Annotated in this window: 54 protein-coding genes and 1 pseudogene (2 of these 55 only partly in view); 21 read left to right on the plus strand and 34 right to left on the minus strand. The window is 63.5% G+C overall.

What is annotated here, in order from left to right:
• A protein-coding gene (locus PH586_RS18030; protein WP_271349138.1) for an EAL domain-containing protein crosses the window boundary here: on the plus strand, window positions 1–1,177 show its end. The gene continues 4,586 nt to the left of window position 1, outside the view; the window shows 1,177 of its 5,763 coding nt (coding positions 4,587–5,763); the start codon falls outside the window, past its left edge; the stop codon is at window positions 1,175–1,177.
• 238 nt (window positions 1,178–1,415) lie between these two features.
• On the opposite strand, the gene PH586_RS18035 is transcribed toward PH586_RS18030, so the two are convergent.
• Complete coding sequence (locus tag PH586_RS18035) at window positions 1,416–1,655, minus strand: hypothetical protein (RefSeq protein WP_271349139.1); 240 nt, start codon at window positions 1,653–1,655, stop codon at window positions 1,416–1,418.
• 258 nt (window positions 1,656–1,913) lie between these two features.
• Here PH586_RS18035 and PH586_RS18040 point away from each other — a divergent pair, with 258 nt between their 5' ends.
• On the plus strand, window positions 1,914–3,104 hold the full coding sequence (locus tag PH586_RS18040) for an MFS transporter (RefSeq protein ID WP_271349140.1): 1,191 nt from the start codon (window positions 1,914–1,916) through the stop codon (window positions 3,102–3,104).
• Window positions 3,105–3,510: 406 nt separating this feature from the next.
• Window positions 3,511–4,245, plus strand: a complete 735-nt coding sequence (locus PH586_RS18045) for a S1 family peptidase (RefSeq protein ID WP_271349141.1) — start codon at window positions 3,511–3,513, stop codon at window positions 4,243–4,245.
• A 49-nt stretch (window positions 4,246–4,294) separates the two neighbouring features.
• Here the strand turns inward: PH586_RS18045 and PH586_RS18050 are convergent, their stop codons facing one another.
• The 4 genes from PH586_RS18050 to PH586_RS18065 form a co-directional block, all read right to left on the minus strand.
• Window positions 4,295–5,257, minus strand: a complete 963-nt coding sequence (locus PH586_RS18050) for an FAD:protein FMN transferase (RefSeq protein WP_271349365.1) — start codon at window positions 5,255–5,257, stop codon at window positions 4,295–4,297.
• Complete coding sequence (locus tag PH586_RS18055) at window positions 5,247–7,472, minus strand: PepSY domain-containing protein (RefSeq protein ID WP_271349142.1); 2,226 nt, start codon at window positions 7,470–7,472, stop codon at window positions 5,247–5,249. The genes PH586_RS18050 and PH586_RS18055 overlap by 11 nt, the downstream gene beginning before the upstream one ends.
• A 26-nt stretch (window positions 7,473–7,498) precedes the next feature.
• Entirely contained in the window at window positions 7,499–7,969 is a 471-nt protein-coding gene (locus tag PH586_RS18060) for a DUF2271 domain-containing protein (protein ID WP_271349143.1), read from the minus strand.
• Window positions 7,970–8,075: 106 nt separating this feature from the next.
• Window positions 8,076–8,399 (minus strand): PepSY domain-containing protein, encoded by a 324-nt coding sequence (locus tag PH586_RS18065; protein ID WP_271349144.1) that lies wholly within the window; start codon window positions 8,397–8,399, stop codon window positions 8,076–8,078.
• A 135-nt stretch (window positions 8,400–8,534) separates the two neighbouring features.
• On the opposite strand from PH586_RS18065, the gene PH586_RS18070 reads away from it, so the two are divergent.
• Together PH586_RS18070 and PH586_RS18075 are read left to right on the plus strand one after the other, a co-directional pair.
• Window positions 8,535–9,194, plus strand: coding sequence for a response regulator (locus PH586_RS18070; RefSeq protein WP_271349146.1), 660 nt, complete (start codon window positions 8,535–8,537; stop codon window positions 9,192–9,194).
• A complete protein-coding gene (locus PH586_RS18075) occupies window positions 9,191–10,519 on the plus strand; it encodes a sensor histidine kinase (protein WP_271349147.1) in 1,329 nt (442 codons plus the stop codon). Before PH586_RS18070 ends, PH586_RS18075 begins: the two co-directional genes overlap by 4 nt.
• Window positions 10,520–10,560: 41 nt before the next feature.
• Here PH586_RS18075 and pgm read toward each other — a convergent pair whose 3' ends face one another.
• A complete protein-coding gene (gene pgm / locus PH586_RS18080) occupies window positions 10,561–12,213 on the minus strand; it encodes a phosphoglucomutase (alpha-D-glucose-1,6-bisphosphate-dependent) (protein ID WP_271349148.1) in 1,653 nt (550 codons plus the stop codon).
• 496 nt (window positions 12,214–12,709) lie between these two features.
• On the opposite strand from pgm, the gene PH586_RS18085 reads away from it, so the two are divergent.
• Window positions 12,710–13,276: a BON domain-containing protein gene (locus PH586_RS18085; protein ID WP_271349150.1), complete on the plus strand. Its 567-nt coding sequence runs from the start codon at window positions 12,710–12,712 to the stop codon at window positions 13,274–13,276.
• Window positions 13,277–13,364: 88 nt separating this feature from the next.
• Entirely contained in the window at window positions 13,365–15,452 is a 2,088-nt protein-coding gene (locus PH586_RS18090; RefSeq protein ID WP_271349152.1) for a putative bifunctional diguanylate cyclase/phosphodiesterase, read from the plus strand.
• A 102-nt stretch (window positions 15,453–15,554) separates the two neighbouring features.
• Here the strand turns inward: PH586_RS18090 and PH586_RS18095 are convergent, their stop codons facing one another.
• From PH586_RS18095 to PH586_RS18105, 3 genes are all read right to left on the minus strand, one after another.
• The gene (locus PH586_RS18095; protein WP_271349154.1) at window positions 15,555–16,187 is read right to left on the minus strand and encodes a Crp/Fnr family transcriptional regulator; all 633 of its coding nucleotides are present in this window, start codon (window positions 16,185–16,187) and stop codon (window positions 15,555–15,557) included.
• Window positions 16,188–16,424: 237 nt separating this feature from the next.
• Window positions 16,425–17,159: a Crp/Fnr family transcriptional regulator gene (locus PH586_RS18100; protein ID WP_271349155.1), complete on the minus strand. Its 735-nt coding sequence runs from the start codon at window positions 17,157–17,159 to the stop codon at window positions 16,425–16,427.
• A 205-nt stretch (window positions 17,160–17,364) separates the two neighbouring features.
• A complete protein-coding gene (locus tag PH586_RS18105; RefSeq protein WP_238042747.1) occupies window positions 17,365–17,523 on the minus strand; it encodes a DUF3309 family protein in 159 nt (52 codons plus the stop codon).
• 320 nt (window positions 17,524–17,843) lie between these two features.
• On the opposite strand from PH586_RS18105, the gene cls reads away from it, so the two are divergent.
• Both cls and PH586_RS18115 read left to right on the plus strand, forming a co-directional pair.
• On the plus strand, window positions 17,844–19,232 hold the full coding sequence (gene cls, locus PH586_RS18110; protein WP_271349157.1) for a cardiolipin synthase: 1,389 nt from the start codon (window positions 17,844–17,846) through the stop codon (window positions 19,230–19,232).
• A gap of 29 nt (window positions 19,233–19,261) precedes the next feature.
• Window positions 19,262–20,137: a hypothetical protein gene (locus PH586_RS18115; protein WP_271349159.1), complete on the plus strand. Its 876-nt coding sequence runs from the start codon at window positions 19,262–19,264 to the stop codon at window positions 20,135–20,137.
• A gap of 118 nt (window positions 20,138–20,255) precedes the next feature.
• On the opposite strand, the gene PH586_RS18120 is transcribed toward PH586_RS18115, so the two are convergent.
• The 4 genes from PH586_RS18120 to zwf are packed head-to-tail and all read right to left on the minus strand — an operon-like array spanning window position 20,256 to window position 23,301.
• Window positions 20,256–20,393, minus strand: coding sequence for a hypothetical protein (locus tag PH586_RS18120; RefSeq protein WP_271349161.1), 138 nt, complete (start codon window positions 20,391–20,393; stop codon window positions 20,256–20,258).
• Between the two features lie 47 nt (window positions 20,394–20,440).
• Window positions 20,441–21,112, minus strand: a complete 672-nt coding sequence (locus tag PH586_RS18125; RefSeq protein WP_271349162.1) for a bifunctional 4-hydroxy-2-oxoglutarate aldolase/2-dehydro-3-deoxy-phosphogluconate aldolase — start codon at window positions 21,110–21,112, stop codon at window positions 20,441–20,443.
• A gap of 19 nt (window positions 21,113–21,131) precedes the next feature.
• A complete protein-coding gene (gene pgl, locus PH586_RS18130; protein ID WP_271349163.1) occupies window positions 21,132–21,845 on the minus strand; it encodes a 6-phosphogluconolactonase in 714 nt (237 codons plus the stop codon).
• Window positions 21,832–23,301, minus strand: a complete 1,470-nt coding sequence (gene zwf / locus PH586_RS18135) for a glucose-6-phosphate dehydrogenase (protein WP_271349164.1) — start codon at window positions 23,299–23,301, stop codon at window positions 21,832–21,834. Before zwf ends, pgl begins: the two co-directional genes overlap by 14 nt.
• Window positions 23,302–23,481: 180 nt before the next feature.
• On the opposite strand from zwf, the gene PH586_RS18140 reads away from it, so the two are divergent.
• Entirely contained in the window at window positions 23,482–24,342 is an 861-nt protein-coding gene (locus PH586_RS18140; protein WP_271349366.1) for a MurR/RpiR family transcriptional regulator, read from the plus strand.
• 18 nt (window positions 24,343–24,360) lie between these two features.
• On the opposite strand, the gene PH586_RS18145 is transcribed toward PH586_RS18140, so the two are convergent.
• The 10 genes from PH586_RS18145 to edd form a co-directional block, all read right to left on the minus strand.
• Window positions 24,361–25,266: a D-hexose-6-phosphate mutarotase gene (locus PH586_RS18145; protein WP_271349165.1), complete on the minus strand. Its 906-nt coding sequence runs from the start codon at window positions 25,264–25,266 to the stop codon at window positions 24,361–24,363.
• Between the two features lie 21 nt (window positions 25,267–25,287).
• Complete coding sequence (locus tag PH586_RS18150) at window positions 25,288–26,466, minus strand: maltoporin (RefSeq protein ID WP_271349367.1); 1,179 nt, start codon at window positions 26,464–26,466, stop codon at window positions 25,288–25,290.
• Window positions 26,467–26,737: 271 nt separating this feature from the next.
• Window positions 26,738–27,889, minus strand: coding sequence for an ABC transporter ATP-binding protein (locus tag PH586_RS18155; protein WP_271349166.1), 1,152 nt, complete (start codon window positions 27,887–27,889; stop codon window positions 26,738–26,740).
• Window positions 27,890–27,899: 10 nt separating this feature from the next.
• Window positions 27,900–28,736, minus strand: a complete 837-nt coding sequence (locus PH586_RS18160) for a carbohydrate ABC transporter permease (protein ID WP_271349168.1) — start codon at window positions 28,734–28,736, stop codon at window positions 27,900–27,902.
• Window positions 28,729–29,637: a carbohydrate ABC transporter permease gene (locus PH586_RS18165; protein WP_271349169.1), complete on the minus strand. Its 909-nt coding sequence runs from the start codon at window positions 29,635–29,637 to the stop codon at window positions 28,729–28,731. Before PH586_RS18165 ends, PH586_RS18160 begins: the two co-directional genes overlap by 8 nt.
• Before the next feature lie 217 nt (window positions 29,638–29,854).
• Entirely contained in the window at window positions 29,855–31,108 is a 1,254-nt protein-coding gene (locus PH586_RS18170; protein ID WP_271349170.1) for an ABC transporter substrate-binding protein, read from the minus strand.
• 161 nt (window positions 31,109–31,269) lie between these two features.
• Complete coding sequence (locus PH586_RS18175) at window positions 31,270–32,715, minus strand: ATP-binding protein (RefSeq protein ID WP_271349171.1); 1,446 nt, start codon at window positions 32,713–32,715, stop codon at window positions 31,270–31,272.
• Entirely contained in the window at window positions 32,708–33,436 is a 729-nt protein-coding gene (locus PH586_RS18180; RefSeq protein ID WP_271349172.1) for a response regulator, read from the minus strand. The genes PH586_RS18175 and PH586_RS18180 overlap by 8 nt, the downstream gene beginning before the upstream one ends.
• Before the next feature lie 65 nt (window positions 33,437–33,501).
• The gene (locus PH586_RS18185; protein ID WP_271349173.1) at window positions 33,502–34,458 is read right to left on the minus strand and encodes a glucokinase; all 957 of its coding nucleotides are present in this window, start codon (window positions 34,456–34,458) and stop codon (window positions 33,502–33,504) included.
• Window positions 34,455–36,281, minus strand: a complete 1,827-nt coding sequence (gene edd / locus PH586_RS18190) for a phosphogluconate dehydratase (RefSeq protein ID WP_271349175.1) — start codon at window positions 36,279–36,281, stop codon at window positions 34,455–34,457. Before edd ends, PH586_RS18185 begins: the two co-directional genes overlap by 4 nt.
• 135 nt (window positions 36,282–36,416) lie before the next feature.
• On the opposite strand from edd, the gene gap reads away from it, so the two are divergent.
• From gap to PH586_RS18220, 6 genes are all read left to right on the plus strand, one after another.
• Window positions 36,417–37,418: a type I glyceraldehyde-3-phosphate dehydrogenase gene (gap, locus tag PH586_RS18195; RefSeq protein WP_271349176.1), complete on the plus strand. Its 1,002-nt coding sequence runs from the start codon at window positions 36,417–36,419 to the stop codon at window positions 37,416–37,418.
• A 194-nt stretch (window positions 37,419–37,612) separates the two neighbouring features.
• Window positions 37,613–38,077: a methylglyoxal synthase gene (locus PH586_RS18200; RefSeq protein WP_271349177.1), complete on the plus strand. Its 465-nt coding sequence runs from the start codon at window positions 37,613–37,615 to the stop codon at window positions 38,075–38,077.
• Between the two features lie 293 nt (window positions 38,078–38,370).
• A complete protein-coding gene (locus tag PH586_RS18205; RefSeq protein WP_271349178.1) occupies window positions 38,371–38,685 on the plus strand; it encodes a BufA1 family periplasmic bufferin-type metallophore in 315 nt (104 codons plus the stop codon).
• A 20-nt stretch (window positions 38,686–38,705) separates the two neighbouring features.
• On the plus strand, window positions 38,706–39,611 hold the full coding sequence (gene bufB / locus PH586_RS18210; protein WP_408636987.1) for an MNIO family bufferin maturase: 906 nt from the start codon (window positions 38,706–38,708) through the stop codon (window positions 39,609–39,611).
• Window positions 39,608–40,387 carry an HvfC/BufC N-terminal domain-containing protein gene (locus tag PH586_RS18215; protein WP_271349180.1) on the plus strand — a complete coding sequence of 260 codons (780 nt, stop codon included), beginning with the start codon at window positions 39,608–39,610 and terminating at the stop codon, window positions 40,385–40,387. Before bufB ends, PH586_RS18215 begins: the two co-directional genes overlap by 4 nt.
• Window positions 40,384–40,902 (plus strand): DoxX family protein, encoded by a 519-nt coding sequence (locus tag PH586_RS18220; protein ID WP_271349182.1) that lies wholly within the window; start codon window positions 40,384–40,386, stop codon window positions 40,900–40,902. The genes PH586_RS18215 and PH586_RS18220 overlap by 4 nt, the downstream gene beginning before the upstream one ends.
• Before the next feature lie 7 nt (window positions 40,903–40,909).
• On the opposite strand, the gene PH586_RS18225 is transcribed toward PH586_RS18220, so the two are convergent.
• Window positions 40,910–41,341, minus strand: coding sequence for a MerR family DNA-binding protein (locus tag PH586_RS18225; protein ID WP_271349183.1), 432 nt, complete (start codon window positions 41,339–41,341; stop codon window positions 40,910–40,912).
• A 62-nt stretch (window positions 41,342–41,403) separates the two neighbouring features.
• On the opposite strand from PH586_RS18225, the gene PH586_RS18230 reads away from it, so the two are divergent.
• On the plus strand, window positions 41,404–42,036 hold the full coding sequence (locus PH586_RS18230) for a cation transporter (protein WP_271349184.1): 633 nt from the start codon (window positions 41,404–41,406) through the stop codon (window positions 42,034–42,036).
• 33 nt (window positions 42,037–42,069) lie between these two features.
• Here PH586_RS18230 and arfB read toward each other — a convergent pair whose 3' ends face one another.
• On the minus strand, window positions 42,070–42,483 hold the full coding sequence (gene arfB / locus PH586_RS18235; protein ID WP_271349185.1) for an alternative ribosome rescue aminoacyl-tRNA hydrolase ArfB: 414 nt from the start codon (window positions 42,481–42,483) through the stop codon (window positions 42,070–42,072).
• A gap of 257 nt (window positions 42,484–42,740) precedes the next feature.
• Here arfB and PH586_RS18240 point away from each other — a divergent pair, with 257 nt between their 5' ends.
• The 3 genes from PH586_RS18240 to PH586_RS18250 all read left to right on the plus strand — a co-directional run bounded on the left by PH586_RS18240 (window position 42,741) and on the right by PH586_RS18250 (window position 46,370).
• The gene (locus tag PH586_RS18240) at window positions 42,741–43,259 is read left to right on the plus strand and encodes a hypothetical protein (RefSeq protein WP_271349187.1); all 519 of its coding nucleotides are present in this window, start codon (window positions 42,741–42,743) and stop codon (window positions 43,257–43,259) included.
• Between the two features lie 6 nt (window positions 43,260–43,265).
• A complete protein-coding gene (locus tag PH586_RS18245; RefSeq protein ID WP_271349188.1) occupies window positions 43,266–45,176 on the plus strand; it encodes a putative bifunctional diguanylate cyclase/phosphodiesterase in 1,911 nt (636 codons plus the stop codon).
• A gap of 105 nt (window positions 45,177–45,281) precedes the next feature.
• Complete coding sequence (locus PH586_RS18250) at window positions 45,282–46,370, plus strand: metal-dependent hydrolase (RefSeq protein ID WP_271349189.1); 1,089 nt, start codon at window positions 45,282–45,284, stop codon at window positions 46,368–46,370.
• A gap of 257 nt (window positions 46,371–46,627) precedes the next feature.
• Here PH586_RS18250 and PH586_RS23735 read toward each other — a convergent pair whose 3' ends face one another.
• The 6 genes and pseudogenes from PH586_RS23735 to hppD all read right to left on the minus strand — a co-directional run bounded on the left by PH586_RS23735 (window position 46,628) and on the right by hppD (window position 53,141).
• Complete coding sequence (locus tag PH586_RS23735) at window positions 46,628–47,509, minus strand: methyl-accepting chemotaxis protein (protein ID WP_408636996.1); 882 nt, start codon at window positions 47,507–47,509, stop codon at window positions 46,628–46,630.
• A pseudogene (locus PH586_RS23740) lies at window positions 47,486–48,664 on the minus strand (HAMP domain-containing protein); the annotation flags it as partial. The pseudogene PH586_RS23740 and the gene PH586_RS23735, both read right to left, overlap by 24 nt.
• A 314-nt stretch (window positions 48,665–48,978) precedes the next feature.
• On the minus strand, window positions 48,979–49,629 hold the full coding sequence (maiA, locus tag PH586_RS18260; RefSeq protein ID WP_271349191.1) for a maleylacetoacetate isomerase: 651 nt from the start codon (window positions 49,627–49,629) through the stop codon (window positions 48,979–48,981).
• Between the two features lie 128 nt (window positions 49,630–49,757).
• Window positions 49,758–50,741 (minus strand): fumarylacetoacetate hydrolase family protein, encoded by a 984-nt coding sequence (locus tag PH586_RS18265; protein ID WP_271349192.1) that lies wholly within the window; start codon window positions 50,739–50,741, stop codon window positions 49,758–49,760.
• Window positions 50,742–50,828: 87 nt separating this feature from the next.
• On the minus strand, window positions 50,829–51,968 hold the full coding sequence (locus PH586_RS18270) for a homogentisate 1,2-dioxygenase (protein WP_271349194.1): 1,140 nt from the start codon (window positions 51,966–51,968) through the stop codon (window positions 50,829–50,831).
• Window positions 51,969–52,058: 90 nt separating this feature from the next.
• Entirely contained in the window at window positions 52,059–53,141 is a 1,083-nt protein-coding gene (hppD, locus tag PH586_RS18275) for a 4-hydroxyphenylpyruvate dioxygenase (protein WP_271349196.1), read from the minus strand.
• Window positions 53,142–53,634: 493 nt separating this feature from the next.
• Between hppD and PH586_RS18280 the strand changes: the two genes are divergently transcribed.
• A complete protein-coding gene (locus PH586_RS18280; RefSeq protein ID WP_271349198.1) occupies window positions 53,635–54,219 on the plus strand; it encodes a hypothetical protein in 585 nt (194 codons plus the stop codon).
• An 84-nt stretch (window positions 54,220–54,303) separates the two neighbouring features.
• Here PH586_RS18280 and PH586_RS18285 read toward each other — a convergent pair whose 3' ends face one another.
• The 3 genes in view from PH586_RS18285 to trhO are tightly spaced (at most 3 nt apart) and all read right to left on the minus strand, a layout consistent with a single transcriptional unit that may run on beyond the window.
• Window positions 54,304–56,082, minus strand: coding sequence for an ABC transporter ATP-binding protein (locus PH586_RS18285; protein ID WP_271349199.1), 1,779 nt, complete (start codon window positions 56,080–56,082; stop codon window positions 54,304–54,306).
• On the minus strand, window positions 56,075–56,707 hold the full coding sequence (locus PH586_RS18290; protein WP_271349201.1) for a DsbA family protein: 633 nt from the start codon (window positions 56,705–56,707) through the stop codon (window positions 56,075–56,077). The genes PH586_RS18285 and PH586_RS18290 overlap by 8 nt, the downstream gene beginning before the upstream one ends.
• 3 nt (window positions 56,708–56,710) lie before the next feature.
• Window positions 56,711–56,737 carry the final stretch of an oxygen-dependent tRNA uridine(34) hydroxylase TrhO gene (gene trhO, locus PH586_RS18295; RefSeq protein ID WP_271349203.1) on the minus strand. 912 nt of this gene lie beyond the right edge of the window, so only the last 27 of its 939 coding nucleotides appear in the window; the start codon falls outside the window, past its right edge — the gene reads right to left on this strand; its stop codon occupies window positions 56,711–56,713.

Raw genomic sequence — 56,737 nt, forward strand, 5'->3', positions numbered from 1 at the left:
GCAGATCGACAGCCGCAATGGCCGGGTGATTGGTTACGAGGCGCTGTTGCGCTGGCAGCATGCCGAGCAGGGGTTCATTTCGCCGGCGCAATTCGTGCCCATCGCCGAGGATACCGGACAGATCATTCCGCTCAGCGAGTGGGTGCTCAAAACCGCCTGTCGCGATGCCCGCGTGCTGCTCGATCAAGGCTTCGATGGTGCCGTCATGGCCGTGAATATTTCACCGGTGCAGTTCCAACGCGTCAACTTCGTCGAGTTCGTGCGCAGCTGTCTTGCCCAGGCCCTGTTGCCGGCAGAACGGCTGGAGCTGGAAATCACCGAAACCGTGTTGTTGGCTAATGCCGAGCGAGCCATCTTCACCCTGCACGCCCTGAGAGACCTGGGCGTACGCATTGCCATCGATGACTTCGGCACCGGCTTCTCCAGCCTCAACTACCTCAAGCGCCTGCCCATCGGCAAGGTCAAGATCGACCGCTCCTTCATCCAGGATGTGATCAGCGACCGGCATGATGCGGCGATCACCCAAGGCATCATTTCCATGGCCCACCACCTGAAGCTCAAGGTGATCGCCGAGGGCGTGGAAACCGAAGAACAGGTCGCCTTCCTGAAGAAAAGCCACTGCGATGAATTCCAGGGCTACTACTTCGCCAAGCCCTTACCGATGGCGACGCTGAAACTTTACCTTCAGCAGCAGCGCGCCAAGGATCGCCTGCCTGCACCAGGCAGTGTTGCCGTTAGCGGCGCGCAGACCCTGCTACTGCTCGATGACGAAGAGAATATTCTGCGTGCCCTGACCCGGGTACTCAGGCGCGACGGCTATCAAATCCTTACGGCGAGCCGGGCACAAGATGCCTTCGCCCTCCTGGCAAAGCACGAGGTACAAGTCATCATCTCCGACCAGCGCATGCCAGAAATGAACGGCACCGCGTTCTTCAGCCAGGTCAAGGATCTCTATCCGGATACCATCCGCATCGTACTCTCCGGCTATACCGACCTGACATCGGTGACCGAGGCAATCAATCAGGGCGCCATCTACAAGTTCCTGACCAAACCCTGGGACGACGCGCAATTGCGGGCCACTGTTGCCCAGGCGTTCCAACACCATGTACTGGCTCAGCCAAAAGACGACTACTCAGCCCCAGCGCCGGCAGATAATCCAAGCCCGCGCATAGACTGACAGTGCGGCAGGGTGGTTGCACCGAAGCCGCTGCTGACCACGCAGGTCAGCATGGCTTCCTGACCCGCTAGCGGCGGCCAACCAGCATTCGCCGAGAAGATGGGAGCACCCTCGGCGAGTAGCCAGGAAGTCATTCGGGGCAGTCTGCAGGCGTAGGGCTTGCCCGGTCTTCATCCAGTACGCTGCTGGGCAAGGTGCCGAGCGCTGACTCCGGTATAAGAATCGCCTGCTGCTGAAGTCAGATATCCACGCCCGGCGCCCAGGGATTGCTGCCGACGCGGCGATCCTTGTTACTCCGTCGCTCTTCCTGGAAGCGGATATCGGCGCGGCGCTCCTGCATTTTGCGGCGTTCGCCGCCACCGCGCGTATCGATCTGGTACTTTGCTCGGCCCTTGCTCACCTCCTCGCCGACTTGCTCAGCAAGAGGTTCGAGCGCCAGGTCGTCAAGGGAAATGTCGGAATTGTCATGACTGGCCATTGGCGTACTCCATGTCATCCTGCCTTACTGGCATTGAACTCACCTGACAGCCTCATGGTGCTCGCGCGTTAAAGGGAAACATCGAGCGTCGTCGTGAGTTTTTTCACAAGCGCTCAGCGCTGCCTTGCTGACCAGGTCTGTGAATAGGCTAGTACGGCTTGGCCTGGCACGACAGGCACGTCGTCGCCTTGTGCAAAACTGAACAGGGTTGCAAACGGCAGCCATCGTAGCGCATCGGACTCCCGGGGAGGCAACAGCATGCCCAAATCCGCAGTCAAACCTGCCCCAGGCATCCCGCGCACGATCTGGGCACTGGGTCTGGTCAGCCTGTTCATGGATATGTCATCGGAACTGGTGCACAGCCTGTTGCCGCTGTTTCTAGTGGGTACCCTGGGCGCCAGCATGCTTACGGTCGGGTTGATCGAAGGGCTGGCCGAGGCCGCCGCGCTGCTGGTCAAGGTGTTTTCCGGCGCATTCAGCGACTTCATCGGCCGGCGCAAAGGTTTGCTGCTGTTCGGCTACGGCCTCGCCGCGCTGAGCAAACCGCTGTTCCCCCTGGCCGGATCGGCGGAAACGGTTTTCGTCGCGCGCCTGCTGGACAGAATCGGCAAGGGCATTCGTGGCGCCCCGCGCGATGCGCTAATCGCCGACGTGGCCCCAGCCGCTATCCGCGGTGCCTGCTTCGGGCTGCGCCAGTCGATGGATACCGCAGGTGCCTTTCTCGGACCGATCCTGGCGATCCTGCTGATGCTCTGGCTCAGCGGCGATATCACCCTGGTGTTGTGGTTTGCGCCGATCCCCGCCCTGCTGGCGGTGGCAGTGCTCTGGGGCGGGGTCAGCGAACCGGCACGGCCAGCGAGCGCCCGACCGTTACGTTCGCCTGTGCGACTGAAATCCTTAGCGCAGTTCTCCACGGCATTCTGGTGGGTGGTCGGCATAGGCGCGGTCTTCACCCTCGCCCGTTTCAGCGAAGCCTTTCTGCTGCTGCGCGCTGCGCAACTGGGCCTGCCCCTGGCCTGGGTGCCCCTGGTCATGGTGGTGATGGCCGCGTTCTACATGCTCTCGGCCTATCCGGCGGGCCAGTGGTCGGATCGCATCGAGCGCAGCACCTTGCTGGGCGCCAGCTTGCTGCTACTGATCCTCGCCGACCTACTGCTGGCCTACGCCGAATCGGTCATCACGGTCATGTTCGGCGTCGCCCTTTGGGGCCTGCACATGGGCTTCAGCCAGGGCACTCTGGCGGCGCTGGTGGCGGACACTACGCCAGCCGAGCTCAAAGGCAGCGCCTTTGGTCTGTTCAATCTGGTCAGCGGTATCGCCGTGCTGCTGGCCAGCGCGACCGCCGGCTGGCTATGGCAGTCCTATGGCGCTGCGGTGGCCTTTTATACCGGTGCCGGTCTGGCGGCTGCCGCGCTGCTCCTGCTCGGGCTCAAAAGGATGGGGCGATAAGGTGCAACCCGGCCTGCTCAAACCAGGTCATAGCCGTGGCCAGTACTGTTTATCGGCAATCCGTGCCAGCCCTGGCCACACCGGCCAATTCGCGGTCAGACAGCCGTCATGCCTATGCTGTATCTTCGGGCGAATGCTGCGACAGCAGCCTTGCTGATGAGAGAGCCACGCTAGCAGGCCCCCGCGCCCTCTCGCCACCGCGGAGAAGCCCAGGAGCGGTACGCCAGGAGCTATTCGGCGTCGAGCAGCGAGAATCGCGGCATGAGCGCCATCGACGCAGCCGGACAGGGCGAAAGCGTGCCCCGGAAGCAGAGCCACAGCTTGCTGATCTCACCCGCAGCAACGAGAGCCTCAAGGGCTCTGCGCTGCAGCTCCGGGTCAACACGAATAATCCAAGGACACCATGATGATTGAACCCATTTTGCTCACTGCGGCCCGTCTCTGTACCTTCAATCAGCAAAAGCAGTTGACCAATGCCAGCAGCTTTTTCTTCGCCCGCGACGAGCGCCTGTTCCTGGTCACCAGCCGGCACGTGATGATCGATGCGCAGAACCAGCACTTCCCCGATCGTATCGAGATTGAACTGCATACCGACCCGAACAATATCGCCCAGTCCATCGGCATCTCGATCCCGCTCTACCGCGACGGTGAACGCCTGTGGCGCCAGGGCCTGGACTCCACTGGCGAGATCGATGTGGCGGTGATCGAACTGGATCGCGCCGCCTTACCTGCTACCGCGTTCTACCGCGCCTTTACCCCAGAGCACCTGTACGGACCGACCGCCGAGGTCGAGGTTGGCACCTCCCTGCTGGTGGTCGGTTTCCCCCTGGGTTTCCACGACACCCTGCACCACATGCCGGTGGTGCGTCAGGCAGTGATCGCCTCCTCATTCGGCTTGCGCTTTCAGAGCAAAGGCTATTTCCTCAGCGATGCCCGGACTCACCGCGGCATCAGCGGTGCGCCGGTGGTGACGCGGGTCGCCAATACCCCGGAGAATGGCCTCGGCGACTTGCCATGGATGCTCCTGGGCGTGCACTCGGCCCGTCTCGATGTAGGCACCCGCGACCTGCAACTGGACGAAGCGCTCGGGCTCAACTGCACCTGGTACGCCGACATACTGCTGACCCTCACCGAGAACTGAGCGCAGTTCAGCGCGGGCTCTCGGTCCGGCCTGTAGCAACCAACGAGAGTCACGCCTCAAGCTGTCCGGCGACTATGGATAGCTGGCGAAAGCCCTGGCCATCGCGCACGACAAACAGCGCATCCATGCCGCGTGCCTGCGCCAGCTCAGGCCCGGCCACTTCCCCCAGAACCAGCAAGGCAGTCGCCCAGGCATCGGCGAGCATGCAACTGGAGGCCAGCACCGTTACTGCCGCGAGCTGGTTGCAGGCAGGCGCACCCAGCGCGGGATCCATGCTGTGCGAATAGTCCTGATGCTCAATCTCGACCCAGTGCCGGTAATCCCCCGAGGTGGCGATGGCCACATCGCTGAGCTCCATCACGCCCATGACCTCGCGCACACCGCGAACCGGCTTCTCGACGGCAATCGTCCAGGCTTGCCCATCCGCTTTCAGCCCGCATGCGCGCATTTCGCCGTCGATACCCACCAGATACCGGCTGACTCCCCAACCCTCGAGGCAATGGGCCAGTTGGTCGACGCCAAAGCCTTTGGCGATACCCGACAGGTCCAGCGTGATGGGCGCGCGCTTACGCACCCGGTGATGTACTTGATCGACCTCCAACACCTCCGTCGCCTGCTGCCGCCGCCGCTGTGCCGGCAAATCGGTCGGCACTTGCCCGCCGGGGCCAAAGCCCCAGGCATTGACCAGGTCGCCCACGCCGATATCAAACGCGCCGTTGGACTGACGACCGATGCGCAACCCCGTCGCCAGCACGCTGAGCAGTTCTGGCGGGATATCCAGCCATTGCTGCTCAGGCAGTGCATTGAGCCGACTCAGAGCCGAGTCGGCTTTCCAGCTCGACATCTGCCGATCCACCTGGTCCACGGCGGCGAACAGGCTGGCCGCGATGGCCGACTCATCCAGCCCCGGCGCGGCAAAGAATAGAGCGCTATATCGAGTGCCCATGGTCGCGCCGTTGAGGCTGTAGCGCTGCAGCGTGACCGCGCTGTTGGGCGGGGTTTCAGTAGACATCTTCACGGTAGCGTCCCTGCGCTTTGAGCGTCAGCACATTGAGGTTGAGCGGCAGCAACACGTGATCCAGCGCCTGCATCACGCTCTTCGCCATCTCGCGGCTACCACAGACCAGGATCTGCGCGCCTTTTTCAATCAGCCGGCGCATGTGCAAGGCATCGGCCAGGATGCGGTCCTGCACATAACTGCAGTCGTTGACCCGCGAAAAGGCCGCATTCAGCTGGCTCAGTCGTCGATCCGCGAGGTAGCGGTTGAGTTCTGGCTCATAGAGAAAATCGGACGCCGGATTGCGCCCGCCCCAGTACAGGTGCATCGGATGCCTGGCGCGGTTGTTGCGGATAAACCCGGCCAGGGGGCCGATGCCCGTGCCAGCACCGATCAGGATCACCGGGGCTTTACCCGACCCCGGCCGGAAATCCGGGTTGGGCTGGATAAAGGCGTCCATCCTGGCCCCGAGCGGCAGGTCATGCAGAAAGCCGGAACACAGCCCCCCGGGGTGCTTGCGCACACAGATCTCCAGTACCCCATCAGCCGACCCACTGGCCAGCGAATAGAAGCGTGGCACCGGACTGCCCGGCGGCACGATGCCAAGCAGGTCGCCCGCCTCGAAATGGCCCAAGGTACTGGCGCCGAGCAGGCGCTTGAGCCAAGCGACATTACCCGGCGGTGCAGCTGCCTTGAAACGCAACACACTGGTAGGCGCTTGCACCTGCGCACCATACTCGACCCGCTCCACCAGCTGCCAGGACTGGCTGCGCGGGCGCACGGGCTTGTGCACCAGGGCCAGTTCCTGGCCGAGCAACTGGCCAACGGCGTTGCCCCAGCGGGCAAACGCCTGAGTGGATTGGCGATCGATGGTCTCTAGCGCCAGCAACCGTGGCCAGCCCCGCTCCAGCAACGCCGTTTCGGTCACCTTGGCAAACTGACAGAATTGCGGGAACTGCCGATCGCCAAAGCCCAGCACGGCAAAACCGGCCCCAGGCGGCAACGTAGTCTTGGTCAGCCGCGCCAGAAACTGCCGGGCCGACGCCGGCGCATCACCATCGCCATAGGTTGCCGTGAGGATCAACAGACGCTGCGCATGGCGATATTCGCTCGCTAGCTGGTTCATTGCCGCCGTGTGCACGCGCAGGCCAGACTGGTGCAGGGCGTCATGCAGGGTTTTCGCAAAGCCCCAGGTACTGTGGTTTTCACTGCCGACCAGAATCACCGTATCGGCCCATTGCGCGGCGCTGTTATGAGCCAGCCGAGGCATGGCCTGGTGGCGCAGCCACCACAGGCGCGCGCCGGTGATGCTCATCAGCGGCACGCTAAGCGCGCTTACGCCCAGCAGCAGGCCGAGCCACCAGAGCCCCTCCCCGGTGTGCAGCTGGTAGATCAACTCATACACCCGCCGCGCACTGTCATGCGCCTGGTAGGACAGCAGCGCACCACTGGCTTGATCGACATAGCCATCGCCCTGGGCGGTACGCAGCGAATAGACATCGCCGGGGTCGCTGGGATTGGGGTACACCAGTTCGCGCAGATCGTTCAAATCGGTGGCCCGCAGCGCCGCCAGGCTGGCCACCGGAGCGGCCGGACCGGGGTCCACTGTTTGCGGAAAGTCGGGTTCACGCTGCATGCCATCGGCAATCAGCTCGAAGTTCGCCGCCGACATATAGATCCCGCTCAGCGCGGACAGCAGCAGGCCCAACACCACCAGGCGACCCACTTCGGCGTGCCAGCGCTGGCTGAAGCCGCCGCGTAAGGGACGCAGCAGCTGGCGCCAGCCGCCCAGGCGTTTGGCCAGCAAGGCCAGCCCTGAAATCGACAACAGCAACATGACCAACGCGGCAATACCCGCGACCGCACGCCCCGTGCTACCCAACAGCAACGAGCGATGCAGGTCTTTCACCCAGGTCGAAAACTCCGACGGCGCATAGGTGCCAATGCCTTGCCCGGTGAGCGGGTCGATGCGCTCGGCACCGGCCTGGCCGTTTTCGCTGTAATACACGATGAGCGCGCCGGAGGGGCTGCGCTGCAGCTGCTCGGCTCCCGGATAGTAGTGCGCCACCCGCCCGGCCAACTCGGCGACGCTGACCTGGCCGGCGGCAGGCACTTTGGCATCGAGCCTTTCCAGCGCCGGGTTGACCGACAGGACGCCACCACTGAGCGCCAGCAACATGACCAGCAGAGCGGCAAGCAGACCGGGCAGTGAATGAAGCTGGCGTAGCATGGTGCATCTCCTCTGGGCGGATGTGATTACAGGTCGTAGCTGAAGGCGTCGATATAGCCGCTGCCGCTCGCGGACTTACCGGCGCCTTGGCTGGTCAGCGCCACCTTTACCTCGGCGCGGTGCTCGCGCTTGTCCTCGACCGCACTGTCCACGCGTATTTCATAGCCGGCGTCGATCAGCGCATCGGCCAGCTCGACCGTCACTTTCAGGGTCTGCCCACTGCCAACACTGGCCCCGGTGACACCGTCGAACTCGCTGGAATTCAAGCCGCTGCCTCGCGCCCAATCGCGCAGATGCTTGTAGTACTTGGCCTTCTTGCCGGCGACCCAGAGCGTACTCTGGTACTGGCCATTGGCATCGGTGAGGTAGAACGCCAGGTAGGCGTCGTTACCGCGGTAGCTCTTCAGTTCGGTGTTCAAGGTCACTGCGCGCGCCTGGACAAAGCCTGGCAGCACGATGGCGCTGGCAAGACAAACGGCGGCGGCAATCTTTCTCATGGCATGGCGTCTCATCGCGTATCTCCGGTTCACTGGTTATGTCGTGCACCCTAGCGCCGAGAGCTGACAGCAAGCTGAACGCGCTGGCGCCAGTTGTTCTGGCTGGTCACTGGGTCAATTGGCTGCCTTGCAGGTATTCGGACGCATCGCCGTCGGGCCTGAAGTCAATCTCCAGGGTGCGAATCGACAACGACGCGGGGGCGAACTTGGCCTCGAACTTGTTACCCCAGCGATCAAGCCCCCTGACCTCATAACAGCCGTCGTCCACCTTGATCCGTTGCACCGTCCAGCCGTATTGCGCGACCTGCTGGCGCAGCACTTCGCGCGGTTGCCAGTCGGCTACCGGATCCACGCAATCGTCGCTGGCCAGGACGTTGCCAGTCACCAGCGTAGCGAGCAGCGCGGCAGTGATATAAAGCGCAGATCTCACGGTGTTTCCTCCTGCCTGAGCATATGTGGCATACCCTAGCGCGACTTCCTGACAACAACCTGAAGGGCGCCCTTAAGGCTACTGTCAGCTCCAGCCGTTAATGTGCAGGCCGGCAACTGAACACTAGAGGTGTGTATGCGGGTATTGCTGATCGAGGACACTGCGGGGCTAGGTGAAGCGGTGCGCGAGCAAATTGCCGATGACGGCCATGCCGTGGATTGGGTACTACGCCTCGCGCACGCCGAAGCGAGCGTACGCACGACTGCCTATGACCTGATCTTGCTCGACCTGATACTGCCAGATGGGCGTGGCCTGGACTTTCTGCGCCAACGGCGCAGCGCGGGAGATGTCACCCCGGTCATCATCCTCACGGCGCGGGACCAGATCTCCGACCGGATTGCCGGCTTGAACGCCGGAGCCGACGACTATCTGGTCAAGCCCTTCGACCTGTTTGAACTGTCCGCACGGGTCGCCGCAGTGGCGCGCCGCTACAGTGGTAATCCCAACCCGCAGATGCAGCTGGGTGAACTGCAGATCGACCTGTCTGCCCACAGCATTGCGCGCGCCGGCATTGGCGTGGATCTGACCGCACGCGAGTGGGCGTTATTCGAAGCCTTTATCCAACGCCCCGGTGCGCTGCAGTCGAAAGCTCAGCTCGAAGAACGCCTGTACGCGTTCGGTGCCGAAATCGAGAGCAATACCATCGAGGTATACATCAGCCGCCTGCGCAAGAAACTGGGTCGCGAACTGATCGAAACCGTGCGTGGCATGGGTTATAGGCTGGGCTCGAAATGAAACCTGCAGCCAGCCTGCAAAGACGCCTGGGTCTGGGCCTGACCCTGGGCATTACGCTGCTCTGGCTGCTGGCCACGGCAGGCGCCGGGCTGGTTGTCCAGCACGAGCTGGATGAGGCCTTTGACAGCGCCCTGGAGGAAACCGCGCAGCGGATTCTGCCCCTGGCCGTACTCGAGATCGTCAACCGAGAAGAACCCCGCGCGCTGCAGCATATTGCCTCGCTGCAAGCGCACAAGGAGTACCTGACGTATCTGGTGCGCGATAACCACGGCAATACCCTGCTGCAATCCCATGATGCCGACCTGGCAGTATTCAATGCGCAGCCACTCGAGGGCTTCACGACGACCTCTAGCCACCGCCTGTATGCCGCCAGCGCGCTGCGCAAAACCGTATTCATCGAAGTCGCCGAACCCCTGGCGCATCGCCATGAGGCGGCTTGGGGCGCGTTGCAAGCATTCCTCCTGCCGCTGCTGCTGTTGATTCCGCTCAGCCTGTTCGGCACCTGGCTGTTGGTACGCCTGAGCTTGCGCAGTGTGCTGGCCTATCGGCGCGCGATCGAGACCCGTGGGGCCGGCGATCTATCCCCGATCAAAGCGGCGCGGTTGCCCGCCGAGATCAATCCGCTGGCGGATGCCGTCAACCACCTGATGGAGCGCCTGCGCCGAGCGCTGGAGGCCGAGCGCAGCTTTACCGCCAACAGTGCCCATGAATTACGCACGCCGCTGGCGGCGACCCTGGCTCAGGTCCAGCGCCTGCGCCGCGAGATCCCCGAAGGCCCGCTGCAAGAGCGGGCGACGCAGATCGAGGCGTCACTGCGCGAACTGGCACGTCTTTCGGAAAAACTCATGCAACTGGCCAAGGCCGAAGGCGGCGGCCTGCTGTCGGAGACGCCACAAGATCTGCTACCGCTGCTGGCGCATGTGGTCGAAGACCTGCGCCGCACGGCCGGCGGACGTCTGCACCTGCAGTTGCCGAGCACCGAGGCAGTGCTGACGACAATCGATCCGGATGCCTTCGCCATTTTGCTGCGCAACCTGATCGAGAACGCCATGAAACATGGCGCCAGCGATCAGCCTATCGAGGTGAGTCTGTCCAGCACGGCACTGCTACAGGTGGTGAATGCAGGCCCGCTAGTTCCCCCGGCACTGCTGGCGCAACTGAGCGAACGCTTCGTGCGAGGCCCTGGCCAGGCCGAAGGATCGGGGCTTGGCCTGGCGATTGCCGCGGCTATCGCCCAGGGCGTGGGCGCTCGCCTGCTGCTAGCTTCGCCGGCACCAGGCAAAACCGACGGCTTTGCCGTCAGCGTGCAATTCGCACCTGCTTGAGCGCCAGCGCGCCTACCTTCTGGCGGGCGTGCCGAAAGCGGTCACTCCTTGCTCAGTGCCACATCGACGATCTGCTGCGCCTCGCCAAGAATCCGCTGCAGGTGCGCCTGGTCGCGGTAGCTCTCGGCGTAGATCTTGTAGATGTCCTCGGTGCCCGATGGCCGCGCGGCGAACCAGCCGCCGGCGCTGATCACCTTGATCCCGCCAAGGGCCGCACCATTGCCCGGCGCCTTGTCGAGCACCTGGGTGATCGTATCGCCGGCCAACTGGGTGCTGCGCACCTGCTCCGGGGTGAGCTGGCTGAGGGCTTTCTTCTGCACCGGGGTGGCCGGCGCATCGACGCGATCGGCCACTATCTCACCGAACTCCTCGGTCAGGCCGCGATAGAGTTCGCCCGGGTCGCGAGCGCAACTGGCGGTCATTTCCGCGGCCAGCAGCGCCAGCGCCATGCCGTCCTTGTCGGTGGTCCAGACGCTGCCGTCCCGGCGCAAGAAAGTAGCACCGGCGCTTTCCTCACCGGCAAAGCCCAGCGAGCCGTCGAACAGGCCGCCGGCGAACCACTTGAAGCCGACCGGCACTTCCAGCAGCGGCCGACCCAGGCGGGCACTGACCCGATCGATCATGGCGCTGCTGACCAGGGTCTTGCCCACCGCCGCCGTGGCGCTCCACTGCGAGCGATGCTGGAACAGGTAATCGATGGCCACGCTGAGAAAGTGGTTGGCCGGCAGCAAGCCGACGCTGGGCGCGACTATGCCGTGGCGGTCGTAGTCGGTGTCGCAGGCAAAGGCGATGTCGTAGCCATCCTTGAGGCCGATCAGCCGTTGCATGGCGTGACTCGACGAAGGGTCCATGCGGATCTGACCGTCCCAATCCAGGCTCATGAAGGCGAACTGCGGGTCTATCACCTGGCTGACCACATGCAGATCGAGCGCGTACTGCTCGGCGATGCGCGACCAGTAATGCACGCCCGCGCCGCCCAGCGGATCGACGCCCATACGCAGGCCAGCCGCGCGGATCACCTCAAAATCGATCACGCTGCCCAGGTCACCGACATAGGCCGCCAGGTAATCGTGCTGATGGGTAGTCGGCGCCTGAAGCGCCTGGGCCAGCGGCATGCGCTTGACCGCCTTGAGACCGCCTTCGAGCAAGGCATTGGCGCGGTTCTGCACCCAGTTGGTGATGTCGCTGTCAGCCGGGCCGCCATTGCACGGGTTGTATTTGAAGCCGCCGCTGTCCGGCGGATTGTGTGACGGGGTGATCACGATGCCGTCGGCCAGGCCCGTGGCGCGCCCCCGGTTGTGTACCAGAATGGCGTGGGATATCGCCGGGGTCGGGGTGAATTCGCCACCGGCGGAAATCATGGTCTGCACGCCATTGGCGGCCAGAACTTCCAGCGCGGTGTCGAGCGCCGGTTGCGACAGGGCATGGCTGTCCGCACCGATATACAGCGGACCAGCGATGCCCTGCGCTTCACGGTAATCGCAGATCGCCTGGCTGATGGCGAGCACGTGCCACTGGTTGAAGCTCGATGCCAACGAACTGCCGCGATGGCCCGAAGTGCCGAAAGCCACGCGCTGGGCGGCCACGCCGGGATCGGGCTGCAGATCGAAGTAGGCGGCCAGCAGTTGCTCGATATCGACCAACATCTCTGCAGGGGCCGGCTTGCCGGCCAAAGGATGGATTCGTGAACTCAAAATTGTCTCCCTGAATAACAGCAACAGACCCTAGCCTAACAGGCACCGACACAATCACCGACCGCCCGGCCTCCACTCCAACCATTTTACCCAGCCAGCGCCACGGGCGGATCTCTGGCAGGTCTTCGCCCTGGTTTTCGACATAGCGCAGGTTACGGATCACACCGGCACCCAACTGTCGCGCTGAACTGCGTCACTTGCGTCGTAGTGCTGCGTAAGCAATGACCCTGACATCCGGCGGCTAAGTGCGCTAACGCACAGACGTCTCGTCTGGCCGTGGACATTGTGACAATCACACGACTATGTATTTTTTGCGCGCAGCGCCAATCATGCCGGATGCCCGAACAGCAATAGATCAAGCCCCCCAATGACTGCCCTGCCGAACCGCCCACGCAGAATGGTGGTCCCCAGGACGGCATCCCAGCAAACAACATTCATGGCAACAGTGCGGTGACAGCACAACCCACTGCAATACTGATCCCAGTGGAGAAACAGCATGCCCTTGCACCCGTGCAAAAACGCACTCACCTCTGGCGTCGTCTTTGCCATAGTCGCAACAATGAGCAACACGGTCGGCGCGCAGCCACTATCTCAGGATGTTGCCGATGCCCGGCAGGAAACCCAAGTCTGGAAAGCCTATGCGCTGAATCCGCATTTAAGCGCTGACCACCTTGAGGTGTCAGTGCTCAATGGCAAGGCCACCCTGAGCGGCGAGGTAGAGACCGCCGCCAACAAGACGCTGGCCAAAGCCATAGCGCTGAGCGTCAAGGGAATCCTCGCCGTGGATAACCGGATAGTGGTGCAAACGAAGCTGATTGAGGTCGACAGCCAGGTCCGGGCTGGCGCCGAACAATCTGGCAGCGACAGCTGGATCAGCGATCCAGGGCCGTCGGCCTTATTGCACACCAACGCTACAAGTACTCCCCTTACTCCGCTTGAGCGCGGCGCAGTGAGCAAGCCGGGTGACAAGCCAGCCAACCGGGCAAAATTTCCAACGGAGCAAGAACGGCCACAGCCCTCGCCCGAACTTAAACGTCTTAATCCAGATGCATTCAGGTTTTAGTTCAGCGGGTGATCGCTGATAGCGCTGTTGCATGCTGCAGGCATAGGCCCCCCATGCCATGGATATGGTTCAAAGGAGTGAATACGACATGGCCAATCGAATCCTGATCATCAGCGCTGACGCCGCTGATGCAGCGGTGTTGCAGGAGGTACTGGGCAAGGCCAAAGACGGCCTATTCATCATCGAATGGCTGACCTGTCTTGGCGATGCCCTGGAAAGGCTCAACACCGGCGATATCGACGCGATCCTGACCGCCCTCTCGCTGCCTGATTGCCAAGGTCTGGAGACCTTCGACCAGTTGTTCGCGCTGGTACCCCACACGCCCATCATGGCCCTCTGCGAAGCGGATGAAGAGCTCGCGGAGCAAGCGGTCCAAAGGGGCGCACAAGGCTACCTGGCAAAAGGTCATCTTGGCAGTTACCTGGTCGCGCAATCGCTGCGCAATATCATCCAGCGCAGTGCCGTCAGGGAAAGCGTCTTGATAGAAAAAGCGCGTGCCGAGACCACCCTCAACTCGATCAGCAATGCCGTCATAGCTACCGACCTGTCGGGCAATGTCGACTACCTGAATGTGGCGGCCGAGCAGATGACCGGCTGGTCCCGGCAGGAAGCCGGCGGCCGTCCTATCACCGAGGTGATGCATATCGTCAACAGTACGACGCGTGCGCCCGTGCACAACCCGATCCAGTGGGTACTCGAGCAGGGCAAGCCGCAGGTCCTGTCCGCGGGTACGATCCTGATCAAACGCGATGGCAGCGAAGCGATGATCGAGGACTCCGCCGCGCCGATCCACGACGCCAACGGACAGCTCAGCGGCGCCGTGATCGTGTTCCATGACATCACCGCCGCGCAGGCGATGAGCGTGAAAATGGCCCACTTGGCGCATCACGACTGCTTGACCAATCTACCCAACCGCCTGCTCCTCAACGACCGCATCGCACAAGCGATAACCCTGGCCGAACGCCACGGCACTAGTCTCGCCGTACTGTTCCTCGACCTGGACAACTTCAAGCACATCAACGATTCACTGGGCCATGCCATCGGCGACCAACTGCTGCAATCGGTTGCTCAACGCCTGTGTGCTTGTGTACGTAATTCCGACACGGTGAGCCGCCCGGGGGGCGACGAATTCGTCGTGCTGGTCGCCGAAGAACATCAGGCGCAAGACGCTGCATTAACGGCAAACAAGATCCTCAGTTCCCTGGCAAGGCCACACCGCATCGCGGCCCATGAACTGCACGTGACGAGCAGTATCGGCATCAGCATTTATCCAAACGACGGCCTGAGCGCAGAGAGCCTGATCAAGCAGGCCGACACCGCGATGTACCGGGCCAAGGAACATGGTGGCAACAACTTCCAGTTCTTCAGGAATGAAATGAACATCCACGCGCACGAGCGGCGACTGGTCGAGCGCCATTTGCGCGCGGCATTGGCGCGGCAGGAGTTCGTCCTGCACTATCAACCCAAGATCAATCTGCTTAGCGGCACCCTCATGGGTGCAGAGGCACTGCTGCGCTGGAACCACCCGCAATGGGGGCTGGTGCTGCCCAGCCGTTTTGTGTCGATTGCGGAAGAATGCGGCCTGATTGTGCCAATTGGTCGCTGGGTGCTGGGTGAAGCCTGTGCCCAGGCCAAACGCTGGCAAGAAGCCAGCTCGCGGGCCACGCCGGTTGCAGTCAACCTCAGCGCAACAGAGTTTCGCCATGAGGATTTCGTTGCAGGTGTTCGCGCCATCCTGAGCGACAGCGGATTGGCACCCGGCAACCTACAACTGGAAGTGAGCGAACGCGTATTGATGCGCAATGCCAAGGCCAGCATCGCGATACTGCATCAACTCAAGGAGATGGGCATCCAGATCGCGGTGGACGACTTCGGTACCGGTAACTCTGGCTTGAACTACCTGAGTCAGCTCCCGATCGACGCCGTGAAAATCGACCAGTCGTTCATCCAGGCCATTGGTTCCGCTAACGGCAATGAGGCGATTGTCCGCACCGTGATCGCCATGGGCGCCAGCCTCAATCATCGGGTGATCGCCAAAGGCATCGAGCAGCAATCGCAACTGGCATTTCTGCAACAACAGCAGTGCGAGGAAGGACAGGGTTACTATCTCGGTCGGCCGCTGGTTGCAGCGCAGTTCTCCAGGTTTCTGCGGACGGGCCTTGGCACAACGCTCTAGCAGGCCGTGTTTAACCCAGTATCGGCAACGCAGGTAGTTTTCAACAGCCTGCTAGGCCATGCTGCAGAAGTCTGTTGCGCGAAGCGAACCGAGCCCTGTGGCCTACTTCAGCAACTGCGCGTAGTCATCGATGGCCGCCTCGTAACACTCGCATGAGGCGGCTTCCAGCCCTTTGCGATCGAGGATGCTGATCTCGCCGCGGGTGTAGTGGATCAGGCCACGCAGTTGCAAGGCACCGGCGGCGACGGTGACGCCACTTCTGCGCACCCCGAGCATGTCGGCCAGGTATTCGTGGGTCAGGTAGAAGTGATCGGCGTGCGCGCGGTCGTGGGTCATCAGTAACCAGCGCGCCAGACGCGGTTCGATTTCATGGAAATGGGTACAGGCGGCGGTTTGCGACAGCTGCGCCATCAGTACATACAGGTAGCGGTTGAGTGTGCGCAGCAGCTCCGGGCACTCCTGCAACTCGCGGCGAAAATGTGCCGCGTTGATCCGCAATACAGTGCCGGTGCCCTGCACCACCGCGCGCATCGGCACAGTGTTCACGCCAAGAATCAGGGTCGCGCCAAGCATGCCTTCACTGCCAATCAGGCCCATTTCCAGCGGCTGATGGTCACGCAGCGTGGTCACCAGCGAGATAAACCCGGTCAGCGGAAAGTACAGGTGGCGTAAGGTTTGATCAGGCTCGCAGAGGATGGTGCCGAACACTAGATCGACTTGTTCGCAGCACTCCAAGAATCGTTGCGACTCCTTGTGCGGCAAACGTGCTAGCAGCTGGTTAACCACGGGACCCCGTATTGCTGCTGACATTCCAACGCCCTGCAGCACGAGAAAGTCGGGACGCGACACAGGAAAGGTGCCGATCAGTCCCGATTCAGCAGTCTGATTGAGCGACGATGACTTGTCTGTTCGCTATGGTACAGATGATGCTAATACCTTGATTGACATCGAATATGTTTACTGCCCGACACATTAACCCAGCGCAATCACTTGAACCGCAAAGGGCAGCAGGCGATCCGTTTCCTTCTTTACCACTGCATAGCACTCGCAGCTCATCTGCTCGAGCTTGGGCCGGTTGGTCACCCTGATGCGCCCGCGGCTGTATTCGATCACCCCCGACTTATGCAGCTTGCCAGCCGCCTCGGTGACGCCCTCACGGCGCACGCCCAACATATTGGCGATCAGCTCCTGGGTCATGACCAGCTCATTGGTTGGCAAGCGATCGAGCGACAGTAGCAACCAGCGGCACAGTTGCTGGTCAATCGAATGGTGGCGGTTACACACTGCCGTCTGCGACATTTGGGTGATCAGCGCCTGGGTATAACGCAGCATCAGGTGCAGCATCTCGCTGTGGCGATTGACCTCATCCTTGAACTGCCGCGAGGGCAGTCGATACGCATATCCGGCGCTCTGCACGATGGCACGGCTGGTGGTGCTCTCGCCGCCCATGAACACGGCGACGCCAATCAACCCTTCATTCCCCAATACGGAAATTTCCGCCGAGGCACCGTTCTCCATCACATAGAGCAGCGAAACAATCGAGTCGGTTGGGAAATACACATGGCTCAAGGTATCGCCGGACTCATACAGAACCTTGCCCAAGGGCAGTGGCACCAGCTCCATCTTGGGCTGTAACCGATTTTGGACGTCCAGAGGCAATGCAGCCAAAAGAAGATTTTTTTGGGGGGTTATGGGCAACTCAGACATCTCACACTCTATGAATTGGGGGGCATAGCCCCCCCTTGGAAACAGCTTATCGGTAGTCGTAGGCAGGATTGTCTTTACGCTGTGGAACATGATGGCCATAGTGGCACCATGCCATCTGTGCGTTATCGCACATAGCGTTTCGAGAATTGCAGGTCGATCTGAAGCGCCACGCGTCAATCAATGCGCTGCACAGCAGGCGGCAGCGTCACAGCCGGCCCATCAACAGCAGTACCAGCACGATGATCAACACCAGGCCCAAGCCGCCAGTAGGGGCATAGCCCCAGCTCCGGCTATGCGGCCATGCGGGGATCGCCCCCACCAGCATCAGAATCAGCACGATCAACAGAATCGTTCCCAAGCTCATGGCGATCTCCCTGAATGGTTCGAGTTCGCGGACGCAGAAACCTCAATATGAGGTTTCATCCTCATCGCAGCGAGCCATGCCGATTCACGTTGAGCGTCTCACATCGAACACCCTCGACCCGGCACCTTCACAGTTTGAACAGCTAGCGCGCTCAGTTCGGTGCGTTATCGAACATAGCAATCACCCAGCGACGGGCACCAAACGCTGTCGTGCCGGCTGAATATGGCATCGCGTCCCTCCTTTACGTGTACATTCAGGCGACTCCATCGCTTCGACAGCCACCCGGCTGCAGCGCGCGCGACCTCCGGGGAAGATGACCAATGCAAGCAGCGTATAGCTGGAAGCTGTGTATCACGGCAATCCTCAGCCTGGCGCTGGGTGCCTGCAGTTCCTTGCCGACCCTCACGCCCGATATGGCGCGCCGCGATGCGCCGCCGGTACAACTCGACGGGCCACAGGGGCCACTGTCGTCCGCGCGGAGCAAGGCCATTCTCGATCGACTGCAGGCGCGCGGTGTCGAGACCAATATCTTCAAGCTGCACCTGGCGGTCGAAGAAGCCATCGTCGGCAGCCCCCTGACCAGCGACAACAAGGTCGAACTGCTGCAGGACGGCCCCGAAACCTATCAGGCAATGATCAACGCAATCGACGCCGCACTCGATCACATCAACATGGAAAGCTTCATTATCGAAGACGACGAGGTCGGCCAGCGCTTCGCCGACGCGCTGATCGCCAAGCAGCGGGCCGGTGTGCAGGTCAATCTGATCCGCGACAGCGTCGGCACCCTGCGCACACCAAGCTCGTTCTTCTCGCGCCTCAGCGCGGCCGGAATCCAGGTGCTGGAGTTCAACCCGGTCAACCCGCTGACCGCCAAGGCCGGCTGGTCGGTGAACCAGCGCGACCATCGCAAACTGCTGATCATCGACGGGCGTATTGCCTTTCTCGGCGGCGTCAACATCAGCAGCGTCTATTCTGGCGGTTCCTTCAGCCCGCAATCGATTAAACGCCCCAACGATGCACTGCCTTGGCGCGACACCCACCTGCAACTCGAAGGCCCGGTGGTGGGCGAGCTGCAAAAGCTGTTCATCGAAACCTGGGAAAAGCAGCAAGGCGAACCCCTCGCGCCACGCGACTACTTCCCGGTCAGCCAGCACCTGGGAAACGATGTGGTACGCGCAGTCGGCAGCTCGCCGGACGACCCCTACAGCCTGATCTACGTCACCCTGATCTCGGCGCTGCGCAGTGCCCAAAGCGAGATCTGGCTGACCAACGCCTACTTCGTGCCCGACCCGCAGTTGCTCGCGGCGCTCAAGCAGGCGGCGGCGCGCGGCGTCGACGTGCAGTTGATCCTGCCCAGCAGCACCGACTCCTGGCTGGTCTTGCATGCAGGCCGCGCCTACTACAGCGAGCTGCTGAAGGCCGGGGTCAAGCTGCACCAACGCCGCGATGCCCTGCTGCATGTGAAGACCGCCGTGATCGACGGAGTCTGGTCGACCGTCGGCTCGACCAACCTTGACTGGCGCAGTTTCCTGCACAACCAGGAGGTCAATGCGGTGGTGCTCGGCACGGATTTCGGCGGCAAGATGCGCGCCGCCTTTCTCGCCGACCTGGATAAGTCGGAACAGATCACTCTGGAAAAATGGCGTCGTCGCCCCCTCGACGCAAGAGTCAAGGAATTGCTCGGACGCCTGTGGGAGTACTGGTTGTGAGGCCTTTCCGGCCTGCCGTCGCGGGCTGTTTGCAGTGGCGACACGCGGCCGTGCTGCTGGCGCTGCTACTTGCACCGCAGGTCTACGCGCAAGACCCGGAGTCACTCAGGGCCCGGCATGCCGCCCTGGCTGAACAGCTCAGCGACAACCCGTTCCAACGCCCGTTGCATCTCGAATCCCGGCAAACCGCCGACGCGTTGCAGGGCGACATCTATGCGCTGATCGAACAGCCCTATGCCGTGGTCGGCACAGCATTGCAAGGCAGCGCGCACTGGTGTGACATCCTGATCCTGCACCTGAATGTGAAAAGCTGCGGCGTCTCATCGCAGACCGATGGTGAGAGCCTGCGCATCCATATCGGCCGCAAGTCCGAGCAGACGCTGGCCGATGCCTACCTGTTCGAATTTACCTACCGGGTCGCAACGGCTACGCCCGACTTCCTCCAGGTGCTGCTGGAAGCCGAGGACGGACCGCTGGGCACCAGCCGCTACCGCATCAATCTCGAAGTGGTGGCACTCGATGCCCAGCGCAGCTTCCTGCACCTGTCCTACTCCTATGCTTACGGCATGGCCGCCAGCGTCGCCGCACAGAGTTACCTGGCGACGCTGGGACGCAACAAGGTGGGATTCAGCATCCTCGAACACAGCGCCGAAGGGCAACCCGTCTACATCGGTGGCATGCGCGGGGTGATCGAACGCAACACCATGCGCTATTACCTGGCGATCGAGGCCTACCTGGGCGCCCTGGCGGCGCCGCCAGCGACGCGCCTGGAACAACGCCTGACCCTCTGGCACAGCGCTATCGAGCAATACCCGGCGCAACTGCACGAACTCGAGCGCGAGCAGTACCTGACGATGAAGCACAAGGAAATCCAGCGTCAGCAGGCGGACGCCGCTGGCGAATAAGCGCCAAGGGCTGCACCGACGCGACCAATAGCAGGGCGACACCGTGCAGCGCCTCCTCGATTCGCGACCAGCGCAGGCTGGCGAGAATTGGCCGCGGGCTGCCGGGCAAACGGCGCAATCAGGCCAGGACTTGCAAACCATCGGCCGGCATGGCCTGCAACTGGCCATCCCAGGCGCTCTGCTGGACCATTGGTGACATCTCGATCTGGTTGCAGCGCAGCGGCAACTCGCAATTGCCAGGGCGCAGCGCGCTCATGCGAGGGCGCGCCCAGTCTAGGCAGCCGCGCGCACCCTAGCAGTCGGTCAGTCCAGTAGCTGCAGGGCTTCGGCGCTGCATTGTTGAATGCGCGCCCAGTCGCCGTTCTTGACCCACTGGCTGTCGAACATCCAGGTGCCACCGACGCACATCACGTTGGCCAGCGCCATGTAGCGCTGCAGGTTGCCGGGGTTGATACCGCCGGTGGGGCAGAACCGTACATCGCCGAAGGGACCACCGAGGGCCTTGAGCGCCGCGGTGCCGCCGCAGACTTCCGCGGGGAACAGCTTGAAGCGGCGGTAGCCGAGGGCGTAGCCGAGCATGATGTCCGAGGCGCTGCTGGTGCCGGGCAACAGTGGCACCGGGCTGTCCAGACTGGCCTTGAGCAGTTCGGCGGTCGAGCCGGGGGTGACGATGAACTGCGCCCCGGCTTCCTCGGCGGCGGCGAGCATCTGCAGGTCGAGCACGGTGCCCGCGCCGACGCAGAGTTCGGGCCGCTGCTCGCGCAGCAGGCGAATGGCGGTCAGGCCATGCACCGAACGCAAGGTGATCTCCAGCACCGTCAGGCCACCGGCCGCCAGGGCATCGGCCAATGGCAGGATGTCCGCCTCGCGGGCGATGGTGATCACCGGCATGATCCGCGCACGGACACAGAGGCTGTCGATCTGGGCGATTTTCTCGGCCATGCGGGCGTGCTGGCTGTTGTCGTTGGTCGTCATAGCGTCAGGTCCTTCGGCCCTAGGGGCACCAGTAAATCTCAAGGGGAGAATGCAATAGCGCGCGCACCGGCATGCTCGCCACCTCGCCCACAGCCAAGGCTGCGCTCAGGGTCTCGAGTTTGCCTTGCCCCTGCAGGGCCAGCAGGGGCAAGCGTGCGCAAGTCAGTAGCGGCAAGGTCATGCTCAGGCGCTGATGCGGCACGCTGGGCGCCAGCATCGGCAGGCAGCGGCGCGGGCAGTCGGCCTGCAAGGCGTCGTGCAGATTCGGGCTGTTGGGAAACAGCGAAGCGGTATGGCCGTCATCGCCCATGCCCAGCACCAGCACATCGATCGGCGGCAACTCGGCCAAAGCCTGGTCGGCTTTCAGCGCGGCGTCTTCGAGGCTTGCACTCGCTTGATACAAGCCGATGAAACGCGCCGCCGCGGCCGGACCACGGAGCAGATGGCGACGCACCAGGCCTTCGTTGCTGTCAGGGTGGGCGACCGGCACCCAGCGCTCGTCGGCCAGGCTGATCACCACCTGCGCCCAGTCCAGCGGCTGCTGCGCCAGCTGTTCGAAGAACGCCACCGGACTGCGCCCACCGGAGACCACCAGGGTCGCCTGGCCCTGGGTTTCGATCGCCACGCGCAGCGCCTCGGCGACCGCCCGGGCCAGGGCCTTGGCCAGCTGCGCCGGACTGCTCAGGCTGCGCGCCAGCACGCCCAGGGGTAAATCGAGATCAGAGATCGCCATACCAGGACCTCCCGTCGCGGGTGATCAGGGCAATCGAGCCCATCGGCCCCCAGGTGCCGGCGGCATAGGGTTTCGGTGCGTCGCCGAGCTGTTTCCAGCCGGCGATCAGCTGATCGCACCACAGCCAGGCGCATTCGATCTCGTCCTTGCGCACGAACAGGTTCTGATTGCCGCGCATCACTTCCAGCAGCAAACGCTCGTAGGCATCGGGGATGCGCGCGCTGCGGTAGGTGTCGGAGAAATTCAGTTGCAACGCGTGACTGCGCAACTGCATGCCCTTGTCCAGGCCCTGATCCTTGGTCATCACCTGCAGGGCGATGCCCTCGTCCGGTTGCAGGCGAATGACCAGCTTGTTGCCGATCAACTGGCGCTGCTCCGGGGCGAAGATGTAGTGCGGCGTCTCCTTGAAGTGGATGACGATCTGCGACATTTTTTCCGCCATGCGCTTGCCGGTACGCAGGTAGAAAGGCACGCCGGCCCAGCGCCAGTTGCGAATGTCCGCCCGGATGGCGACGAAGGTTTCGGTATCGCTCTGGGTGTTGGAGTTTTCCTCCTCCAGATAACCCGGTACCGCCTTGCCATCACTGCTGCCGGCCACGTACTGACCACGCACCACTTGGCGGCTGAGCTGCGCAGCGGTGATCGGCTCCAGCGCCTTGAGCACCTTGACCTTCTCGTCGCGAATGCTGTCGGCGGACAGTTCGCTGGGCGGATCCATGGCGATCAGGCAGAGCAGTTGCAGCAGGTGGTTCTGGATCATGTCGCGCAACTGCCCGGCCTGGTCGAAGTAGCCCCAGCGACCCTCGATGCCGACCTTCTCCGCCACGGTGATTTCCACGTGGGAAATATGATTCTGGTTCCACTGGGTTTCGAACAGGCTGTTGGCGAACCGCAGGGCAATCAGGTTCTGCACCGTCTCCTTGCCCAGGTAGTGGTCGATACGGTAGATGCGGGTTTCCGGGAAGTACTGCGCCACCGCGTCGTTGACCGCGCGCGAGGAGACCAGATCGTGGCCGATGGGTTTTTCCAGCACCACCCGCGTCCGTTCGGCCAGGCCGACCCGCGCCAGGTTGGCGCAGATGCCACCATAGACCGAGGCCGGAGTGGCGAAGTAGGCGATCACGCGTTCGCCCGTTCCGACGTGCTCGGCCAGGGCGTCGTAGTCGTCAGCCTGGAGGAAATCCATAGTCAGATAACTGAGGCGCGCCTGAAAGCGCTGCAGCGCTGCCTTGTCGACCTCATGTACCGGCACATAGCGCAGCAGATGCTCAGCGATACAGGTCAGGTGCTGCTGCGCCTCGCCATTCTCGCGCGCCAGGGCGAAAATCCGCGTATCGGCATGCAACAGTCCGGCGCGGTCGAGCTGGTAGAGTGCCGGGAACAGTTTGCGCAGGGCCAGATCACCCAGCGCGCCGAACAAGGCAAAAGTACAGGATTCAACGGTTATCGAAGGCATGATGTTGGTTCTTTTATCAAGTTAAGCTAGAAATACCCTGTCGACCCGATTTTATCAAGGCCATATGTTGTAATAAAAACAACATTTTGCTAAAAAACACTTGCCAGTGGTAGCCCCCTGGCTCCATCAGTACGATAGGCCGGCAATTTCAGCCCTGGCTAAGGAATGACAATGGACCGCGTGCGCAACCTTCTGGAACAGATCCAGGGTCGACTCGACAGCCTGAACAAGGCCGAACGCAAAGTCGCCGAGGTGATTCTGCGCAACCCGCAGCAAGCCACCCGCCTGAGTATCGCCGCCTTGGCGCAAGCCGCCCTGGTCAGCGAACCGACGGTCAACCGCTTCTGCCGCTCGTTCGGCGTCAGCGGCTATCCCGAGCTGAAGATGCAGCTGGCGCAGAGCCTGGCCAGCGGCGCCGCCTATGTCAGCCGCGCGGTGGAAGCCGACGACGCCCCCGAGGCCTATACCCGCAAGATCTTCGGCAGTGCCATTGCGTCATTGGACAGCGCCTGTCAGGCCATAGATCCGCAGTTGATCAGCCGCGCGGTCGACCTGCTGATCCAGGCCCGGCAGATCCACTTCTTCGGCCTTGGCGCCTCGGCGCCGGTGGCCCTGGATGCGCAGCACAAATTCTTCCGCTTCAACCTGGCGGTGTCGGCCCACGCCGATGTACTGATGCAACGCATGCTGGCCTCGGTGGCGCACACCGGCGACCTGTTCGTGATCATCTCCTACACCGGGCGCACCCGCGAGCTGGTGGAGGTGGCACGCCTGGCCCGGGAAAACGGTGCCTCGGTGCTCGGCCTGACCGCCGCCGACTCACCACTGGCCAAGGCCAGCACCCTGAGCCTGAACATCCCGCTGCCGGAAGACACCGACATCTACATGCCGATGACCTCGCGGATCATCCAGCTCACCGTGCTCGACGTTTTGGCCACCGGCATGACCCTGCGCCGCGGCGTGGACTTCCAGCCGCACCTGCGCAAGATCAAGGAGAGCCTCAACGCCAGTCGCTACCCGCTGGACGAGGAACCGAGCTGAGCAACCTGCAAGCCACGCCTACGCCAACCGTGCCTGCAACTGCAGCACGGCCTCCTCGCCCGGCTTGAGGATCAGGCTGTCGGCGCCGCAACTGGCGGCTTCGACGCAGACAAAACCCAGCGCCTCGCGCCAACTCACATCGGTCAAGGGCCGGCTGCCGGGATGCCAGACCACACTGTTGGCGCCGCCGCGGGTGTCGACCAGCAGGCGTCGCTGCCAGGCCAGATCCTGCACCTGGACGAGCGCGCCGCGGCGAAAGATGCGGTGACAGCCATCCTCGATGCGCAGCTCGCCCTGCTGCCGGCACTCGGCACGCGCCAGCAAGTCCCGACCGGCGGCGCCATCCAGGCCGAGCAGCGCCACCCGCGCGACATCGCTGACGCGCCAATAGGCGTGCAAGGCCTGACTGAGCTGACAGGCCTCGCTGTCTTGATGAGACGTACGCAGGCGCAGCTTCATCTGCTCACCCAACTCGACCTCCAGGGTCACCGTCCAGTCGCATAGCTGCAGCTGCCAGGTCAGATACACACCCTGCTCGTCCAGCTCGCTGCCGAGCAAGTGCCAGTCGCTCAGCCGCGCCCAGCCGTGGGACGGCCAGCCACTCTCGCTGGGATGCCGACCGAACCAGGGCCAGCACACCGGTACGCCACCGCGAATCGCCCCGCCACGCGGCCAATGACTGGCGCACCACAACCAGGGGTGCTGCCCGCGCGGCTGGAAATGCAGCAACTGACCGCCCTGGCGACTGAATATGGCCTGAAAACGTGGATGCTCGATCAGCAGCAACTCGCGCTCCTGGTGGGTCACCCAGCGCAAGGCTGGCCCGGCAGACGACAGAAACAACCCGGCCAGGGGATGCTCTGCAGCAGCCCCCGGCCGGGTTGTCGCCACGCCGGACCAACGCCGCGGCCTAGCCGGCAGCATCGACCCGCTCGCAATGGGCGATCACCACCAGTATTCGACCTGCACGCCGAAGTTGGAGCCGTGCCGCGCGGTGTCGAAGGCGCCGCTGTCGGACAGCGCCGAGCCCGCCGCCAATGTGCTGGCCGCACGCTGCGCCGCGGCGTTCCAGCTGGCATAGGTGTAGTACAGGCGGATTTCCGGACGCGCCCAGAACTCGGGGCCGGCTGGCGACCAGGTTGGCGCCACGGTGAACTTGTTCAGCTTGCGCGTACCATCGGCGGCCTCGACCTGATCGTGACCGACCTCGCCAACCAGCTTGAACTGCTCGGTGAAGGCGTAGCTGGTACGGGCGCCGACCGACAGCCAGTCCTGCTCATCCTCGTTATTCGCGCGCTTGTCCTTCTGGTAGACGAACTGCGCCTGGCCACCCCAGCGCGGTGTGGCCTGCCAGTCGAAGAACTCCACCAGCCGGTAACGCTTGGCGCTGCTGTCCAGGCCGACATCGCCAGTAGAGCCCAGGGCGGTGCCGGGACCGGGGCCGTACTGCAGGGCCAGGGTGTTCTTGCCGCCGAGGCCGAGAAAGTCCGTCTGCTTGTGCTGGGCGGTCAGCGACCAGCCGCTGTTGGCGCCTTCGATATGGCGCGGCTTGGCGATGTAACTCAGGCCGAACTCCAGCTCGCCGCCCGGGTTGGTCTGGAAGCCGGCGACGTTGAAGTCGTGACGGTTGATGTATTCCTTCTGGAACACGCTGTCCTTGCGCGAGAAGGCGTAGCTGTACTTCAGCCCGCCCAGCTCGTAGTCCTCGATGCCGGCGCCGGTGGCGCTCTGGTTCCAGTAGAAGAAATCGGAGATATGGATGTCGTTACGCTTGTAGAAGCGCCGTCCGGCCCACAGCGAGCCGCCATTGAGCGCCGGCACCTTGCTCCATTCGGCGTATGCCTGATTGATCCGGGAAAAACCATGTTCACCGGTGAACTCCGGGCTATGGCCATACTCGTTGAACAGTTGCGCCATGCCTTCGACGCTGAGCACCGAGCCGTCGTCCAGGGTCAGCAGATCCTGGCGCAGGTCCAGCTCCGAGTACTGCTCGCACTCGTTGCCCAGGCGGTATTTCGATTGGGCGCCGGGCAACTGGAAGCAGGACTGGCTGCCGCCGTTCTCCGTACTCCCCGCGCCGCTGCGCACATAGCCGGTGAACTCCAGGGCCTGGGCCTGGGGCATGGCCAGACCGAGGGCCAACGCGACCAGGTAGGGGGCGCGGCGCGCACCACTGGGGCGAGGGGCTACGACAGGGTTGAGACTGATCTTCATGGCTGCTCCTGATTGTTTTTATTGTGTGAAGTGCTGCGGTTACCGCCGAGGCGGGGGATTCGCTGAGGGTGCGCCGCGCGCACCCAGGGGTGCCCCCGGAATGACCCGGAGCCACGCTTGGCTTGCATGAGAATTGCCGATTGCCTTGCCCGACCGCCGCAGCGGCCCTGGCAGCGGCGCGCTAACCGGTCATGAATTGGGCGACCTTGTGCTCGAGCGGTTGCGCCTTGCCCGGCAGCAGGCGCTCGCCGCTCTGAGCGTCGAACAGCAGTACCTTGCTCGGGTCGAACTGCAGCTCCAGGGTTTGCCCCACCTGCGGCGCATCGTCCGGGGCCATGCGGCAGCAGACCTTGGTCTGGTTGAGCTCGACGAACACCAGGGTGTCCGGCCCGGTGGGCTCGACGACTTCGACTTCGGCGCGTATCGACGACTGATTGCGGCTCTCGGCCGTGGCCAGGAGGATCTGCTCGGGACGAATACCGAGGATCACCTCGCGATCCTCGAAGCCCGCCTCCATCACCCCCAGCGGCAGCTCGCAACGCGCCTGCCCGCTGTCCAACAGGGCGAAGAGTTGGCCGTCGCGGCGCTGCAGGCGCAGGGGAATGAAATTCATCGGCGGCGAGCCGATGAAGCTGGCGACGAACAGGTTGGCCGGGTCGTTATAGATCTGCCTCGGAGTGCCGAACTGCTGGATGATGCCGTCCTTCATCACCGCCACCTTGTCGCCCAGGGTCATGGCCTCGATCTGGTCGTGGGTGACGTAGACCGTGGTGGTCTTCAGGCGCTGGTGCATCAGCTTGATCTCGGTGCGCATCTCCACCCGCAGCTTGGCGTCGAGGTTCGACAGCGGCTCGTCGAACAGGTAGATCTTCGGCCGTCGCGCCAGCGCCCGGCCCATGGCCACGCGCTGCTGCTGGCCGCCGGAGAGCTGGCCGGGCTTGCGCCCCAGCAGGTGTTCGATCTGCAGCAGCTTGGCCACCCGCGCGACTTCCGCCTCGATCTCGGCCGGGGCCATCTTGCGCATCTTCAGGCCGAAGGCGATGTTGCCGTGCACGGTCATGGTCGGGTACAGCGCATAGGACTGAAAGACCATGGCGATGTCGCGGTCCTTGGGGCTCATGCCGCTGATGTCCTGGTCGTCGACCAGGATCGCCCCGCCGCTGATGTCCTCCAGGCCGGCGATGCAGTTCATCAGGGTGGATTTGCCGCAACCGGAAGGACCGACCAGGATCAGGAACTCGCCGGAATCGATCGAGATCTCGATGTTTTTCAGGGTATCCGGCAGGCCACTGCCGTAGGACTTGTTGACGTTACGCAGTTCGAGGGTTGCCATTGTTGTTACCTCAACCTTTGACGGCGCCGGCTGTGAGCCCACGCAGGAAATATTTGCCGGCCAGTACGTAGACCACCAGGGTCGGCAGCCCGGCGATCATCGCCGCGGCCATGTCGACGTTGTATTCCTTGGCCCCGGTGCTGGTGTTGACCAGGTTGTTCAGGGCCACGGTGATCGGCTGGGTATCGCCGCTGGCGAACACCACGCCGAACAGGAAGTCGTTCCAGATCTGGGTGAACTGCCAGATCAGGCAGACCATGATGATCGGGGTCGACATGGGCAGCAGGATGCGCCCGAAGATGGTGAAGAAGCCCGCGCCATCCAGGCGCGCCGCCCGCACCAGGGCATCCGGAATGCTCACGTAGTAATTACGAAAGAACAGCGTGGTGAAGGCCATGCCGTAGACCACATGGATCAGCACCAGACCGCCGGTGGTGTTGGCTAGGCCGAGCTGGCCGAGGGTGAAGGACGCCGGCAGCAGCACCACCTGGAACGGCAGGAAACAGCCGAACAGCAGCAGACCGAAGAACAGCTGCGAACCGCGGAAACGCCACATGGCCAGCACATAACCGTTCAACGCGCCGATCACGGTGGAGATCAGCACCGCCGGAATGGTGATTTTCACCGAGTTCCAGAAGTAGCCGCCGACCCCGTCCCAGGCCTTCAGCCAGCCGATGGCGGTGAACACCTCGGGCCAGGACAGCAGGTTGCCGGTGCGGATGTCTTCCGGGCTCTTGAAGCTGGTCAACAGCATGACCACCAGCGGGATCAGGTAGACCGCGCAGGCGGCCAACAGGGTGGCGTAGATCGCCACGCGGCTCAGGCTGAGCGAGGAACGGCTAGTCATGGCGCTTGCCTCGCAGCTCGGAGTACAGGTAGGGCACCAGGATCGCCAGCACCGCGCCGAGCATGAGGATCGCACTGGCGGCGCCGAGGCCCATCTGGCCGCGGGTGAAGGTGTGGGCATACATGAACATCGCCGGCAGATCGGAGGCGTAGCCGGGGCCGCCGGCGGTCATCGAGGCAACCAGGTCGAAGCTCTTGATGGCGATATGCGAGAGGATCATCAGCGCGCTGAAGAACACCGGACCCAGGCTCGGCAGGACGATGCGCAGGTAGATGTTCGGCAGGCTGGCGCCATCGACCTGGGCGGCGCGAATGATCGACTGATCGACCCCGCGCAGGCCGGCGAGGAACAGCGCCATGACGAAGCCCGAGGACTGCCAGACCGCGGCGATCACCAGGCAGTACACCACCCGATGCGGGTCCACCAGCCAGTCGAAACGAAAGCCTTCCCAGCCCCAGTCGCGGAGCATCTTGTCGATGCCCAGGCCGGGGTTGAGCAGCCATTTCCAGGCGGTGCCGGTGACGATCATCGACAACGCCATGGGGTAGAGAAATATGGTGCGGATAAAGCCTTCGCGGCGAATGCGCTGATCCAGCAGCACCGCCAGCATCACCCCGAGCACCAGGCTGATGCCGATGAACAGGCCGCCGAAGAGCAGCAGGTTCTGGCTCGCCACCCACCAGCGGTCGTTGCCCCACAAGCGCGCATACTGCTGCAGGCCAACCCAGGAATAGCTGGGCATGAAACGCGAACTGGTGAACGACAGGGCAAAGGTCCAGAGGATGTAGCCGTAGAAACCGACCAGGATGATCAGCATGCTCGGCGCCAACACCAGCTTGGGCAGCCAGCGTTGCAGCGCATCCAGCGGTGAGGCCTTGGTGAAAACCGCGATTGAACTCATGGGTGACTCCATTGTGTTGCGGCCCGTAGGGCGGGTGAAACCCGCATTTCGCCGACCAGGGGTTATGCGAATTTCCTGGAATGCGGCGCGGCCGATCCCGCGAAGCGCGCCAACAGGCATGCACCGGGGACATCGGGTTGATAAGCGGCGGGTTGCACCCGCCCTACGGGCTAACCGCCCTGGGAACGCCGCCGGCGCGCCGGCGGCCTGGGCTGACCTACTGCACGGCCTGGATAGCCGCGGCCAGCTGCTGGGCAGCCTTCTGCGGATCAGCCTTGGGGTCGTTGAAGAAGTTGGTCACCACGTCGAATACCGCACCCTGCACATAGCTGGAGGCGGCCATGCCGTGGGCCAGGCTCGGCTGCAGGCCACCGCTGGCGGCAGCCGCCTTGAAGTCGAGCATGGACTGCTGCGCGCAGGCATCGAAGCTGCTCATGTCCATATCCGTGCGCACCGGGATCGAGCCCTTGCTCTGGTTGAAGAACTCCTGGAACTGCGGCGCCATGATGGTGCGCGCCAGGTCTTCCTGGGCCTTGCGGTTGTCCGCGTTACCCAACTTGAACATCGCCAGCGAATCGATGTTGTAGGCGAAGCTGCCCTGGGTGCCGGGGAACGGCAGGCACTGATAGTCCTTGCCGGCGACCTTGCCGGCGGCGGTCCATTCGCTCTTGGCCCAGTCGCCCATGATCTGCATGCCGGCCTTGCCGTTGATCACCATGGCGGTGGCGCTGTTCCAGTCACGCCCGGCGGCATTAGCATCGACATAGCCGTGCAGTTTCTGCAGGGCGGCGAACACCTCGACCATCTTGGCGCTGGTCAGCACGCTCTCGTCCAGGTCGACGAAGGCCTTGCTGAAGTCCTCGGGACCGAGCACGGCGAAGGCCAGATCCTCGAACACGGTGCTGTCCTGCCAGGGCTGGCCGCCATGGGCCAGCGGCATGAAGCCTGCGGCCTTGAGCTTGTCGGCGGCGACGAAGAATTCGTCGAGGGTAGTCGGCGCGGTGGCGCCGGCCTTGGCAAACACCTCGGGGTTGATCCACAACCAGTTGACCCGGTGCACGTTGACCGGCACCGCCACGTAATGGCCGCCGAACTGCATCACCTCGATCACCTGCGGCGGCAGCAAGGTATCCCACTGCTGCTGCTTGGCGACTTCGTCGAGATCGGCGAGCAAACCCAGCTCGCCCCATTCCTGAATGTCCGGGCCCTTGATCTGCGCGGCAGCGGGCGGATTGCCGGACACCGCACGGGTCTTCAGCACGGTCATCGCCGCCTCACCACCACCACCGGCAACGGCGAAGTCTTTCCAGGTGTGGCCCTGGTCTTCGATGAGTTTCTGCAGGGTGTCGACGGCGCGTTTTTCGCCACCGGAAGTCCACCAGTGCAGTACTTCGACTTCACCGGCAAGGGCTGTCAGGGGCAGCAGATAGGCGAGAGACACAGCAGTGGCCAGGCGAGAAATCGCATTCATGAGCAGGTTCCTTTCTTGTTGTTATTCACGGGCAAGTCTGGTGCTTGCGCTGGAATCGAGTCTAACCAAGGTCGGCTGCCTGGCGGGTAACGAAGGGATGCGCGAAGGTCACAGGCTGGTGACAAAGCACGTACACCGCAGGGCGCGCCCTGCGGCCGCCATCATCGCGGCAGGCTCAGGGTCACCCGCAGGCCGCCTTCGCGCAGGTTGCGCAGGCTCAGTTCGCCGCCGTGGCTGTGGGCGATGTTGCGTGCGATGCCCAGGCCCAGGCCATAGCCCTGCTGCTGGCCGGCCAGACGAAAATGCGGTTCGAACACCTGCTCCAGGCGCTGCTCGGGCACGCCCGGCCCCTCGTCGTCGACATGCAGGACGAAGGTTTGGTCATCGTCCTCGATATGCAGGTGGGCACGCTCGCCGTACTTCAGCGCGTTGTCCACCAGATTGCCGATGCAGCGCTTGAGTGCCAGGGGTTTACCGGGATAGGCCGCGCACGCCCGGCCATCCAGGGTCACCCGACCATTGCCGGCCGGCGCCAGATAAGGCTCGACCACGTAATTGAGCAACTGGTTGAGGTCGACCGGCTCGATATTTTCGTGAATATCGGTGTCCTTGACGCACTGCAGCGCGCCCTTGACCAGCATCTCCAGCTCATCCAGGTCGCGACTGAACTTGGCCTGCACGGCCTCGTCGTCGAGCAGTTCGACGCGCAGACGCAGGCGGGTGATGGGCGTACGCAGGTCATGGGAAATGGCGCTGAACAACTGGCTGCGCTCGCGCAGGTAGCGGCCGATACGCTCGCGCATGGCGTTGAACGCACGGCTGACCTCGACCACCTCGCTGCCACCGGCCTCGGCCAGCGGCTCGACCTCGCTGCCCAGGGACATATCCCGCGCCGCCAGCGCCAGGCGCTTGAGCGGGCGACTCTGCCAGTGCACCAGCACGCCGATGAACAGCAACAAGAAGCTGCTGGTGAGGATGATGAACCACAATTGCTGGGCCGGCAGGCCCTGCTGCTCCAGGCCGGCATAGGGCTCGGGCAACAGTGAGGCGAGATACAACCACTCCCCCGGCGCGATCTGGATCTGCGTCACCAGCACCGGCGGATTGAGCGGTTCCAGGCTCAAGGCGTAATGCGCCCAGGAACGCGGCAGTTCGTCGAGTTTCAGGGCGTTATTGAAGATGCGCAAATCGTCGGGACTGACGAACTGCACCAGCAGGTCCAGGTCGTTGCCCAGCCGCTCGCGCAGGGTAGCATCGACCGCATCGAGCACTGCGCGCTTGCGTGGGGTTTCCGGCAGCACCTGCATGCTCAGCGGCTTGTCGTTGAGCGAGACGAAGAAGCGCGTGCCGCCCATATTGCGCAACTGGTCGAGGACCAGGGGCCGGTAACCCAGGGGCAAGGAGCGAAAATAGCTGACGCTGGCGGCCATCGACTGCGCCAGGCTGCGCGAGCTGGCAAGCAAGCCTTCCATCTGGCTGGCGCGCAACTGCGAAACCCAGATCAGGCTCGACAGCGCCTGGGCCAGCAACACCACCAGCAGGGTCAGCAGCAACATGCGCCCGAGCAGCGAGCGCGGCACCGGCAACAGCTTGCGCAGGCTAAACATGGCTATGGGGGGTGACCACCGCGGCCAACTGGTAACCGCTGCCGCGCACCGTGCGGATCAGCCGCGGCGGCTTGCCGGTATCGCGCAGGCGTTGGCGCAGGCGGCTGACCGCCATGTCGACGATGCGTTCGAGCGGCATCACCTCGCGGCCACGGGTGGCGTTGCCGATGGTGTCGCGGTCGAGGATCTGCTGCGGGTGGTCGAGAAACAACTTGAGCAGGGCAAAGTCGGCGCCGGAGAGGATCACCTCCTCGCCGTCTTCATGGAACAGCCGGTGGCTGACCATGTCCAGGCGCCACTCATCGAACGCCAGCACCTCGCTGCCGCGCTCCTGGGTGAAATGTGCACGGCGCAGCAGCGCCTTGATCCGCGCCAGCAACTCGCGCGGGCTGAACGGCTTACCGAGGTAATCGTCGGCGCCCAATTCCAGACCAATGACCCGGTCGGTCTCATCGGAACTGGCGGTGAGCATGATGATCGGCACTTGGGCGAAGCGCTGATGCTCGCGCACCCAGCGGCACAGGCTGAAACCATCCTCGTCGGGCAACATCACATCGAGAATCACCAGATCCGCCGGCTCGGCACACAGGCCCTGGCGAAAGCCGGCGCCATCGCCGACGGTGCGCACCTGGAAGCCGGCACGGCTCAGGTAGGTGTGCAGCAGTTCGCGAATTTCCTGGTCATCGTCGACCAGCAGAATCGATTTTCCGGGCTGGCTCATGGTCCGCCGTCCTTATTCTCATAGGGGGTAACGCCCCCGGGCCACAGGGTACGCCGCGCGGCACCCTACACCGAAGCCTGCTGCAAGGCCACGCCCGCGCCCATCAGGCCCGGGTACTCGGCCGTCACCAGCCACACCGGAATGCCATCGAAGTAATCGCTCATGCGGCCCTTGTCGCGCAGGCAGCGGGCGAAGCCGCTGGCCAGGAAAAACTCGGCAAAGCGCGGCACCACACCGCCGGCAATATACACCCCGCCGCGTGCGCCCAGGCTCAGCACGTTGTTGCCGGCGGCGCGACCGAGCCAGCAGCAGAACTGTTCCAGCACCGCGACGGCCACGGCATCGCCAGCCAGCGCCGCCGCTGTGACCTCGGCCGGCGAGCGCAAGCGTTCTTCATGGCCATCCAGCGCGCAGATCACGCGATAGAGCAGCAACAAGCCGCTGCCGCTGAGCACATCCTCGGCGCGCACATGGCCGAGCCGGCGGTAGAGCTGCTGCCACAGTTCGGCCTCGCGCGGAGTGCCGATCGGCAGGTCGACATGCCCACCCTCGCCGGGCAAGGCCCGCCAGCTGCCATCAGCCAGGGCCAGCAGCGTACCGACGCCCAGCCCCGTGCCCGGGCCGATCACCACCACCGGACGATCCGACTCTGCCACGCCGGGACAGACCGGCCGCCGCTCGTCATCAGCCAAGCGGGTCATGCCCAGGGCCATGGCGGTAAAGTCGTTGACCAGCAGCAACTCGCGCACCTGCAGCTCGCGGCAGAAGGCCGAGCGACTGATGCGCCACTGATTGTTGGTGAAGCGGAACTGGTCGCCGTTGACCGGGCCGGCGCAGGCCAGGCACACCGAATCGACCGCGCCCAGCGCCAGGCCGAGGTCGCCCAGGTAGGCGCGGATCGCCTGTTCCGGGCCCGGATAGTCGGCGGTGGGCAACACCCGCACCGACTCCAGCTGCTGGTCGCGCCACAGGGCGAAGCGCGCGTTGGTGCCGCCAATATCACCGACCAGGGCCAGTTTCACTTCAGTGCCTCCAGGCTGGTGGTGAAGGCGCAGGCGCCCTGCTCTGCCGAGCTGAAGGACTGGCGCATGAAGGCAAACAGCTCGCGGCCGCAGCCCACGGCATTGTCCAGGGTGCCGACCGCCGGCTCGCGCGCCGCCAGCTCAGCGGCCTCGACCAGCAACTGCAATTCGCCGGTGTGACCGTCGAGGCGAATCAAGTCGCCGTCGCGCACCAGCGCCAACGGCCCGCCACCGTAAGCCTCGGGACAGACATGGATGGCCGCCGGGATCTTGCCCGAGGCGCCGGACATGCGCCCGTCGGTGACCAGGGCCACCTTGAAGCCGCGATCCTGCAGCACGCCGAGGAACGGAGTCATCTTGTGCAGTTCCGGCATGCCATTGCTGCGCGGGCCCTGAAAGCGCATCACCGCGACGAAGTCACGCTCCAGCTCGCCGGCCTTGAAGGCATCGGCCAACTCCTGCTGATCCTCGAATACCATCGCCGGGGCCTCGACCAACTGGTGCTCCAGGGCCACGGCGGAGACCTTCATCACCCCGCGACCGAGGTTGCCCTGCATCAGGCGCAAACCGCCTTCGGCGGAGAAGGGATTGGCCACCGGGCGCAGCACGTTTTCGTCGTGGCTCTTGCTCGGACCGTCGCGCCAGACCAGTTGGCCGTTGTCCAGAAAGGGCTCGCGGGTGTAACGACTCAGGCCGTGACCGGCCACGGTGTTGACGTTTTCATGCAGCAGCCCGGCATCGAGCAGCTCGCGGATCAGGAAGGCCATACCGCCGGCGGCCTGGAAATGGTTGATATCGTCCTTGCCGTTGGGATAGACGTGGGCCAGGGTCGGCGTCACCGCCGAGAGGTCGGCCATGTCCTGCCAGGTCAACTGAATCCCCGCGGCCTGGGCGATGGCCGGCATATGCAGGGTGTGATTGGTCGACCCGCCGGTGGCACTCAGGGCGACGATGGAATTGACCAGGCAACGCTCGTCGACGATCTCGCCGAGCGGCATGAATTGCCCACTCTGCTTGGTCAGTCGGGTCACCTGCTGCGCCGCCTCGCGGGTCAGGGCATCGCGCAGTGGCGTATTGGGATTGATAAAGGAGGCGCCCGGCAGATGCAGGCCCATCACTTCCATGAGCAATTGATTGGTGTTGGCGGTGCCATAGAAGGTGCAGGTGCCAGGGCTGTGGTAGGCGGCCATCTCGGCAGCCAGCAGTTCGTCGCGCGTTGCCTTGCCCTCGGCATAGCGCTGGCGCACGTCGGCCTTGTCCTTGTTCGACAACCCGGACGGCATGGGACCTGCCGGCACGAACAGGCTCGGCAGATGACCGAACCGCAGGGCGCCCATCAGCAGGCCGGGCACGATCTTGTCGCAGATGCCCAGGTACAGCGCGGCGTCGAACATGTTGTGCGACAACGCCACGGCGGTGGCCATGGCGATCACTTCGCGGCTGGCGATGCCCAGTTCCATCCCCGGTTCGCCCTGGGTCACGCCATCGCACATGGCCGGCACGCCGCCGGCGAACTGGCCGACCGAACCGATTTCTCGCAGGGCCTGCTTGATCCGCTCGGGATAGTTCTCGTAGGGCTGGTGGGCCGAGAGCATGTCGTTGTAAGCCGAAATGATCGCCACGTTGGCCGCATTCATCAGGCGCAGGGTCTGCTTGTCTTCGCTGCCGCAACCCGCCACACCATGGGCAAAATTGGCGCATTGCAGCTTGCCGCGCTGCGGGCCTTCGCTGGCCGCCGCGCGAATCATCGCCAAATAGGGCTCGCGCGTGGCACGGCTGCGGGCGATCAGGCGGTCGGTTACCTCAAGTACGCGGGGATGCATGTGGTTGACTCCAGGCTGGCGAATAGCGATATTTTGTACTTAATACAAAAATACTGCCACTCAAAACACTTGATTTCTACACTTACGGGCATAATCTTGTAATTCCAACAACAAAATCAGGTCAGGACCTCACCCATGACTATACGCATCGCAATCAACGGTTTTGGCCGCATCGGCCGCAACGTGCTCCGCGCCCTCTACAGTCAAGACTACCGCCAACAGCTGCAGGTGGTGGCCATCAATGACCTGGGCGACAGTGCGATGAATGCCCACCTGCTCAAGTACGACAGCGTGCACGGGATCTTCGCCGGCAGCGTCGACAGCGATGGCGAAAGCCTCACGGTCAATGGTGATCGTATCGCCGTCAGCGCCATTCGCAACCCGGCCGACCTGCCGTGGCAGGCGCTCAAGGTCGACGTGGTCTTCGAGTGCACCGGGCTGTTCACCGAGCGCGACAAGGCCGCCGCCCACCTCGCCGCCGGCGCGCGCAAGGTGATCATCTCGGCGCCGGCCAAGGGCGCCGACGCCACCATCGTCTATGGCGTCAATCACGACATTCTGCGCCAGTCCATGCAGATCATCTCCAACGCCTCCTGCACCACCAACTGCCTGGCCCCGGTGGCCCAGGTGCTGCAACGCGAACTGGGTATCGAACACGGCCTGATGACCACCATTCACGCCTACACCAATGACCAGAACCTTTCCGACGTCTACCACAGCGACCCCTACCGTGCACGCTCAGCGACCCAGTCGATGATCCCGACCAAGACCGGCGCCGCCGAAGCGGTCGGCCTGGTACTGCCGGAACTGGCCGGCAAGCTGACCGGCATGGCCGTGCGGGTGCCGGTGATCAACGTCTCGCTGGTCGATCTGACCCTACAGGTCAAGCGCGACACCAGCAGCGATGAAATCAACGCCCTGCTCCAGGCCGCCAGCCAGCTTTCCCCGGTGCTCGGCTACAACAGCCTGCCGCTGGTGTCCTGCGACTTCAACCACAACCCGCTGTCGTCGATCTTCGACGCCAACCACACCAAGGTCAGCGGCCGACTGGTGAAAGTCATGGCCTGGTACGACAACGAATGGGGGTTTTCCAACCGTATGCTCGATACCTGCCTGGCCCTGTGTGCGGCACCCTGAAAGCCACTGCGCCGCAAGCCCGAAGGAGCGGAGGCCATGGCCGCGATAGCGCCTGCCAGACCAAGGATCGCGGGCATGGGACTGGGCGCCCCCCCGCTCCTACGATGCGTACTGATACCGTGGCCCGGATGCAATCCGGGAAATCACCGTCCCGGATTGCATCCGGGCTACCCAGTCAAATCCAGGACTCGCATATGAGCCGTATCAGCTTCACCACCGCCAGCCTGCCGGCGCGCAAGCGCATCGCCCTGGTTGCCCACGACCACTGCAAGGAATTCCTCCTCGACTGGAGCGAGCGCCAGCGCGACAAACTGGCCAGGCACCATTTGCTGGCCACCGGCACCACCGGCCTGCTGCTCGGTCGGCGCCTCGACCTGCCGATCGAGAGCATGCTCAGCGGCCCGCTGGGCGGCGACCAGCAACTGGGCGCGCGCATCGCCGAGCAGCGCGTGGACATGCTGGTGTTCTTCTGGGACCCCTTCGAGCAGCAGCCCCACGACCCGGACATCAAGGCCCTGCTGCGAGTCGCGGCGGTGTGGAATATCCCGGTGGCCTGCACCGAGAGCAGCGCCGACTACATGCTCAGCAGCGCGCTGCTGGATCAGGCCCACGACTACCGGATTCCCGACTACAGCACCTACCTCGCCGCCCGCAGTTAACCGGCACACGCCACTGAGGCAGCCGCGATACGGCCCCCCAACGCCGCGCCGCGGCGCCAGGACCGGCGCCCTTGGCCACCACCCGCACCACTCAGGTCGCCCGCGAAATCTTGCCACGCCCCGCCAATCCAAAGCGCAGAGGCATGTTTGTTCGAGCGTGCCTGTAACAAAACCACAAGCGCCGCGTCTCTAGAAGCAAGAACGGCAAGCGTGGCCACAACCCAACACCGGCGGCGTAGCGTTCCAGACGATCACCCATGCATTACCTCAATCGCTAAAACGGAGCTACCCAGATGAACACCACCGCTTCCCAGAACGTTGTTTCGGCCGCCGCGCTCGCCCTTGCCCTGGGCACCGCCTTGGCGTTGTCCAGCGTGCCCGTCACCGCTCAGGCGGCAGACAGCGAAAAATGCTTTGGCGTCGCCATGCAAGGCAAGAACGATTGCGCCGCAGGGCCCGGCACCACCTGCGCCGGCACCTCGAAGATCGACTACCAGGGCAATTCCTGGAAATTCGTGCCCAAAGGCACCTGCGAACAGACCGCCTCGCCAACCTCGCCCACCGGCTTCGGCCAGCTCGAGGCGTTCAAGGAAGTGAAGCAGTCCTGATCGGCCACACAGGAGCGCTGATGATGCTTGCCTCGCCAACTCACGCTGCCAACAGCGCTCCTGCACTCCGGCCCCTGCTGCCCTGCCAGGCCGGTATCGGCCTGAAGTCGCAGCACTACCAGCAGGTCCTCGACAGCAGCCCGGCAGTCGGCTTCTTCGAGGTGCATGCCGAGAACTACCTGGTGGCGGGCGGACCTTTCCATCATTACCTGGGCCTGATCCGCGAACGCTACCCGCTGTCGATTCACGGCGTCGGTTTGTCGATCGGCGCTCAGCAGCCCCTCGACCTGAACCACCTGGAGCGCCTGGCCGCGCTGCTGGAACGCTACCAGCCAGAATCATTTTCCGAGCACCTGGCCTGGTCGAGCCATGACGACCTGTTTCTCAACGACTTGCTGCCAGTCGCCTACGACACCGCCACCCTTAGCCGGGTCTGCGAGCATATCGATCAGGTGCAAAGCCGCTTGCAGCGCCAGCTACTGCTGGAAAACCCGGCCACCTATGTCGAATTTTCCAACTCGAGCATGGACGAAGCCACATTTATCAGCGAAGTCGTGCGCCGCAGCGGTTGCGGCCTGCTGCTGGACGTCAACAATGCCTATGTTTCCGGCATCAACCACCACTGGGACGTGCACGCCTACCTGCGCGCCCTGCCGCTGCATGCCGTCGGCGAAATCCATCTAGCCGGCTTCGCCGAAGACCGCGATGCGGCAGGCGATCGCCTGCTGATCGACAACCATGGCGCACCTGTCGACGCGGCCGTGTGGCTGCTGTACACGGAGGTCCTGCAACTGATCGGTGCCACCCCGACCCTGATCGAGCGGGACAATGACATACCGCCCCTGGAGGTATGGGTGCAAGAGGCGCAGCAGGCGCAAGCGCTGCTCCAGCGGCATCAACCACGCACCAGGCAGGCGCAGCCATGAACAGCCAACGGGAATTCGTCGCGGCCCTGCTCGATCCCGAGCGCGACTGCCCAGCGCAGCTGACCACCTGGAACGGCTCGGACCCCGCGGTGCGCTTCGCCGTCTACCGCAACAACGTCCTCAGCTCGCTGGTCGATGCCCTGGCCGCCAGTTTTCCGGTGGTGCAGCAACTGCTCGGCGAGGCGTTCTTTCGCGCCATGGCAGCCCTCTACGTGCGTCAGTCGCCGCCGCGCACGCGCATTCTGGCCGAGTATGGCGCCGACTTCGCCGACTTCATCGAGGCGTTTGCCCCCGCCAGCAGCCTGCCCTATCTGGCAGACGTGGCACGCCTGGAGCGGCTGCGCGTGCGCGCCTACCACGCCGCTGACGTAGCGCCACTGGCGAGCGAGACGCTGACAGCGGCGCTGGCCGCGCCGGATCGCCTTCGCGACCTTCTGCTGCAATTGCAGCCCGCACTCGGCCTGCTCGATTCGAGCTTCGCCGTGGTTTCACTCTGGGCCGCCCATCAGGGCAGCTTGCAGATCGCCGACGTCGACCCCCACCAGGCGCAGAGCGCCCTGGTCCTACGCAACGGCCTGCAGGTCGAGGTGATTGGCATTCACCAGAGCGACAGCCTGTTCATCCAGGCACTGCAAGCCGGGCTCACGCTCGGCCACGCCGCAGAACAGGCCCATGCCCTCAACGATGCTTTCGATCTCGGCACCTGCCTGGCCCATTTGCTGCGGGCTGGAGCAATTACTCACTCGGCGTACAACCACCAAAGGCAACTCCCATGACCCCCAATCCGTCCTTGGCCCAGGCTTCCCTGCCGGTCCGCCTGATCGCTCGTACGGTCGATCTGTGCAAGCTGATTCCCTACAGCCTGATTGCCTTTGTTGGCCGCTTTGCCATCGCCGCAACCTTCTGGAAATCGGGGCAAACCAAGGTCGAAGGCCTGGCCATCGATATCGTTTCCGGTACGTTCGAAATCGGCATGCCGAAGCTCTCCGCCTCGGCCGTGCCCTTGTTCGAGTATGAGTACCAGCTGCCACTGGTGCCCCCGGAGCTGGCCGCGCAACTGGCAGCATTCAGCGAGCACTTTTTCCCGCTGCTGATCCTGCTTGGCCTGGCCACGCGCTTCTCCGCACTGGCGTTGCTCGGCATGACCCTGGTGATTCAGTTGCTGGTCTACCCGGGCGCCTACCCGACCCATGGCGTATGGGCCGCCGTGCTCTTGCTACTGGCAGCCAAGGGCCCCGGAGTGCTGGCCATCGACCAGCTGATTGCCCGGCGCTATGGTTATACCGACTGAGCGGTGCTCAGTCGCCTCGCGCACCGTCCCCGAGACCTAAGTCACGGCTGTCCAGCGCCTCCAGCAGGCGGCAGTGTTCGGCCTGCTCGCCGTCGCAGCCGGCCAGCTTGGCCAGCTCGGCCTTCATCCGCTGCAGATCCTGGATGCGCGCCTCGATGGCCTGCAAGTGCTCCTGCACCAGCCGGTCGGCTTCGGCGCAAGGGCTCTGCGGATGACCGGCCAGCTCGATCAGCGCCTTGATCTCGCCGAGACTGAACCCCAGCTCGCGACCACGCCGGATGAAGCGCAGCCGGCGTACGTCGATCGCCTGGTAGTGGCGATAGCCGGACACACTGCGCGCCGGTGTCGGCAGCAGGCCGCTGCGCTCGTAAAAGCGAATGGTTTCCAGGTTGACCCCGCTCTCGCGGGCCAGCGCGCCGATGGTAAAAGCCTTGCTCATGGTTGACTCCGTAGCGACTACAGGGTTTAGCGTACAACGCACCCCGCCCAAGGAGAACCACCATGGCCAGTCACTGCTGCAACAACCAGCCCGTCGCCCGCTCGCAGCGCTACCGGAGGATTCTGTGGATCGCCCTGGTGGTCAACTTCAGCATGTTCGTCCTGGAGATCGGCGCCGGTGCCCGCGCCGGCTCGACTTCGCTGCTGGCCGACTCGCTGGATTTTCTCGGCGATGCCGGCAACTACGCCATCAGCCTGTGGGTACTCGGCCTGGGTGTGGCCATGCGCGCCCGGGCCTCGCTGCTCAAGGCCCTGTCGATGCTGGCCTTCGGCGTGGGTGTGCTGGGCACGGCCGTCTGGCAAGTACTCGGCGACAAAGTGCCGGATGCCCAGACCATGGGCAGCGTCGGCCTGCTGGCACTGCTGGCCAACCTCGGCGTGGCGGCCCTGCTCTTTGCCTATCGCGAGGGCGACAGCAACATGCGTAGCGTCTGGCTGTGCACCCGCAATGACGCCCTGGGCAACGTCGCAGTGCTGCTGGCGGCGCTCGGCGTGTTTGGCACCGGCAGTGCCTGGCCGGACCTGCTGGTGGCCGGCTGCATGGCCTGCCTGGCCCTGACATCGGCCTACCAGGTGATGATTCAAGCGCGTCACGAGTTGCTCGCGGTCAGTTGCGCCCCGCTCGAACAGGCCTGAGGGTGCTCGACAAGGTCGAGGCGCCACGGGATCTCAGAAATCCACCTTGCCGCGACCGGCCTTGATCGTCCCGCGCTTGGTCTTGCCTTCCAGGCGACGTTTCTTCGAGCCGAAGGTCGGCTTGGTCGGCCGCCGCGCCTTTTCGGTCTTGCCGGCATTGCGGATCAGCTCGGCCAGGCGCTCCAGGGCATCGGCGCGGTTCTGCTCCTGGGTACGGTATTGCTGGGCCTTGATGATCACCACGCCCTCGGCGGTGATGCGACTGTCACGCAGCGCCAGCAGGCGTTCCTTGTAAAACGCCGGCAACGATGAGGCCTGGCTGTCGAAGCGCAGATGCACGGCACTGGACACCTTGTTGACGTTCTGCCCACCGGCGCCTTGGGCGCGGATGGCGGTCAACTCGATTTCAGCATCGGGCAGGTGGACGCTATTGGAAATTTCCAGCATGGCAATGGCTTCGGCGGTGACAGAGGGACAAGGATATACCCTGACCAAGGCTGCCGTATGGCCCTGCCCACTACAGCAGGGTGCAACCAGGCATCGGCATCCTTGAGCCATCAGCCTCATCGGCCGCTTGGCAGCAGCGCAGACCCCACCGTACACTCCCGGCAAAACGTGCATGCCTGAGTGCGGCACTCAAAAATAAGAAATGGCGATGCCGGACACTCGTTATGGCAGCGCCCCTACCTCTTCGGTTCTTCGCCATGCCCTTTGCCCGTACCCTGCTGATGCTATTGTTGCCGACCCTGATGCTCGCCAGCCCGTTCATTAGCGCCAGCGACAGCTGGCAGGATGCGCCCGAACATCCGGTAATCCTGACGGTAAGCGGCGAGCTCGGTTGCTGCCCCGGTGGCCAGGCGCTGTTCGATCTGCAGCGCCTGCAGGCCCTGCCGCAAGTCGAGGTCAAGACCCTGACGCCCTGGACCGATCAGCAGGACAGCTACCGCGGCCCCAGGCTCAGTGTGTTGATCGACAGTCTCCAGGCCCGCGGTGAATGGCTCGAGGCCACCGCCCTGAACGACTACGCCACCCGCCTCAACCTCGAGGCCGCCCGGCAATACCCGGTGATCCTGGCGACCCACAAGAATGGCCAGCCCATGAGCGTGCGCGACAAGGGGCCGATCTGGATCGTCTACCCCTTGAGCGACTTCCCCGAACTGCGCAAGGAAGAACATCAACGGTCGATGATCTGGCAGCTGAAAACCCTGCACGTCGGACGGTAATTGCCGATGAGCCGCCTACGCTATGCGCTCCTCGCCCTGGTCACCCTGGCCTTTGCCGTGGGCATTGGCACCTCCCTGGTCTATAACCAGCGCATGACGGAACAGGCCTCCGCCCGGATCCAGATCTCCGCCTGGTCGCTTGCCCAGCTGGAGTTCGAACACCTGCGCTTTCTCAATACCCTGCAATTGTTCAGGGCGGGCGCCAGCTCCCAGGAAAAGCTGGAGCTGGCCTACGACCTGCTGTGGAGTCGTCTCGATGTATTCCTGGCTGGCGAAGAAAATCGGCTGATCCGCCAGCGTTTCAACGCCGAAGCCCTGGTCAAGCAGCTCTTCGTCCAGTTACGCAGCGATGAAGCCCTGGTATTCCGCCCCAGACTAGAACCCGGGTCTGAAATCGACCAGGCCATCGCACGCTACGACACCTACCAGCCGCCGATCCGGCAACTGATGATCAAAAATTTCACCGGGCCGGATGCTACCCGGATCGTCGACGGCCTGCGTAGCAGCCAGAATCTGAGCCAACTCCTCCTGCTCGGCATGCTGTTCTGCGGCGGCGGACTCAGCCTGTTGCTGTACCTCGAAGCGCGCAAAAATCGCTTCATGGCCCGCTTCGACACACTGACCAATCTGCCCAACCGCAACAGTTTCCAGGCCCAACAGAACCACTCGAGCGCTTGTGCTTGCCGCGCCCTGGCGGTGATCGAGCTGAGTAATTTTCGCGCCCTGAACGAAAACATCAGTCACGAGGCCGGCGACCTGTTGCTCAGTCGCATCGGCGAGACGCTCAATCGCTTGAAGCCCAAGGACAGCTTCGTCGCCCGGGTGGCCGGCGATGAGTTCGTCATGACCTTTCCCGAGAGTTTTCCCGAAGAACTGGTCATCGGCACCCTGCACAGCCTTAGCTACGCACTGACCTTCGACTTTCAAAACGACAAACACCTGTTCCAGGTGGCCACCCGGATTGGCCTGAGCTACAACTCCGGCAACAACCTCAACCTGCAGAAGCTCTACTACTTCGCCAGCCTCGCCTTGCGCGAGCTAGGCCTGAAAAAAACCAGAGGCATTGAAGTATTCAGCGAAGCGATCAGCAGCCGCTACCTGCGCAGCCAGCAACTGCTAGGCGACCTCCAGCACGCACTGGCAGAACCCTCGACCACGGGCATGAGCTTGCACTACCAGCCTATCGTCCCACTGACTGAAGCTGCTCTGGGGGTCGAGGTGTTACTGCGCTGGCAGCATCCACAGCTCGGCTATATTTCCCCGTTGGAAGTGGTGGAGCTGGCGGAAAACCACCAACTGGGCCCAGTCCTGGGGCAATGGATTTTGCGCCAGTTGAAGCAGGACCTGCTGACCCTACCGCACAGCCTGCGCAGCTCTCTGTACTTCTCGATCAACATCTCCGCCTCTCAGTTCGGCCTGAACCTGCCCGATGAACTCGGCCACTGGCTTGCCGAAGCCCCTATCCAGGCCAGGCAACTGATTGTGGAGATGACCGAGTCGATTTCCATCGCCAACTTTGATGATGGCTCGCACATCCTCGGCCAGCTCAACGAACTGGGGGTCCAGGTGGCGCTCGACGACTTTGGCACCGGCTATTCATCGCTGTCCTATTTGCGCGAACTGCGCGTGCAGCGGATCAAGATCGACAAATCCTTCATCCAGGGCATCGGCCAGAATCCGCAACTGCAAAGCGTGGTTCGCAGCATCATCGAGTTGTGCCATACCTTCAGTTTCCAGGTGACCTGCGAGGGCATCGAGGATGAGCAGGATGCCCGGAAAATACGGGAACTGGGCAGCGATCATGCCCAGGGCTACTGGTATGGCAGACCCATGCCCCTGCTGGCCTTGATCGACTGGCATGGCGACAACCTCGGCCAGCCTGCCCCACCGGCCGCAGTCGTGCAGCTGAGCAGCTGAGACTCCCGGCACCCGTTGGTTGAAACCTTTGGTTTGAATTGCGGACATCCGCCTCGACGGCTCACGGTGTACCGTAAGCGTTCTTCCACAGTGGATCGAACAGCGATGGACTCGATTACCCAGGCGGTGCTCGGCGCGACTATTCAGGGCGCCATGCTCGGTCGCTGGCAGGGCCGCAAGGCCCTGCTGTATGGCGCCGTCCTCGGCACCCTGCCCGATCTGGATGTAGTAATCGACTATGGCGACGCCGTGGCGCAGATGACCTATCACCGCGGCTTCAGCCATTCGCTTATCGTCCTCTTCGGCCTGACCCTGCTGCTGACCTGGCTGGTCCGCCGCTTTCGCCCGCACCCCGGCTATTCGACGCGAAGATTGTTCGCCACCCTGGCGCTGGTGTTGCTGACCCACCCACTGCTCGACAGCTTTACCAGCTACGGCACCCAACTGTTCTGGCCGCTGATGCCGACGCCCACGGCCTGGTCGAGTATCTTCATCATCGACCCGCTCTACACAATGCCGCTGCTCACCGCCGTGCTACTGGGGCTGGCCTTCGGCCTGCGCGACAAAATGGCCAAGGCGCCACTGGTCGCCCTGGCCCTCTCGACCCTGTATCTGGGCTCGACCCTGGCCGGCAAAGCCATGGCCGAGCAACGGGTCGAGGCGCAACTGGCGCGCCAGGGCATCCAGGCCGAAGCACTGTTCAGCACCCCGACCCCACTCAACAGCCTGCTCTGGCGCGTGATCGTGCTCGATGGTGCGTATTACCACGAAGCCCTGGTCGGCTGGTTCGACCAACAGCCGCCGCAGCTCAGCCGCCTGCCGCGCGGCACCGCGCTGGCCGAGGGTCTCGCCGACTCGGCCGCGCACCAGCGCCTGGCCTGGTTCACCGATGGGGTGCTGCGCTACGACCAGATCGGCGAGCACCTGGTGGTCACCGATCTGCGCCTGGGCATGACCGGCACCCACCCCTTCCGCTTCGATTTCGCCGTTCGCCACAATGGCGCCTGGCAGGTCAATCCGCAGATCGAGCGCTGGCCAATGGCGCGGCCCGACCTGCAACGCCTGCAAGTGCTGTGGCGGCGCATCTGGCAGCCGGAGCTGCGGGTACCCCTGACGGCCTGGGCCAACGAGCTGGGCAAACCCCTGCTCAGCGCCGCTCGGCAAACCTGCGCCACGCAACGCGACGACTGCTGACAGCCCGTAGGCGCGGGTTCAGATGCAGCGGTGCTGCAACTACCCCGCGCTGAGACGAGGAGGAACTGAACCTGGCCGGTTCGGGCGGCGACCCTTTCGGAGCAAAGCCACAGCCCGCCGGAGGTGTGCAGTACCGGCGATCGACTCCGCACCGCCTGCGTGCGGATCGCGGACTGCTCGAGCTAGGCGGCTGGCGAACAGGCGTCCAGGCCTGCTGTTGCGACTGCTCCCGAAGTACGCCGATCCCCCGGCTCACCTCAAATACGGAACTGCGCGACCAGGCCCTGTAACTCGATACCCAGGCGCGCCAGCTCGGCGCTGGAGGCGGCGGTTTGCTCGCTGGCACTGGCGCTCTGCTCGCCGATATCGTGCACCCGGGTAATGCTTTGGCTGATGCTATCGGCCACCGCGCTCTGCTCTTCGGCGGCGGCGGCGATCTGCTGGTTCATCTGTTCGATGGTGCTCACCGCCTGGGTGATGCGACCCAGGGCAGCGCCCGCCTCGCCGGCCAGGGTGACGGTGCCCTGGGTCAGCTTGCGGCTGCTTTCCATCTGTTCGACTGCACCACCGGCCATGCGCTGCAGGCTGGTGATCAGGCCTTCGATTTCTTCCGTCGAGTCGTGCGTGCGCCGCGCCAGCGCCCGCACTTCGTCGGCGACCACGGCAAAGCCGCGGCCCTGATCGCCGGCTCGGGCGGCCTCGATGGCGGCATTCAGCGCCAGCAGATTGGTCTGCTCGGCGACCGCACGGATCACCGCTAATACGCCGCCGATGCGCGCGCTCTCCTGATTCAGCGCCTGGATCGCGGCGGCCGACTGATCGACCTCCAGCGCCAGGTTACCGATCTGCGACACCGCCTGCTGTACCACCCGATTGCCCTGCTGCGCCTCGCGGTCGGCCTCGCGGGCCGCCATGGACGCCTGCTCGGCGTTCTGTGCCACTTCCTGCACGGTGGCGGCCATTTCATGCATGGCCGTCGCGGTCTGCTCGGTTTCCATTTTCTGCTTCTGCACAGCCGCACTGGTCTGCGCGGTGATCGCCGACAGCTGCTCGGCCGCCGCGGCAATCTGGCCCACGCCGCCACCAATGCGCCCGACCAGAGTGCGCAGGCTGCCGGTCATGCCCTGCATGGCCGCCATGAGCTGGCCCAGTTCGTCCTTGCGCTGCAACGGCAAATCCTGGCTCAGGTCACCTTCGGCGATACGCTGGGCAAAGGCCACGCTCTGGCGCAAGGGCATGACGATCGAACGGGTGATCAACCAGGCTGCCAGCAAGCCGAGTATCACCGCCGCCACGCCCATGGCCGCGAGCAGCAGCATGGCTTGACGACTGGCGCCAGCCATATGCTGCTCCTCGCCGACTCCCGCCGCCTCGGCCAGACCGAATACCGCCCGCGCTCGCTCGATCATCGCGGTTTCGGTGCTGCGACTCTGCTGGAGGACCTGCTGGTAATAGCCGAAGGAGCGTTGGTAGGTGGTCAAGGACTGCAAGGCCGTTTCGATCGCGGCCTTCTGCTCATCGTTCAACCACACCATCAGGTTGCGCGCGACGCTTTGCAGGTCCTCGCTGAGGTAGGCCCACTCCGCCAACGCCTCGGCAGAACCGTCGATGATGTAGAGACTCTCTTGACCACGCAGTTCGAGCATGCGCTTGCTCATGCCGGACGCGGTTTCCGCCAGGGTCAGCGGATCGCTCCCGCGGAGTTTGTCGCCCTGCAGACGCAGTTCGCGCACGGCGTCGTACATGTCCAGTTCGAGCGACTCAAATTGGTCGCGCGTCTCGACTGCGGCAGCACCCATGTCCTGACGCGCCTGACGCGCCCTGTTCTGCAGGTCGACATAACTGTCGAACTGGCTCAGGTAATCGGCCACCGCCTGGTTCATGGTCTGGTAACGCTTGGCTTGCACCGCCGAGGCGCCCTGTTCCAGCTCAATCAACAACGCTTGCACGGTCGCCAGGCTCGCGCGCACCCGCTCGGCACTCTCGCTGCTTTGCTCGATGGCGAAAGTCCGCTCCAGACGCCGTGCCTGAAGAATCTCCATATTCACCGCCGTCAATTGCCCGGCCAATGCATGCCCTTGCAGAATGCTCTGTAGCGCAATGAAGCCGCTGACGGTCACCGCGATGGTCAGCAGCAATACCAAGGCAAAACCGCAGAGCAGCTTCTTGCTCACGGCAAGGTTGGTGAACAGACGGACGGCAGACGGCAACATAAGCACAACTCCATTATTGTTATTCGACGCGCCGTCCCGCCTTCTGCGAAGCGGTGTGGCCGGCATGCAGGGGCACGGCATCGATCTCTCAAGCCTGGAGTAATGCAACCCTTGCGCCAGCTCCAGCCTTCGCCTCGGTCCAAAGCCGAGCGCTTGCCGCGAAGCATCAGGGCAGAGGTGCTCATGGATACACCGCCAAGCGGGCCGCGGCTGCGCCCCGCCCCTGGCCGGGGCCTGTGTCGGCGACTTTCCGCCGAGCAGAACCTGCGAGTGGCGGCTATTCGCCTATCTGCCGACGGCAGATCGCCGCCTGCCTCGATCACGTGCGCATAAGAAGAGGCGTGCGACTCGATGTCGGGCACCTCTTTTCATATCTCTGATGACCACCAGCAGGCTTATGCTGCGTCGGGCTGCACCTCTGGAACTGCCTGCCGGAAGGCCTCGAGGGGTTCGCAGCGGGCGGCCATGGCGAGGATGCGTGGATAGCCCGCGAGGTCGCAGTTGAAACGCCGCGCGTTGTACAGCTGGGGAATCAGGCAGGCTTCCAGATACCCCGGCCGATCGCCCAGCGACAGCCGCCCAGCGAACACCTCGAGACCCTGCTCCACCGCGGCCAGGCCGGCGTGCAACCAGTGGCGGTACCAGGCGTCCTTGGCCGCATCGCTCACGCCCAGTTCGGCGCTCAGGTACTGCAGCACGCGCAGGTTGTTCAGTGGGTGCAGGTCGCAGGCGATGTGCAGCGCCAGCGCCCGAACCTGGGCGCGTTGCGCCGGATCGGCGGGCAGCAGCGCCGGTACCGGAAAGCTCTCCTCGAGGTATTCGAGAATGGCGATGGACTGGGCGATACGCACCCCCGCATTGCCCTCGTCCACCAACAGCGGCACCAGTTCCTGCGGATTGAGCGCGCGGTACTCGGCCGAGTGTTGCTGGCCACCGTCCCTGACCAGGTGCACCGGCTCCTGCTGATAGGTCAGCCCCTTGAGATTTAAGGCGATGCGCACCCGGTAGGCGGCGCTGGAGCGCCAGTAGCTATACAGCGTCAGCATGTAAATTCTCCCTGTAGAGCCAGCTTGCTGCGCTCCGGCGATGCCCGTGCAGACCGCAGGATGCGTTGAGCGCAGCGACACCCATCACTGCGCTCGATGGCTATCGTCGCTACGCTTCTCACCCCATGCTACGGCGCATACTTTTCCACCGCCTGGTCGATGGCGCCAAACAGGCTGTGGCCAGCGGCATCGAACATCTCGATGCGTACCCGGTCGCCGAATTGGAGGAAGGGTGTCTGCGCCTCGCCCTGCTCGATGATTTCCAGCATGCGTTTCTCGGCCAGGCAGGACGAGCCGGCGCTGCGGTCGTAGTTGGAGACGGTGCCCGAGCCGATGATGCTGCCGCTGCCCAGCGGCCGGGTCTTGGCGGCATGGGCCAGCAGGGTCGGGAAGTTGAAGGTCATGTCGGTGCCGGCATCCGGCTGGCCGAACAGCTTGCCATTGATGTGCGAGACCAGCGGCCGATGCACCTTGCCGTCTTTCCAGCAATCGCCCAGTTCGTCCGGGGTGATGGCCACCGGCGAGAAGCTCGACGACGGCTTGCTCTGGTAGAAGCCGAAGCCCTTAGCCAACTCGCCGGGAATCAGGTTGCGCAGCGACACATCGTTGACCAGCATCAGCAACTGGATGTGCTGCGCGGCCTCGGCGGCCGTGACGCCCATCGGCACGTCGTCGGTGATCACCGCGATCTCGGCCTCCAGGTCGATGCCCCAGGCCTCGTCGGCCATGCGGATCGGTGCCTGGGGGGGGATGAAGCAGTCGGCGCCACCCTGGTACATCAACGGATCGTGCCAGAAGCTCTCCGGTATCTCGGCTCCACGTGCCTTGCGCACCAGTTCGACGTGATTGACGTAGGCGCTGCCGTCGGCCCAGTGGTAGGCCCGCGGCAAGGGACTGTGGCAGGCGCTCTGCTCGAAAGCGAAGGCATCGCTGCACAGACCGTCGTTGAGACGCTGGTACAGGGCCTCCAGCCTGGGTCTGCAGTCAGCCCAGCGATCCAGCGCGGCCTGCAGCGTGGCGGCAATTGCCGGAGCCTCTACCGCGCGGGTCAGGTCACGGGAGACCACGATCAGCAGACCGTCACGGCCTTGATTCAATGATGCGAGTTTCATGCTCAAACCTCGTTGGGTGCGTCCTGCGCACCACAGATTTCCGTTAGCGTGCGGTGCGCGCAGCCTGGGCGGCCCCGCGCCCCTACCTCAGATGTCTTTGCCCGGCGCACGCCAGGAGTTGACGTATTCGGGCACATCGACCTGCGCGGCGGCCGGATCTATCTCCAGGGCGCGGCGGGTGTCGATCATCACCGCCACCTCGTCGACGAAGGTGGCCGGCGCCTCCTGGCTCTTCTTCAGCGCCTTGGGATGCGGACCATGGGGGAAGCCGCACGGGTGCAGGGTGACCATCCCGGCGTCGATGTTGTCGCGACTGAAGAAGTTGCCGCGGTGGTAGAACAGCACTTCGTCGTAATCGTCGTTGTTGTGATAGAAGGGCACTTTCAATGCCCCCGGATCGGTCTCCACCGGCCGCGGGGTGAAGGTGCAGATGACGAAACCATTGGCGACGAAGGTGGTGTGCGCCGACGGCGGCAGATGGTAACGGTGGCTCATCAGCGGACGAATATCGCGCCAGTTGAGGCGCACCACGGTGTTGTCGCCATGCCAGCCGACCACGTCCAGCGGGTTGTAGGGGTAAGTCACGGTGCTGACCTGGTTGCGCCGCTTGATCCGCAGCTGCCAGGTGTTCTCATCCTGTTGCGCCTTGAAGGCATCGTCCAGCTTCGGATGCTCGAGCACCGCCGGGTCGAAGATCGCCTGGGGGCCGAGCAGCCCCTTGTCCGGCAGCTGGTAGGCGCCATCGCTGCTCTCGATCAGCAACATGAAGGTCGGCGCGCTGGTCTCGATGCGCCAGGCGGTGCCGCGCGGAATCACCAGGTAATCGCCGTCGCGGTACTCCAGGTGACCGAAGTCGCAATAGAAGTGCCCCGCGCCCTCATGGATGAACAACAGGTCGTCGCCATCGGCATTGCGCACCAGGTGACGCATGGCGCCATGGGTTTTCCACAGGCGCAGCTTCATATCGGCGTTGTGCAGGGTCAGCGGCGCCTCCAGCGGACAGTCGCGTTCGCTGGCAATGTCGTTGAAGTTGAAGGCGTGCGGGCGCAACGGCCCCTGCCAGTCGATCCAGGCAGTCGGTGGATGCTTGTGGTGCAGGTGCGCGGTCGGGCCGAAGAAGCCCTCGCGGCCCATCTCGCGCTCATAGGTGCCCGCGGGAAAATCGCAGTGTGCCTGGCGCGAGCACTCGCCTTCGCGTAGGGGGAAGCTGATCCAGTTACGGCTCATGGCCGGTATCTCCTCGATGCAACGCTTTTGTAGGGTGAGGCCAGCTGATGGCGGACTCATGTGCGCCCTCACCCACCCTAGGGTTTTTGCTTAGTCGGCCTTGATCACGCCGCGCTTGATCTGGTCTTCCTCGATGGACTCGAACAACGCCTTGAAGTTGCCCTCGCCGAACCCCTGGTTGCCCTTGCGCTGGATAATCTCGAAGAAGATCGGGCCGATCACCGTATTGGTGAAAATCTGCAGCAGGATGCCGTCATCTCCCGGTGCGCCATCGATCAGGATATTCAACTCGCGCAGCAGCTCGGTCGGCTCGCCATGACCAGCCACGCGGGTGTCCACCTTGTCATAGTAGGTGCCCGGGGTTTTCATGAAGTCCACACCACTGGCGCGCAGCTTGCGCACGGTGGCGTAGATGTCGTCGGTGCTCAGGGCAATGTGCTGAATGCCTTCGCCGTGGTACTCGCGGATAAATTCCTCGATCTGCGACTTGTCGTCGGACGACTCGTTGATCGGGATGCGAATCTTGCCGCACGGCGAGGTCATGGCCCGCGAAACCAGACCGGTCAGTTTGCCTTCGATATCGAAGTAGCGGATCTCGCGGAAGTTGGCAATCCGCTCGTAGAAACCCGACCAGACATCCATCTGCCCGCGCTTGACGTTGTGGGTCAGGTGATCCAGTTCTTTCAGGCCGACCGAGTTGTCGTTCGGCGTACGGCCTTCGATGTACTCGAAATCGACGTCATAGATGCTCTTGTCGCCATAACGGTCGACCAGGTACAGCAAGGAGCCGCCAATGCCTTCGACGCAGGGGATATTCAACTCGCCGAAGTTGGCGTGACTGCCGACCAGCGTGGCCCCTTGCGACTCGACATAGGCCGCCGCCTGGGCCGCGTTCTGTACGCGAAAAGCCATGGCACAGGCACTTGGCCCGTGCTTGAGGCCGAACTCGCGCACATGCCCGGTGGGGCTGCCATTGAGCACGAAATTGATGTCGTTCTGCTGGAACAGCCAGACTTCCTTGGAACGGTGCTTGGCGGTTTCGGTAAAGCCCATGGCGGTGAACAGTTCACGCAACTGCTGAATGCCTTCCGGGGTCGGCGCGGTGTACTCGACAAATTCGAAGCCGTCGGTACCGATGGGATTGTGCTGTTCGATCTTGTTCACGGCGGTCATTACGCCTCCTCGTTGTTGTTGTGGATCCCGCGTCCTCGCAAACACACAGGACGATGCGGATAGCTCCATGACAACCGAGGCAAGCGCGCCCCACAAGACGGTCCAGGCGCCGGGCAGCGGCGCCTTGCATGCACACTGGCAATAAAACCTTACAGCCTGGTAATCGCCAGCCAAAGCGTCCAGTACCCGGTATAAACCCGGCCAACTCGTAACGATTTATTTACAAAGCGGCGCATTTAACTGCCAATCAAGCACGGATTCTGCCGATTGCTGCGGCATACACTGGCAACCAACCCGGTCAGGCGCAACTGAACATGCCCTGCGAAGAAATAATTGAACGCTTGCCACTGAACCGTGGCCCAACCCTGCAACGGCTGACTATTCAGGGCTCGCTACAGCTAAAAAAGCGCAGCGTCAGCCACACCCGAATAATGGCACAATGCCACTCAAGAGCCTGCCACTTCGAGCTGCACAACCTCGCGACGGAAAAGCCATGAACAATGAGCCAGCAGAAAGCAGCAGCGAACCCATCAGCGCAGATCAACGCCTCGAGCTGCTGGAGAAAGGCCGCCGACTCGACCGCATCCTGCTGATCATCCTTGCCGCGGTGCTGGTGATGACGCTCGCCAGCTGGCTGACCACGGCCTTGCTCAGCCCGTCCGGCGAGCAGGACGCAAGTCTCGTCAGCAGCCAGCTGCAGGGCTTGCAAGAGCAGACAGTGGCACTGCAGACACAGGTCGCAGAGCTCGAACAGACATTGAGCCAGCAAGGCAATCAGCTGAGTACCCTGCAGAGCGACAAGCCTGCAGTGCCCCTGAGCAGCGGCGACAACCGGGTCGTGCTGCAGCAAGTGGCACAAACCCTGATCGGCCAGGAGCAGAGCTTCCAGAAGAGCCTCGCCGCCTTGAAATACGGCATGCGCGACCTTGCCGGCATGATCGCCGGCTCACGCAGCTGGCTCAGTGACTACCAGGAGGCACTGGACAAGCAACTGGGTGAAAGCCAGGCGCGCGTGCAACAACTGCAGCAATGGACCAGCGACTCGAGCGGCTCGCCAGCAGCGACAGCGGCCCCCTGATCCCACAGAGTTTGTGAAGATATCGAGCGTCGTCGCGAGAGCGTCTCCAAGCGTTCGCAGCAGGCGGGAGTTTTTCACAAGCTCTCAGTGCTGCAGATTCCCATAGAGCTTGGCATAGAGCCCGCCCACGGCGATCAGCTGCTGGTGATCGCCGTCCTCGGCGACGCTGCCGCCATCGAACACCAGCACCCGGTCCGCCTGTTTCACCGCCGACAGGCGATGGGCGATGATCAGGGTGGTGCGGCCGTTGAGAAACTGGCCCAGGGCCTGATGCAAGGCGTACTCGGTGGCGGCATCGAGGGCCGAGGTGGCCTCGTCGAGAATCACCACTTTCGGCTCGGCCAGGACCATGCGCGCGATGGCCAGGCGCTGGCGCTGGCCGCCGGACAGGCGCACGCCGGAACGCCCGACGATGCTGTCCAGACCTTGTGCCAGTGCGCTTATGGTGCTGGCCAACTGGGCGATCTCCAGGGCGCGCCAGCAGGCTTCATCGCTGCGCTCGCGGCCCATGCACAGGTTGGCGCGCACCGTGTCGTTGAACAGTGCCGGATGCTGCAACACCACCGCGACCTGATCGCGCACGGTTTCCAGGCCGATCTCCTGCTGACTGCAGCCACCGAAGCGAATAATCCCCGCCTGCGGCGTATAGAGGCCGAGCAATAGCTGCACCAGGGTGCTCTTGCCGCCGCCACTGGCGCCTACGATGGCCACCTTTTCACCCGGTGCAATACTCAGGTCGAGGTTTTCCAGCACCGGTTCGTCGTTGTAGGCGAAGGTCAGCCCACGCACCTCGATGCCGACGGTGTCACGTCCCTTGAACGGATCGACAGTGCCCAGGTACTGCGGCTCGTCACGGCGCGCGAGCAACTCGTTGATCCGCGCCAGCGCCCCACCGGCGGCGTAGAAGGCATATTGCAGGTTGAGCAACTGCTCGACCGGCCCGATCATGAACCACAGGTAGCTGAACACCGCGAGCATCTGACCAATCGACAGGTCGGAAAACAGCACGGTGAGCATGGCGGCCGCGCGAAACACGTCGATGCCGAACTGGAACAGCAAGCCGCTGGCGCGGTTCGAGGCATCGGTCTTCCACTGCGAGGCCACCGCGTAGTCGCGTACTTCCCGGGCCCGCCCACCGAGCCGACCGAGGAAGTAACCCTGGCGATTGCCGGCACGGATCTCCTGGATCGCCTCGAGGGTTTCGGTGAGCGCCTGGGTAAACCGCGAGGTGCTGTCGTTCTCCAGCCTTTTCAGGTACTTGACCTTCTTGCCCAACAACACCGTGGCGTAGATCACCAGCGGGTTGAAGAGCAGGATCAACAGCGCCAGCTGCCAGTGCATCCACAACAAAATCGCCGAGGTGCCGGCCAGCGTCAGCACGGCGACCAGAAAGCGGCTGAGGGTTTCGCCGACGAACTTGTCCAGGGTCTCCAGGTCGGTGACCAGGTGCGTGGTCACCGTGCCGCCGCCAAGGCTTTCGTATTCACTGAGGGAAATGCGCTTGAGCCGCTCGATCAGACGAATGCGAATGCGGTAGATGATGTCTTTCGACAGACCGGCGAACAGGCGCGCCTGCAGCACGTTGAAGATCAGCGACGAACTGCGCAGCAGGAAGGTCAGCACCAGCATCAGGCCGATATAGCCGACCGCGGTTTCCCAGCCGGCCGGGAGAAAGCGGTCCATCACCTTGAGCGCGCTGTCGCCATCGTGGAGCAAGACTTCGTCGACCAACAATGGCAATAGCAGGGGGATAGGCACGCTGCACAGGGTGGCGAACAACGCCACCAGGTTGGCCAGAAGCAGGGCTTTCTTGTGATGCAGGGCCAGGCGGCGGATTTCCGCCCAACTCAACCGATCAGGCATGCAGCGCGCGCTCCAGCCAGCGACCGAGCAAGGGCGCGAGCACCTCGAGCGGCTGATAGCCATTGGTCAGTAGCGCCAGTTGCCCGTTGCATTCGGCCAGCAAGGTGGGGAAGCCGGATATGCCCAAATCCTGCACCCAGCTGAAGTCGGCCATAGTGGCTTCGCGCTGTTCGGCACTGTCGAATGCGGCGGCGAACTCGATACGCGGAATCCCGGCTTGCTCGGCCAAGCCGACCAATACGCTGGCCCGGGTGACGTCCACACCGCGGGTGTAGAAGGCTTGCTGGATCAACTGAGCCAGTGGCCAGACGCTTTGCGCATCGAGGCTGCGCGCGGTCACCAGCGCCCGGCAGGCCGGTTCCGTATCGTAGACCAGGCCCTCGGGCAAGCCGTCGACGAAATTGAACAACTGGCCAGTACTGGCATTGACCGCTTGCCAGTAACCCAGGTAACGCACCCGCGCCACCGCGTCGACGGCCACACCGTCACGCCGCAGGCCGCCGAGTACCAGTTGCAAGGGCACACCGGCCAGGGCCGCCTGCTCAGCGAGCGACGCGAGCACCGGGGCAAACCCCCAGCACCAGGAACACATCGGGTCCATCACGTAGAGCAAGCGTGCCTGCATGGTCTAGCCCTCGTTGACTTGGCGTGGGTT

Origin of the sequence: Pseudomonas aestuarii (genome assembly GCF_027988105.1) — a bacterium.
Taxonomy (GTDB): domain Bacteria; phylum Pseudomonadota; class Gammaproteobacteria; order Pseudomonadales; family Pseudomonadaceae; genus Aquipseudomonas; species Aquipseudomonas aestuarii.

Coding starts and splice junctions, on each gene's coding strand:
- PH586_RS18290 (WP_271349201.1), bottom strand. CDS start 56,707: ATGCAGGCACGCTTGCTCTACGTGATGGACCCGATGTGTTCCTGGTGC.
- PH586_RS18045 (WP_271349141.1), top strand. CDS start 3,511: ATGATTGAACCCATTTTGCTCACTGCGGCCCGTCTCTGTACCTTCAAT.
- PH586_RS18175 (WP_271349171.1), bottom strand. CDS start 32,715: ATGTTTAGCCTGCGCAAGCTGTTGCCGGTGCCGCGCTCGCTGCTCGGG.
- PH586_RS18245 (WP_271349188.1), top strand. CDS start 43,266: ATGAGCCGCCTACGCTATGCGCTCCTCGCCCTGGTCACCCTGGCCTTT.
- maiA (WP_271349191.1), bottom strand. CDS start 49,629: ATGCTGACGCTGTATAGCTACTGGCGCTCCAGCGCCGCCTACCGGGTG.
- gap (WP_271349176.1), top strand. CDS start 36,417: ATGACTATACGCATCGCAATCAACGGTTTTGGCCGCATCGGCCGCAAC.
- PH586_RS18085 (WP_271349150.1), top strand. CDS start 12,710: ATGCCCTTGCACCCGTGCAAAAACGCACTCACCTCTGGCGTCGTCTTT.
- PH586_RS18285 (WP_271349199.1), bottom strand. CDS start 56,082: ATGCCTGATCGGTTGAGTTGGGCGGAAATCCGCCGCCTGGCCCTGCAT.
- PH586_RS18055 (WP_271349142.1), bottom strand. CDS start 7,472: ATGCTACGCCAGCTTCATTCACTGCCCGGTCTGCTTGCCGCTCTGCTG.
- PH586_RS18205 (WP_271349178.1), top strand. CDS start 38,371: ATGAACACCACCGCTTCCCAGAACGTTGTTTCGGCCGCCGCGCTCGCC.
- PH586_RS18230 (WP_271349184.1), top strand. CDS start 41,404: ATGGCCAGTCACTGCTGCAACAACCAGCCCGTCGCCCGCTCGCAGCGC.
- PH586_RS18155 (WP_271349166.1), bottom strand. CDS start 27,889: ATGGCAACCCTCGAACTGCGTAACGTCAACAAGTCCTACGGCAGTGGC.
- PH586_RS18240 (WP_271349187.1), top strand. CDS start 42,741: ATGCCCTTTGCCCGTACCCTGCTGATGCTATTGTTGCCGACCCTGATG.
- PH586_RS18170 (WP_271349170.1), bottom strand. CDS start 31,108: ATGAATGCGATTTCTCGCCTGGCCACTGCTGTGTCTCTCGCCTATCTG.
- PH586_RS18215 (WP_271349180.1), top strand. CDS start 39,608: ATGAACAGCCAACGGGAATTCGTCGCGGCCCTGCTCGATCCCGAGCGC.
- PH586_RS18090 (WP_271349152.1), top strand. CDS start 13,365: ATGGCCAATCGAATCCTGATCATCAGCGCTGACGCCGCTGATGCAGCG.
- PH586_RS18200 (WP_271349177.1), top strand. CDS start 37,613: ATGAGCCGTATCAGCTTCACCACCGCCAGCCTGCCGGCGCGCAAGCGC.
- PH586_RS18145 (WP_271349165.1), bottom strand. CDS start 25,266: ATGCTGCCGGCTAGGCCGCGGCGTTGGTCCGGCGTGGCGACAACCCGG.
- PH586_RS18050 (WP_271349365.1), bottom strand. CDS start 5,257: ATGTCTACTGAAACCCCGCCCAACAGCGCGGTCACGCTGCAGCGCTAC.
- hppD (WP_271349196.1), bottom strand. CDS start 53,141: ATGACCGCCGTGAACAAGATCGAACAGCACAATCCCATCGGTACCGAC.
- arfB (WP_271349185.1), bottom strand. CDS start 42,483: ATGCTGGAAATTTCCAATAGCGTCCACCTGCCCGATGCTGAAATCGAG.
- PH586_RS23735 (WP_408636996.1), bottom strand. CDS start 47,509: ATGGCGGCCATGCAGGGCATGACCGGCAGCCTGCGCACTCTGGTCGGG.
- PH586_RS18040 (WP_271349140.1), top strand. CDS start 1,914: ATGCCCAAATCCGCAGTCAAACCTGCCCCAGGCATCCCGCGCACGATC.
- PH586_RS18220 (WP_271349182.1), top strand. CDS start 40,384: ATGACCCCCAATCCGTCCTTGGCCCAGGCTTCCCTGCCGGTCCGCCTG.
- edd (WP_271349175.1), bottom strand. CDS start 36,281: ATGCATCCCCGCGTACTTGAGGTAACCGACCGCCTGATCGCCCGCAGC.
- PH586_RS18270 (WP_271349194.1), bottom strand. CDS start 51,968: ATGAGCCGTAACTGGATCAGCTTCCCCCTACGCGAAGGCGAGTGCTCG.
- PH586_RS18075 (WP_271349147.1), top strand. CDS start 9,191: ATGAAACCTGCAGCCAGCCTGCAAAGACGCCTGGGTCTGGGCCTGACC.
- PH586_RS18100 (WP_271349155.1), bottom strand. CDS start 17,159: ATGTCTGAGTTGCCCATAACCCCCCAAAAAAATCTTCTTTTGGCTGCA.
- PH586_RS18060 (WP_271349143.1), bottom strand. CDS start 7,969: ATGAGAAAGATTGCCGCCGCCGTTTGTCTTGCCAGCGCCATCGTGCTG.
- pgl (WP_271349163.1), bottom strand. CDS start 21,845: ATGGCGATCTCTGATCTCGATTTACCCCTGGGCGTGCTGGCGCGCAGC.
- PH586_RS18225 (WP_271349183.1), bottom strand. CDS start 41,341: ATGAGCAAGGCTTTTACCATCGGCGCGCTGGCCCGCGAGAGCGGGGTC.
- cls (WP_271349157.1), top strand. CDS start 17,844: ATGCAAGCAGCGTATAGCTGGAAGCTGTGTATCACGGCAATCCTCAGC.
- PH586_RS18035 (WP_271349139.1), bottom strand. CDS start 1,655: ATGGCCAGTCATGACAATTCCGACATTTCCCTTGACGACCTGGCGCTC.
- PH586_RS18120 (WP_271349161.1), bottom strand. CDS start 20,393: ATGAGCGCGCTGCGCCCTGGCAATTGCGAGTTGCCGCTGCGCTGCAAC.
- bufB (WP_408636987.1), top strand. CDS start 38,706: ATGATGCTTGCCTCGCCAACTCACGCTGCCAACAGCGCTCCTGCACTC.
- PH586_RS18265 (WP_271349192.1), bottom strand. CDS start 50,741: ATGAAACTCGCATCATTGAATCAAGGCCGTGACGGTCTGCTGATCGTG.
- PH586_RS18250 (WP_271349189.1), top strand. CDS start 45,282: ATGGACTCGATTACCCAGGCGGTGCTCGGCGCGACTATTCAGGGCGCC.
- PH586_RS18070 (WP_271349146.1), top strand. CDS start 8,535: ATGCGGGTATTGCTGATCGAGGACACTGCGGGGCTAGGTGAAGCGGTG.
- PH586_RS18165 (WP_271349169.1), bottom strand. CDS start 29,637: ATGAGTTCAATCGCGGTTTTCACCAAGGCCTCACCGCTGGATGCGCTG.
- PH586_RS18150 (WP_271349367.1), bottom strand. CDS start 26,466: ATGCCCCAGGCCCAGGCCCTGGAGTTCACCGGCTATGTGCGCAGCGGC.
- PH586_RS18280 (WP_271349198.1), top strand. CDS start 53,635: ATGAACAATGAGCCAGCAGAAAGCAGCAGCGAACCCATCAGCGCAGAT.
- PH586_RS18125 (WP_271349162.1), bottom strand. CDS start 21,112: ATGACGACCAACGACAACAGCCAGCACGCCCGCATGGCCGAGAAAATC.
- PH586_RS18160 (WP_271349168.1), bottom strand. CDS start 28,736: ATGACTAGCCGTTCCTCGCTCAGCCTGAGCCGCGTGGCGATCTACGCC.
- PH586_RS18180 (WP_271349172.1), bottom strand. CDS start 33,436: ATGAGCCAGCCCGGAAAATCGATTCTGCTGGTCGACGATGACCAGGAA.
- zwf (WP_271349164.1), bottom strand. CDS start 23,301: ATGCCTTCGATAACCGTTGAATCCTGTACTTTTGCCTTGTTCGGCGCG.
- PH586_RS18105 (WP_238042747.1), bottom strand. CDS start 17,523: ATGAGCTTGGGAACGATTCTGTTGATCGTGCTGATTCTGATGCTGGTG.